Source organism: Roseburia sp. (genome assembly GCF_041325975.1).
Taxonomy (GTDB): Bacteria; Bacillota; Clostridia; order Lachnospirales; family Lachnospiraceae; genus Roseburia; species Roseburia rectibacter.
The window spans coordinates 1,232,433-1,290,103 of sequence record NZ_JBGLEJ010000004.1; the positions used below are offsets into that span (position 1 = coordinate 1,232,433).

General features: G+C 42.8%; 51 protein-coding genes and 1 other annotated feature (2 of these 52 cut by a window edge). Of the genes, 7 read left to right on the plus strand and 44 right to left on the minus strand.

What is annotated here, in order from left to right; all coding sequences use genetic code 11:
* The 4 genes from ACDD58_RS09305 to ACDD58_RS09320 form a co-directional block, all read right to left on the minus strand.
* Positions 1–826, minus strand: the 5' portion of a protein-coding gene (locus ACDD58_RS09305; protein ID WP_118209920.1) for an AI-2E family transporter. It extends 560 nt beyond the left edge of the window; 826 of the gene's 1,386 nt are visible here — the first part of the coding sequence; its start codon is at positions 824–826; its stop codon lies off the left edge, out of view.
* Between the two features lie 121 nt (positions 827–947).
* Positions 948–3,251, minus strand: a complete 2,304-nt coding sequence (locus ACDD58_RS09310) for a hydratase (protein ID WP_117921639.1) — start codon at positions 3,249–3,251, stop codon at positions 948–950.
* A 132-nt stretch (positions 3,252–3,383) separates the two neighbouring features.
* Positions 3,384–5,414 carry a HAMP domain-containing sensor histidine kinase gene (locus ACDD58_RS09315; RefSeq protein ID WP_117921638.1) on the minus strand — a complete coding sequence of 677 codons (2,031 nt, stop codon included), beginning with the start codon at positions 5,412–5,414 and terminating at the stop codon, positions 3,384–3,386.
* 63 nt (positions 5,415–5,477) lie between these two features.
* Positions 5,478–6,170: a response regulator transcription factor gene (locus ACDD58_RS09320; RefSeq protein WP_117921636.1), complete on the minus strand. Its 693-nt coding sequence runs from the start codon at positions 6,168–6,170 to the stop codon at positions 5,478–5,480.
* 423 nt (positions 6,171–6,593) lie between these two features.
* On the opposite strand from ACDD58_RS09320, the gene ACDD58_RS09325 reads away from it, so the two are divergent.
* The gene (locus tag ACDD58_RS09325) at positions 6,594–7,661 is read left to right on the plus strand and encodes an LCP family protein (protein ID WP_118209919.1); all 1,068 of its coding nucleotides are present in this window, start codon (positions 6,594–6,596) and stop codon (positions 7,659–7,661) included.
* A 19-nt stretch (positions 7,662–7,680) separates the two neighbouring features.
* Here the strand turns inward: ACDD58_RS09325 and ACDD58_RS09330 are convergent, their stop codons facing one another.
* The 21 genes from ACDD58_RS09330 to ACDD58_RS09430 all read right to left on the minus strand — a co-directional run bounded on the left by ACDD58_RS09330 (position 7,681) and on the right by ACDD58_RS09430 (position 36,353).
* Complete coding sequence (locus tag ACDD58_RS09330; protein ID WP_117921633.1) at positions 7,681–7,998, minus strand: hypothetical protein; 318 nt, start codon at positions 7,996–7,998, stop codon at positions 7,681–7,683.
* A 12-nt stretch (positions 7,999–8,010) separates the two neighbouring features.
* Entirely contained in the window at positions 8,011–8,802 is a 792-nt protein-coding gene (locus ACDD58_RS09335; protein ID WP_243006875.1) for a hypothetical protein, read from the minus strand.
* 13 nt (positions 8,803–8,815) lie between these two features.
* The gene (locus tag ACDD58_RS09340; protein ID WP_370777132.1) at positions 8,816–10,789 is read right to left on the minus strand and encodes a bifunctional UDP-sugar hydrolase/5'-nucleotidase; all 1,974 of its coding nucleotides are present in this window, start codon (positions 10,787–10,789) and stop codon (positions 8,816–8,818) included.
* 137 nt (positions 10,790–10,926) lie between these two features.
* Entirely contained in the window at positions 10,927–12,327 is a 1,401-nt protein-coding gene (locus ACDD58_RS09345; protein ID WP_243006874.1) for a methyl-accepting chemotaxis protein, read from the minus strand.
* Positions 12,328–12,514: 187 nt separating this feature from the next.
* Complete coding sequence (gene thrS / locus ACDD58_RS09350; protein ID WP_186900090.1) at positions 12,515–14,290, minus strand: threonine--tRNA ligase; 1,776 nt, start codon at positions 14,288–14,290, stop codon at positions 12,515–12,517.
* A 54-nt stretch (positions 14,291–14,344) separates the two neighbouring features.
* Positions 14,345–14,553, minus strand: a binding site (T-box leader).
* A 49-nt stretch (positions 14,554–14,602) separates the two neighbouring features.
* Positions 14,603–16,090, minus strand: a complete 1,488-nt coding sequence (locus ACDD58_RS09355; RefSeq protein WP_370777136.1) for a bifunctional UDP-sugar hydrolase/5'-nucleotidase — start codon at positions 16,088–16,090, stop codon at positions 14,603–14,605.
* An 88-nt stretch (positions 16,091–16,178) separates the two neighbouring features.
* On the minus strand, positions 16,179–16,988 hold the full coding sequence (phnE, locus tag ACDD58_RS09360; RefSeq protein WP_117921623.1) for a phosphonate ABC transporter, permease protein PhnE: 810 nt from the start codon (positions 16,986–16,988) through the stop codon (positions 16,179–16,181).
* A 14-nt stretch (positions 16,989–17,002) separates the two neighbouring features.
* The gene (gene phnE / locus ACDD58_RS09365; RefSeq protein ID WP_118209916.1) at positions 17,003–17,824 is read right to left on the minus strand and encodes a phosphonate ABC transporter, permease protein PhnE; all 822 of its coding nucleotides are present in this window, start codon (positions 17,822–17,824) and stop codon (positions 17,003–17,005) included.
* Positions 17,824–18,585 carry a phosphonate ABC transporter ATP-binding protein gene (phnC, locus tag ACDD58_RS09370; protein WP_006855404.1) on the minus strand — a complete coding sequence of 254 codons (762 nt, stop codon included), beginning with the start codon at positions 18,583–18,585 and terminating at the stop codon, positions 17,824–17,826. The genes phnE (ACDD58_RS09365) and phnC overlap by 1 nt, the downstream gene beginning before the upstream one ends.
* 187 nt (positions 18,586–18,772) lie before the next feature.
* Positions 18,773–19,885, minus strand: a complete 1,113-nt coding sequence (locus ACDD58_RS09375; protein WP_370777140.1) for a phosphate/phosphite/phosphonate ABC transporter substrate-binding protein — start codon at positions 19,883–19,885, stop codon at positions 18,773–18,775.
* A gap of 92 nt (positions 19,886–19,977) precedes the next feature.
* Positions 19,978–20,952, minus strand: coding sequence for a substrate-binding domain-containing protein (locus ACDD58_RS09380; protein WP_173885353.1), 975 nt, complete (start codon positions 20,950–20,952; stop codon positions 19,978–19,980).
* Positions 20,953–22,259: 1,307 nt separating this feature from the next.
* Positions 22,260–22,973, minus strand: coding sequence for a 5'/3'-nucleotidase SurE (surE, locus tag ACDD58_RS09385; RefSeq protein ID WP_370777143.1), 714 nt, complete (start codon positions 22,971–22,973; stop codon positions 22,260–22,262).
* Positions 22,974–22,997: 24 nt separating this feature from the next.
* Positions 22,998–23,876: a VanW family protein gene (locus ACDD58_RS09390; RefSeq protein WP_117922447.1), complete on the minus strand. Its 879-nt coding sequence runs from the start codon at positions 23,874–23,876 to the stop codon at positions 22,998–23,000.
* Between the two features lie 140 nt (positions 23,877–24,016).
* Positions 24,017–24,637 (minus strand): AAA family ATPase, encoded by a 621-nt coding sequence (locus tag ACDD58_RS09395; protein ID WP_117922446.1) that lies wholly within the window; start codon positions 24,635–24,637, stop codon positions 24,017–24,019.
* Positions 24,638–24,682: 45 nt separating this feature from the next.
* Positions 24,683–26,038 (minus strand): Na+/H+ antiporter NhaC family protein, encoded by a 1,356-nt coding sequence (locus ACDD58_RS09400; protein ID WP_243006937.1) that lies wholly within the window; start codon positions 26,036–26,038, stop codon positions 24,683–24,685.
* A 249-nt stretch (positions 26,039–26,287) separates the two neighbouring features.
* The gene (locus ACDD58_RS09405; RefSeq protein WP_117922444.1) at positions 26,288–27,454 is read right to left on the minus strand and encodes a PucR family transcriptional regulator; all 1,167 of its coding nucleotides are present in this window, start codon (positions 27,452–27,454) and stop codon (positions 26,288–26,290) included.
* 20 nt (positions 27,455–27,474) lie between these two features.
* Positions 27,475–28,719 (minus strand): cytosine deaminase, encoded by a 1,245-nt coding sequence (gene codA / locus ACDD58_RS09410; protein ID WP_117922443.1) that lies wholly within the window; start codon positions 28,717–28,719, stop codon positions 27,475–27,477.
* Positions 28,720–29,030: 311 nt separating this feature from the next.
* The gene (locus ACDD58_RS09415) at positions 29,031–30,305 is read right to left on the minus strand and encodes an amidohydrolase (RefSeq protein ID WP_117922442.1); all 1,275 of its coding nucleotides are present in this window, start codon (positions 30,303–30,305) and stop codon (positions 29,031–29,033) included.
* 2,108 nt (positions 30,306–32,413) lie between these two features.
* Entirely contained in the window at positions 32,414–34,039 is a 1,626-nt protein-coding gene (gene ptsP, locus ACDD58_RS09420; RefSeq protein WP_370777147.1) for a phosphoenolpyruvate--protein phosphotransferase, read from the minus strand.
* A 47-nt stretch (positions 34,040–34,086) separates the two neighbouring features.
* Complete coding sequence (locus tag ACDD58_RS09425) at positions 34,087–34,344, minus strand: HPr family phosphocarrier protein (RefSeq protein ID WP_370777149.1); 258 nt, start codon at positions 34,342–34,344, stop codon at positions 34,087–34,089.
* A 71-nt stretch (positions 34,345–34,415) separates the two neighbouring features.
* Complete coding sequence (locus ACDD58_RS09430) at positions 34,416–36,353, minus strand: fructose-specific PTS transporter subunit EIIC (protein ID WP_370777151.1); 1,938 nt, start codon at positions 36,351–36,353, stop codon at positions 34,416–34,418.
* On the opposite strand from ACDD58_RS09430, the gene ACDD58_RS09435 reads away from it, so the two are divergent.
* Positions 36,352–36,678 (plus strand): hypothetical protein, encoded by a 327-nt coding sequence (locus ACDD58_RS09435; RefSeq protein ID WP_370777153.1) that lies wholly within the window; start codon positions 36,352–36,354, stop codon positions 36,676–36,678. The genes ACDD58_RS09430 and ACDD58_RS09435 overlap by 2 nt on opposite strands.
* Before the next feature lie 48 nt (positions 36,679–36,726).
* On the opposite strand, the gene pfkB is transcribed toward ACDD58_RS09435, so the two are convergent.
* From pfkB to ACDD58_RS09450, 3 genes are all read right to left on the minus strand, one after another.
* Positions 36,727–37,644 carry a 1-phosphofructokinase gene (pfkB, locus tag ACDD58_RS09440; protein ID WP_370777155.1) on the minus strand — a complete coding sequence of 306 codons (918 nt, stop codon included), beginning with the start codon at positions 37,642–37,644 and terminating at the stop codon, positions 36,727–36,729.
* A 57-nt stretch (positions 37,645–37,701) separates the two neighbouring features.
* Entirely contained in the window at positions 37,702–38,445 is a 744-nt protein-coding gene (locus tag ACDD58_RS09445; protein WP_117922437.1) for a DeoR/GlpR family DNA-binding transcription regulator, read from the minus strand.
* A 280-nt stretch (positions 38,446–38,725) separates the two neighbouring features.
* Positions 38,726–39,340 (minus strand): histidine phosphatase family protein, encoded by a 615-nt coding sequence (locus ACDD58_RS09450; protein WP_118412136.1) that lies wholly within the window; start codon positions 39,338–39,340, stop codon positions 38,726–38,728.
* Between the two features lie 262 nt (positions 39,341–39,602).
* On the opposite strand from ACDD58_RS09450, the gene ACDD58_RS09455 reads away from it, so the two are divergent.
* Complete coding sequence (locus ACDD58_RS09455; protein ID WP_370777158.1) at positions 39,603–40,706, plus strand: hypothetical protein; 1,104 nt, start codon at positions 39,603–39,605, stop codon at positions 40,704–40,706.
* 229 nt (positions 40,707–40,935) lie between these two features.
* On the opposite strand, the gene ACDD58_RS09460 is transcribed toward ACDD58_RS09455, so the two are convergent.
* On the minus strand, positions 40,936–42,189 hold the full coding sequence (locus ACDD58_RS09460) for a transposase (RefSeq protein ID WP_370775537.1): 1,254 nt from the start codon (positions 42,187–42,189) through the stop codon (positions 40,936–40,938).
* A gap of 342 nt (positions 42,190–42,531) precedes the next feature.
* Here ACDD58_RS09460 and ACDD58_RS09465 point away from each other — a divergent pair, with 342 nt between their 5' ends.
* Both ACDD58_RS09465 and ACDD58_RS09470 read left to right on the plus strand, forming a co-directional pair.
* Entirely contained in the window at positions 42,532–43,572 is a 1,041-nt protein-coding gene (locus tag ACDD58_RS09465; protein WP_370777160.1) for a hypothetical protein, read from the plus strand.
* A gap of 290 nt (positions 43,573–43,862) precedes the next feature.
* Positions 43,863–44,129, plus strand: coding sequence for a hypothetical protein (locus tag ACDD58_RS09470; RefSeq protein ID WP_243102920.1), 267 nt, complete (start codon positions 43,863–43,865; stop codon positions 44,127–44,129).
* Positions 44,130–44,191: 62 nt separating this feature from the next.
* Here the strand turns inward: ACDD58_RS09470 and ACDD58_RS09475 are convergent, their stop codons facing one another.
* From ACDD58_RS09475 to ACDD58_RS09525, 11 genes are all read right to left on the minus strand, one after another.
* Positions 44,192–45,520: an MATE family efflux transporter gene (locus tag ACDD58_RS09475; protein WP_118209791.1), complete on the minus strand. Its 1,329-nt coding sequence runs from the start codon at positions 45,518–45,520 to the stop codon at positions 44,192–44,194.
* A 215-nt stretch (positions 45,521–45,735) separates the two neighbouring features.
* Positions 45,736–46,146: an ATP synthase F1 subunit epsilon gene (gene atpC, locus ACDD58_RS09480; RefSeq protein WP_118209790.1), complete on the minus strand. Its 411-nt coding sequence runs from the start codon at positions 46,144–46,146 to the stop codon at positions 45,736–45,738.
* Between the two features lie 17 nt (positions 46,147–46,163).
* Positions 46,164–47,561 (minus strand): F0F1 ATP synthase subunit beta, encoded by a 1,398-nt coding sequence (gene atpD, locus ACDD58_RS09485; protein ID WP_117922432.1) that lies wholly within the window; start codon positions 47,559–47,561, stop codon positions 46,164–46,166.
* Between the two features lie 106 nt (positions 47,562–47,667).
* Positions 47,668–48,531: an ATP synthase F1 subunit gamma gene (atpG, locus tag ACDD58_RS09490; RefSeq protein ID WP_118209789.1), complete on the minus strand. Its 864-nt coding sequence runs from the start codon at positions 48,529–48,531 to the stop codon at positions 47,668–47,670.
* 42 nt (positions 48,532–48,573) lie between these two features.
* Positions 48,574–50,082, minus strand: a complete 1,509-nt coding sequence (atpA, locus tag ACDD58_RS09495; protein ID WP_117922431.1) for a F0F1 ATP synthase subunit alpha — start codon at positions 50,080–50,082, stop codon at positions 48,574–48,576.
* Positions 50,079–50,645, minus strand: a complete 567-nt coding sequence (atpH, locus tag ACDD58_RS09500; RefSeq protein WP_117922430.1) for an ATP synthase F1 subunit delta — start codon at positions 50,643–50,645, stop codon at positions 50,079–50,081. Before atpH ends, atpA begins: the two co-directional genes overlap by 4 nt.
* Positions 50,633–51,148, minus strand: coding sequence for a F0F1 ATP synthase subunit B (atpF, locus tag ACDD58_RS09505; RefSeq protein WP_117922429.1), 516 nt, complete (start codon positions 51,146–51,148; stop codon positions 50,633–50,635). Before atpF ends, atpH begins: the two co-directional genes overlap by 13 nt.
* Positions 51,149–51,207: 59 nt before the next feature.
* On the minus strand, positions 51,208–51,462 hold the full coding sequence (gene atpE, locus ACDD58_RS09510) for an ATP synthase F0 subunit C (protein WP_006855263.1): 255 nt from the start codon (positions 51,460–51,462) through the stop codon (positions 51,208–51,210).
* Between the two features lie 24 nt (positions 51,463–51,486).
* A complete protein-coding gene (atpB, locus tag ACDD58_RS09515; RefSeq protein WP_117922428.1) occupies positions 51,487–52,275 on the minus strand; it encodes a F0F1 ATP synthase subunit A in 789 nt (262 codons plus the stop codon).
* Positions 52,238–52,672 carry an ATP synthase subunit I gene (locus ACDD58_RS09520; RefSeq protein WP_117922427.1) on the minus strand — a complete coding sequence of 145 codons (435 nt, stop codon included), beginning with the start codon at positions 52,670–52,672 and terminating at the stop codon, positions 52,238–52,240. Before ACDD58_RS09520 ends, atpB begins: the two co-directional genes overlap by 38 nt.
* Positions 52,653–52,898, minus strand: coding sequence for an AtpZ/AtpI family protein (locus ACDD58_RS09525; RefSeq protein ID WP_186900499.1), 246 nt, complete (start codon positions 52,896–52,898; stop codon positions 52,653–52,655). The genes ACDD58_RS09520 and ACDD58_RS09525 overlap by 20 nt, the downstream gene beginning before the upstream one ends.
* A 1,230-nt stretch (positions 52,899–54,128) precedes the next feature.
* Here ACDD58_RS09525 and ACDD58_RS09530 point away from each other — a divergent pair.
* Entirely contained in the window at positions 54,129–54,410 is a 282-nt protein-coding gene (locus ACDD58_RS09530) for a hypothetical protein (RefSeq protein ID WP_117920512.1), read from the plus strand.
* A 121-nt stretch (positions 54,411–54,531) separates the two neighbouring features.
* On the opposite strand, the gene ACDD58_RS09535 is transcribed toward ACDD58_RS09530, so the two are convergent.
* The 4 genes from ACDD58_RS09535 to ACDD58_RS09550 all read right to left on the minus strand — a co-directional run bounded on the left by ACDD58_RS09535 (position 54,532) and on the right by ACDD58_RS09550 (position 57,334).
* Positions 54,532–55,017: a dCMP deaminase family protein gene (locus tag ACDD58_RS09535; RefSeq protein WP_117920610.1), complete on the minus strand. Its 486-nt coding sequence runs from the start codon at positions 55,015–55,017 to the stop codon at positions 54,532–54,534.
* A gap of 132 nt (positions 55,018–55,149) precedes the next feature.
* Positions 55,150–55,779, minus strand: a complete 630-nt coding sequence (gene upp, locus ACDD58_RS09540) for a uracil phosphoribosyltransferase (protein WP_015561153.1) — start codon at positions 55,777–55,779, stop codon at positions 55,150–55,152.
* Between the two features lies 1 nt (position 55,780).
* The gene (locus ACDD58_RS09545) at positions 55,781–56,260 is read right to left on the minus strand and encodes a phosphotyrosine protein phosphatase (RefSeq protein WP_118209787.1); all 480 of its coding nucleotides are present in this window, start codon (positions 56,258–56,260) and stop codon (positions 55,781–55,783) included.
* Between the two features lie 21 nt (positions 56,261–56,281).
* Positions 56,282–57,334: an L-threonylcarbamoyladenylate synthase gene (locus ACDD58_RS09550; RefSeq protein ID WP_243006783.1), complete on the minus strand. Its 1,053-nt coding sequence runs from the start codon at positions 57,332–57,334 to the stop codon at positions 56,282–56,284.
* Between the two features lie 231 nt (positions 57,335–57,565).
* On the opposite strand from ACDD58_RS09550, the gene ACDD58_RS09555 reads away from it, so the two are divergent.
* Positions 57,566–57,671: the beginning of an aldose epimerase family protein gene (locus tag ACDD58_RS09555; RefSeq protein ID WP_117920514.1), read on the plus strand. Its footprint extends 932 nt past the window's final position; only the first 106 of its 1,038 coding nucleotides appear in the window; it begins with the start codon at positions 57,566–57,568; its stop codon lies off the right edge, out of view.

Sequence of the window (57,671 nt, forward strand, 5' to 3'; positions counted from 1 at the left end):
TTTTACCACTGATAAAGCCGCTGAAAATCTCATTACTCTTACGGACAGTATCAACAATGACATTAGCACGCACCGGTTTAAACAGTGCATATACGATCTTTTTTGCCTGTCCGGCAAAATGTTCCTGGTCCGCCATCACATAAACTGAAATGATCAGACCGATGATCACATTTAAAACAAACTTGACTCCATAGATGACACCGCTTGTGATCGATGTAAGATAGGTCTGTACCTTTGAAAAAATATCATCTTCAAAAAAGGTCTCAACCGTATCCGTTATTTTGTCCACGCCCTGCTGTATCATGGACGCAAATTCCGTATCACCGTTTGTCACCTCGTCTACCCATTTCGTCAGATCCTTTGCTTCCTGTGGAAACGATGTGATCATGCTCTGGATACTCTCAGAAATAGATGGAACAATCGCCGCCACCAAAAGCACACAGATTCCCACTAAAAATACCAGCGATCCGGTAATTGCAATTCCCCGTGACGTCTTTTTCGCTTTACGTTTGCTTTTCATCCGCGGCTCTAAAAACTTAAACAGGTGTCCCTCTAAAAATTTCATGATTGGATTTAACAGATATGCGATCACTACACCGATAATGATCGGCTGTAAGATCAAAGACAGCTTCTTCCAGAAGTCTGTGAATCCATTGTAACGGTAGATCATAAAGAAAAACAGTATGCAACAGCAGAAAGTCACAAATACGACCAGTGCGATGATGACATACTGTGGTTTTAATTCCCATTCTGTTTCCTGAGATGTTTTTTTTATCTTCTCCTGTTCGTCCAAATTGCCATCCTCCGTCTTATCTAATATTTTCATTATAACCTTCGCAGACAGGTAACGCAATCAGATTTTGCTGAAATTTTTATTAATTACTGGATTTTGCAAAAAGGGACACCGGTGCTCATGCGCCGATGCCCCAAAATATCAGTCTGCGGTTTTACCCTCTGTAATAATTGATCAGACAACCCTTTAAGATGATTTCTCTCTCATCATCGGTCATCGCACCAAGTCCAAGTTTAAATTCTTCTGCTTTTCCATCTTTGATCACATATGCCGTAATCTCAGACTGCTTGTCCTCAACCGCCTTACGGATATTTGGAATATATAAATAATCAAGATTCTTAAACGGCAGCCCGCCTTCCGGAATAATGAATGGAAGCATACCCCAGTTGATCAGGTTCGAGCGGTAACGTTTCGTTGCATACTCATTTGCAATGTTTGCCCAGCCGCCAAGTACTTTCTGGCATGAAGCAGCCTGCTCACGTGCAGAACCATCGCCCGGTTTTACTGCAAAGATCGTACTTCCAAAACCGATCTCACCATTGGAATGGTTATCCTCAAATTTTGTTTCCGGGAATACTTTATCGATGACATCCATAACCGGTTTTAACTCTTCTACTGCTTCTAACGGACAGTTTCCGGCTTCTAACGCTTTCTGCGCTTTCTGGATCTCTTTTGCACGGCCAACATACTGTGGATCTTTTCTGGAAAGTGCAAACTCTGCAAGTCCAAGCGGGTTAGAACGGAAGGAAGATGTCTCTCCGGATGGGATCAGCTCATCGGTAGTCGTTACCGGATCGTGGATCTCGGATACAACCTTTAATACTATATTTTCCGGTAATGCACTCATTGCCGGCCAGTCTTTGATGTTTGGTCCAAACTGGATCTCAACGGAAGGATCGGCTACACCCTTGCTGTCAAAGACACGGTTTGCATAAATATTTTTATCAAAGAAATACTTCGGTTTGGTGAAGTTCACATCAACGTCTGTTGCAGCTGTCAAAAATCCTTTATTTGCGGCTGTTGCTGCAATAGAACGTGCATCCATCAGTGCGACGGAAGCAACCTGTCCTTTCTGTACCTTGGAACCTTCACGGTTCGGGAAGTTTCTGGTAGAGTGGCGGATGGAAAATGCATTGTTTGCCGGTGTATCACCAGCACCAAAACACGGTCCGCAGAATGCAGTCTTAACGATCGCACCTGTCTCCATCAGGGATGCAACTGCACCATTCTTTACTAATTCCATGTAGATCGGTGTACTTGCCGGGTATACACTTAAAGTAAACTCATCCGGTCCGATGCTTGCGCCTTTTAAGATGTCTGCGGCATCACAGATATTTTCAAATCCACCGCCTGCGCAGCCTGCTATGATACCCTGGTCTACATACAGTTTTCCATCTCTTACTTTGCTCTTTAAGTCAAGTTTGACCGCACCATCAAAACTTACCTCTGCACGTTTCTCACAGTCATCTAAGATATCCATCAGGTTGGCATTTAACTCTTCGATCGTGTAAGTGTTGCTTGGATGGAACGGCATTGCGATCATTGGTTTGATCTTTGAAAGATCGATCTCGATCATTCCGTCATAATATGCCACGCTGCCCGGATTTAACTCTTTGTAATCCTGTGGTCTGCCGTGGATCGCATAAAATTCTTTTACTTTGTCATCTGTCTGCCAGATGGAGGAAAGACAGGTTGTCTCTGTGGTCATAACATCCACACCGATTCTGAAATCGACGCTTAAGTTTGCAACACCAGGTCCGACGAACTCCATGACTTTATTCTTTACATACCCCTTGTCAAACACTTCTCCGATAATGGCAAGTGCAATATCCTGCGGTCCGACACCTTTTGCCGGTGTTCCTGTCAGATAAACACCGATCACACCCGGCATGTCGATATCATAAGTCTTATTTAAAAGCTGTTTTACAAGCTCCGGTCCACCTTCCCCGACTGCCATGGTACCGAGTGCACCATAACGTGTGTGGGAGTCAGAACCAAGGATCATAGCCCCCCCCGCAGCGAGCATCTCTCGTGCAAACTGATGGATAACTGCCTGATGAGGTGGTACATAAACTCCGCCGTATTTCTTTGCACAGGTTAAACCAAACATGTGGTCATCTTCGTTGATTGTTCCTCCGACTGCACAGAGACTGTTATGACAGTTAGTCAGTACATATGGGATTGGGAACTTCTCTAATCCTGATGCCCTTGCTGTCTGGATAATTCCGACAAATGTGATATCATGGGATGTCAGTTTGTCAAACTTGATCTGAAGTTTGTCCATATTGCCGGATGTATTATGATTTTTTAAGATGCCATAAGCAATCGTATTTTCTGCTGCCTGTTCTTTTGTCACTGCTGCACCGGTCTTTTTTCTGACCTCTTCAATGGCATTTGCACCATCCTGCACCAGTTCATTTCCATTTACGAGATATACACCTCTATCGTATAATTTCATGGTTTCCTCCATTCTTTTGCCCATTTTTCTATTATCTTGAATTATATAGACAGCATGAATAAAAATCAAGTACTTTTACACGTTAAACCGAAAGCATTTGAAAGTACAGATTGCTGTCTGGCGGCAGCTATCTTATTCATCTATATCATTTTCCTGTTGTGTTTCTCTGTAAAGCGGGAACGTGATCGATGCCTTGAACAGATCCCCGTCCACGCCGATAAAAAAAATTCCTCCCATAAGCTGTGTCAGGCTTTTTGCAATGGAAAGTCCAAGTCCGCTTCCTTCCGTTGTCCTTGAAGCATCCCCACGGATAAAACGCTCTGTCAGATCTCCCGCATTGCTGTTTTCCAGTGCAAGTGAACGCTCCGATACATTTTTAATGGAAAATGTCACTTTTTCCTCAAGCACATGCACATCCACATAAACTCTGGTTTTTTCCAATGCATATTTTGCAACATTATTATAAAGGTTTTCGATCACACGGTACAGCTGTCTGCCGTCCGCACGGATCATTACTTCCGTTTTCGGAAGTTTTGTAACGATCGTCAGCTCTTTTGCCTCAAATTTTTCGTTAAATTCACCTGCGGTCTGATAAATGAGTTCCACCAGATCTATCTTTTGCATATCCAGTTTGACATTTCCGGACGTAATACGTGATGTCTCGACCAGATCTTCGGTAAGCTGCTTTAATCGCTGTGACTTGGCATCTAAGATCCTGATATAGCCATTCACTCGCTCATTATCAATCTGTTCAAGTTTAATCAGGTTAACATAATTAATAATGGAGGTTAACGGTGTTTTAATATCATGTGAAACATTCGTGATCAGATCTGCTTTCATACGCTCGTTTTTCGTACTGTCATCCACCGCATGTAAAAGACCGCTGCCGATATTGTTGATCGCCTCTGCAAGTTTTTTATCTTCTCCATGCAGCCCTTCTGTGTCAATCTTATTGCTTAACACACCTTCTGTAATTTTCTCCACGCCCTCATACACCTGATAATGCTCAACCGCAGACCGAAGCAGCGCATATGCCTCCATTCCGCTGAAGATCAGAAGCAGCACCAGACAGATCACCTGGTGGTAATAAAATGCTCCCATGGCAAGCACAAAACAGACGATCATGTGAACTGCAAAGACAACAAGCACACGTACCGTTACCGTCCTCTTCTCAAAGAACTTATCCATTCCCCTTACAAGCCAGCATGCAAGACTGTTTTCCCACATCACTTCCGCCTTCATCCGGCGTACCATACTCAGGTAAAAAATAAGAAACAGAACATCAATTAACAGACTGACCGTTCCCGATGCAACAAGAAGTCCTGATACATTCCATGTTTTATTATTTACATGGGACAAAAGCATAATAAGTTCACTGGTTGCTGCAATAAAAACGGCGGTCACGATCTCCGTTTTTATCCGGTCGATAAAATTAAGATGAACTCCTTCTTCTCCATCCCTGTGTCCGGTCGCAAGTGTCAGATATACAAGACTTAACACCCATCCCATCAGACTGACCAATGCCGCAACGATACTGACTTTGATCCACGGATGCAGTCTTACATATTCCACCTCGGCATCATACAGATCATCTTTTGCCGTCAGATCCGTATCCACCCCGATCACAAGCACCACATTTTCAAGCGGCAGATACATCTGATTGTTGTAACTGCCAAAAAAATAATTTTCCATGCCGCGGATATCGGTGCCAAATTCCTTTTTCTCCATATCATAGAGCAGATAATCTCCCATGGTCTTTGCCTCCATGAGAACGGTCTGTGTATCAAACTCCTGACCTTCCACTGAATCCGGCTGGTTGGTATACCACACCCCATTCTGTTTATACCAGTAACAGAAATTGGTGTCTTCACGCTTAAACTCATTTGTATACTGCAGATAACGCTTATCGTCCTCCGCACTCCGCTTATCACCTTTTTGTAACAGATGAAGGTAATCGGTCAGTTCACTGCATTTCTGCTCCATACATTTTGTATAGTATCCGGAATTAAAAAAATCATCTGTTCCGATATCCGTTACCTGCAGAATATTTTTACTGATCAACGATGCCAGAAGATATACGGCGATCGTGAGGATTACCGTAAAAAACAGATGCAGGATCATGCCTGCTAACTTACTGCCATATGTGTATGATTTTTTTTCCATATGAAGTCTCCATCTCCGTGCAGGGTCTTATTCTATATACCAGCGCACGGAATCTCCCCAGAATCAGTTCTTTTCAATCTTATATCCAACACCCCACACAACCTTTAAATAACGCGGCTCCTTTGGGTTGATCTCGATTTTTTCACGAATATGCCGGATATGCACTGCAACCGTATTATCTGCCCCGATCGCATCCTCATTCCAGATGCTCTCATAAATCTGGTTAATAGAAAATACCTTTCCCTGATTTTTGACTAAAAGCAGAAGAATGTTATACTCGATCGGTGTGAGTTTTACAACTTCGCCATCCACCGTAACTTCTTTTAAGTCATCATTGATCGACAATCCTCCCACTGTATACACAGATGCGCTGTTTTCTGCCGCATTTCCAAGCTGGGTATAACGTCTTAACTGCGATTTGACCCTTGCTACCAGTTCGAGAGGATTAAACGGTTTCTCCACATAATCATCTGCACCTATATTAAGACCTAAAATCTTATCTGCATCCTCCGTTTTTGCGGATAAAATAATGATCGGGATACTGCTTTCCTCACGTATCTTTAAAGTTGCACGGATTCCGTCAAGACGCGGCATCATCACATCCATGATCAGAAGATGAACCTCATTCTCTTTTAAGATTTCCAATGCTTCCTCACCGTCATACGCCTTTAAAATATGGTATCCTTCCTGCTGTAAATATATCTCGATCGCCTCTACGATTTCCTTATCATCATCACACACTAAAATTGTCTGCATAAGAACCTCCGCTTCTTTTTGTGTCTTACTTTAAGTATTACACCAGATTTTACATTTATTTTAACAGGAAAGTTTAAATTGTTATAGAGCGGATTTCTTAATATTCCTTTAAATTGCTGCTGCATATGCAGTATTTCCCACATTTCTTAATTTAATTTAAGAAATTTACCTCAAATTTAAGAAATACTTTATTGCATCAAAAGTACAACCGCCTTATGATATCTTTCGTACCCACACTGGTATAGACAGGAAGTCCGTGACTTTTCCACATCCTTCCTGTAAATACAAAGAGTTTTACACAAAATGGAGGATAGTATAAAAAATACATTTTTCACACGCAAGATTTGTGCTTACGCACAAACTTGATATGCAAATAAAAACGTTGTTTTTATTAAAAAGACAGCGCAGGAATGGAGGATTCTTATGAAAAAAAATGTGCACACTGCAGACAAAAGCAGGAAGCAGAAAAAGATCATGCTCCTTATTCTGGAGTTTGTGATCATTCTGCTCCTCGCCATTGCCCTTTTTATCACAACCAAATTATCTAAAATTGAAAAAAATAAGTTAGACATGAACGATGTCTCCATCAATGATGACCTCTCCGATGAGACAAAAGAATCGATGGCTCATTACAAAACGATCGCTCTCTTCGGACTTGACAATCGTTCCAATGGCAGTCTCTCCAAGGGAAACAGCGATGTCATCATGTTAGCGAACATTGATACAAAACAGCATACGATCAATCTGGTATCCGTCTACCGCGATTCTTATTTAGATACTGGCAGCGGTACTTATCAGAAATGTAATGCAGCATACGCAAAAGGCGGCCCGGAACAGGCACTCTCCATGCTGAATACAAATCTTGACCTTGCAATCACAGATTATGTAACTGTCGATTTTAATGCGATCATCGAATGTGTCGACCTTTTAGGCGGTGTGGATATCACGATCACAGACGATGAGGCAAGCCTGATGACCGGTTATATGAGAGAGTTAAATGAGCTGACCGGCCACAATTCCACCCCACCGGCTTCCGGTGGAACTTACACCTTAGATGGTGTACAGGCATGTGCCTACGCAAGAATCCGTTATGGTGGCGGTGATGACTACCGCAGAACAGAACGTCAGCGTACCGTTTTAACTGCAATGATGCAAAAAGCCCAGAAATCCAATATTCTGACACTCAACAAACTGATCAACGCAGCTTTCGGAGATATTCAGACAAGTTTTTCTAACACGGATCTGCTTGCCCTTGCTGCAAAAATTTTCAGTTATAACATTGGCGATACAACCGGTTTTCCATATGAAAAAACAACACACAAATACGATAAGATCGGTGATGTTGTTATTCCATGTGATCTTGCCTCTAACGTCACACAATTACATCAGTTCTTATTTGATGATAACAATTACACACCATCTGCAACCGTGCTTTCTAACAGTCAGCAGATCATTTCCAATACAGGATATAAACAGGGAGACGGCCATTAAGGCTGTCTCCCTCTGTTTGTCAGTCATTATCCAGTTCATCTATTTTTTTCCTGATGGCATCCATTCGTTCTGCCTCTCCCTGTATTGGCATCTCCAGCTTTCTTTTGCGTCTTTTTACCAGCAGTCCCCATTGTAAAAACAATACTCCGTCAATAATAAGAAACAACGCTGACAGGCTGATCTTTTTACCTGCCACATACCCGATAAAAACATACAGGATCATCGGATTTATGACTGCAATGGAAATCATCGTTGTCAGGTCACTTTTCCGTCCCGTAAAAACATATAGATTTTCCCATTTTTTGTGAGATTCTTTTTTCTCCTGCTTTTCTAACATCACGTTCTCCTTTTAATCTTTATGATGTCTTGAAAAAAAAGAATGTTTTTCCGGCTTCTTTTCACCGGAATGTTCTTCGCCCTCTTTCCAGTGAAAATACTCAGCATCCAGATTGACATTTACATTTACTTCCGCTTTCGGAGTACTTTCCTCTCTGGTATCTTCCGGAATTTCTTCCACCTGTTCATTTTCCGGCACAATTCCCGCTTTTTCAAAATACTCCTGATTGATTCTGATCTCCGGTTTGACCGCAGTATAAGGGGATGGCTCCATCTCACCCTTTTCTTTCGCTCTTTCCTTCTCAATCTCACGGTTGCGATCCTCAATCAAATTTAAATATTTATCCGTATCGGCAAGATTCTGCAGATGCCCTTTCAGATCTGACTGATCACGCCTCACAATATCTTTTTCTTTCTGGAGCTTTTCATTGGCATCCTTATAAATCTCCTGCATGGCATCTGTCGCCCTCTGCATGATCTCCTGCACATGCCGCAGTGCCTCATTTGTATACATAACGGACGCAGCATACACATCCTCTGCTTTTCCACTGGCATCTTTTAAGATATCTTCCCCAATCTTCGCTGCCTCGCGTCTGGCACGGTCTTTCCCCTGTGTCGTCAGTTCGTACTCATCCATCATGGCATAGATAGCCTTATTTAACTCAGCAAGCAGTTCTAACATTCTTTTTTTATCAAGGATAATTTTACTGCCAATACCGTCATAAGACTCACTGCCTGCAAGCAGTATATGCATCTGTCTTAAAATTTCTTCTGTTCTGTCCTGCGCACTCATGTTAATAACCATGCCTTTCAATAACCTATAAACTTTTTCCTGTTCGATATTTTACTAATTTTAACACTAACCGTATCAGCAAAACAACCAGTAAAATAGCGATCAATACGATTCCTGCGATCATGACGGCATATTTATTCGGATTTTTTATTAATTTTATGAGATCAGACGAATCATCTACCACTTTTCTTTCATGCAATCCGGCATAATATTGTGGAATATCCGCAATTCCATCTCCATTTTCATCCGGGAACGACTCCATATAATGTGCGATTGCCGTCCATGCCTTTAATTCCCCGCCATTATCTGTCAAAATCACATCTTCAAAATTTTCAATCGGTGTTCCATCTGCCTTTTTCGGCACAACAGACAACAGTCCATACGATGTTTTCGTCACCGCAGACAGCATCTGCCCACTGTAAAGATCCGCCACCACGCGGTACATTTTATCATCTTCTAACTCCCTGCGATTGCCATCTGCATCCAGCAGATACACATCGGTAACACGGTTTAAGATCATACGATGCGGGTTGTAAGTAAACTGCAAACCGTACATATATAAACGTGCAGATGTCATCAGATCAGACACGGATGCGTCGATCTCTGCCACGGTTTTTAACTCTTTTCCTGTCAGATATGCTTCGATCAGCGGATACCCCGGCACACCGTCCGCACCGATTCCAAGTGAAAACGAATTAAACACATCCTCCACCGTAATGTTTCCTTTTGTATAGGTATCACGGATCGTTCCACTCGGCGCGATCGCCACATCCACGGGAGTGCCATTATAATCCGTACTGTTTGTGACCGCATAAGCATAGGCATCTGCGATGAGATCCCCCAGATTATGCTCGGTATGGATGTTGTAGAGATCCTCCAGGCTGTCAAACTTTACATTATTTTCTGCAACCACCTGCTCCCTCGTATATCCGAACTGTGCCAGATAATCTGTATCTACCGTTGCCATAAACGAATCAATTTCTTCCTGTGTTGCATCATCTTCCGCAATATCTGTCTCGATCGGAGTAAGTTGATATTCTTTCATGCTCCATCGCCCATCATCCTTTTGTTCCAGCGATAAGGAACCTAAGTACTTGCCATATTCCCCTGCGGAAACGATATAGGTATCCCCATGTACAATCGGCTCCTCCAGTTTTGTATGCGTATGTCCACTGATGATCACATCCAGATCCGGCACTTTTTTTGCAAGAATTTCATCCTCTGACTTTGACTCATCTTCTGAAGTTCCACTATGGGAAAGACAGATGATAATATCCGCATCTTCGTTTTTCTTAATTTCAGCTACAGTCTTTTTTACTGCTTCCACCGGATCCGTAAACTGCAGTTCACAGGTCGGTGCACATGCCAGTGCATCTTTTCCGAATACGCCAAGCAGCGCCACCCGGACATCGCCCTTTTGCACCATCACATAATCTTTCGTACCGTATTCCGTAAATGCATCACGGATCTGCTGCTGTCCTTCTGAGAGTCCCTGCTGTTCCATGGCATCCCAGTTGATATTACAGACAAGAAGCTCCGGCACGGTATCTCCGCTTTCCGCCGCGGTTTCAAGCATCTTAGCAAGTCCCTTTGAACGATAATCAAATTCATGGTTGCCAAGTGTTGTCGCCTCGCAGCCCAGGGCCCCTAACATCCGAATCTCTGCCGCCTGTGTCTCAAAAACGGTCTGCACCAGCGTTCCCATGGAAAAATCTCCACCATCCACTACTAATGTATCCGGATTTTTCTCCTTTTGTTCATTGATCAGCGTCTTGATCCTTGCGAACCCGCCGATCATTTCCTGTTTTTCGTCCACTACCGTTGAAAAACTGTTCAGATGGGAATGTGTATCATGCACAAACATGATATCAATCATTTTAGAATCCGTCTGGTCTGCCGCCTTCACACTGCCGGACATCCCCATCATTCCCAAAACCAGAACAAAAACAAGGACTGCAGCCAGTCCCATTTTCCAATTTTTGATCTTTTCCCGTAACATATAAGTCTCCCTGTCTTACAAAGCATAATTTTGCTTTTTTTACTTATATTTTACTTGAACTTTTAAAATTAGTAAATGGTGGTGCAGTCCTAATTTTTACTTTATCCAAAATATTTTTTACAATAGATTAATCCTGTCTATGCAACCGTAAATTTCTTTGTGTCCTTCCTCAGCATCAAAGATGCCTCCTGCGTCTGTTTCATCAGTTCACGCATATCTTCTGCCTGTCTGTCAACATTGGTAACACGCTCTGCAATGCTTCCGGTACTTGCCGCACCATCATTTGCAGCTTTCGTTACCTCCTGAATGTTTGCAACCACTCCGCTGACCGAAGCTAAAAGCTGTTCGGATGCCGCGCTGAAATCCGTTACAAGTTCTTCAACATAGTTTGCATCTTCATTATAATCATCTGCCATTTTTTCAAAATCATCAAAACTCTCCGTGACGTCTCCTCCCACAAACTCTAACAGACGTTTTGCATCTGTGGTCAGTCTTGCAACTGCTGTCTGGACACGCTCTGTCACTTCCTGGATATTCCCGACCGTGCTCGCCGACTGCTCCGCAAGATTACGGATCTCATCTGCAACAACTGCAAATCCTTTTCCCGCCTCTCCGGCTCTTGCGGCTTCAATTGATGCATTCAAAGCCAGCAGATTTGTCTGAGAAGTGATTCCCATGATGGACTCCGCAAGAACACCGATCTGCTCCACGACTTTTGCATTTTCAAGTGCTTCCGATAAGCTGTCATTGATTTCCCCATGCACTTTCCTGATATTTGCACGGCTTGCACTGATCTTTTGTTTCGTATCAGCCGCTCTGGTATGGATCTCGTCAACTTTTCCGTTTCCCTCCTGTGCATGCTCTGCAATTCCTTTTGCAGCTTCCTCAATCTCTCCGGACATCGTATTCACTTCCTGTGCAGCTGCTGCGGTCTCCTGATTTCCGGCTGCAAGTTCCTGCGTGATACCAGATACACTGTCAATCTCGTCCGCAAGTTTTGCCAGTGCCGCCTCTGCTGTTCCAACCGTTTCATCCAATGTATCCGCTTCGCGCTGTACATAGCCGATCAGATGTCTCATATTGTGATGAATGTCACGGATGCTGCGTGCAAGAATACCGATCTCATCTTCACGTTTCAGGTATTTTTCATCCACACGCTGCGTAAAATCGCCCTGTCCCATTTTTTCGGCAAACAGCGCAGATCTTTTGACGCCTGATGTAATGTCGAATGTAAGATACAGTACCCATATATCCGTGAGTATGCACATAATAACCATAAAATAGAAAAACTGATCCTGTTTTGCTTTCTTTTCCTGCTGCATTTTCTGCAATATCGGCTGCAGTTCCTGTTGTATTTCTTCCTGGGAATATTCCGGGTGTTCCTCACTTACATATTCTTCCATGCTGGTGATCGCATCATTACGGATAGTACCCATATTTTTTGCTCCGACAACTACTCCATATAATCCGATTATTAAAATCTCAATAATCAGAATCGTCATTTTTACCTTTAATGATACTTTTCCACTTAGGGTCACATCAATATCCTCCTTTGTTCTTTCTGATTTATTCTCATAAACGATTTTATATTAATACCATTCTACTATCATTTAATTTTGATTACAATATACATCTTTGACAATTTATTTATCAGGTTTTTGTTTCCTGTCTGACTGAAAAAATGCGGCACATCCTACCGGACACACCGCATTTTCATATTTCTGTTTATTTTAATGCTGCAGGATTGATCTTCTTTGTGCGGATATCCTCTTTTAACAGTGCAAGGAAATCTTCCTTGGAAACTGTGGTGGAATTCTGCTCTCCATGCAGTCTGTAGCTTACGGTTCCGTCAGCTGCTTCGTTCTTACCAAGCACTAACAGATACGGCACTTTCTCCATCTGTGCTTCACGGATACGGTAGCCGAGTTTCTCGTTTCTCTCATCGATCTCAACACGGATTCCGCTATCATCGAGATATTTGTATAAGTCATGAGAGTATGCGTTGAGTTCCTCATCCTCATTCTTGACCGGAAGGATCTTAGCCTGAACCGGAGCTAACCATAACGGCAGGTTTCCTTTTGTTTCCTCTAAAATGTATGCCATGAAACGATCGAGAGAACCTAAAATCGCTCTGTGTAAAACAACCGGTGTTTTCTTGGTTCCGTCGCTGTCAATATAAGACAGGTTGAATTTTGCCGGCAGACAGAAGTCTAACTGACAGGTTGAAAGTGTATACTCATTACCGATCGCCGGTTTTACATTAACGTCAAGTTTTGGTCCGTAGAAAGCAGCCTCGCCGATCTCTTCTGTATACTCGATACCGATATCGTCAAGTACTTTACGGAGTGCATTCTCTGCATTGTTCCACATCTCATCATCATCATGGTATTTGACTTTATCTTCCGGATCTCTTAAGGAGAGTACACAGCGGTAATCTGTGATATTGAAATCTTTGTAAGTATCAAAGATCAGCTCTACCACTTTTGCAAACTCAGATTCGATCTGCTCCGGTGTTACAAACAGATGGGCATCATTCTGGCAGAAATGTCTTCCTCTCTCGATACCTTTTAAGGTTCCACTTGCCTCAAAACGGAAGTCATGTGCGATCTCGCCGATACGGATCGGCAGATCTTTATAGGAATGCATTCTGTTCGCATAGATCATCATGTGATGCGGGCAGTTCATCGGACGGAGTACAAAAGATTCACCCTCCATTTCCATTGCCGGGAACATATTCTCTTTGTAGTGATCCCAGTGACCGGAAGTTTTATAAAGATTTACGGTACCAACACAAGGTGTCATAACGTGAAGATAACCAAGTTTGCGCTCTTTCGCTTTGATATAATTTTCAAGTTCCTGCCATACCGTGTATCCTTTTGGAAGAAACATCGGAAGTCCGCGTCCAACCAGATCGTCAGACATAAACAGGTGCATCTCTTTACCAATCTTTCTGTGATCACGGTCTTTTGCTTCCTCTAAAAGTTTTAAATGCTCCTCTAACTCTTCTGCAGTCGGGAAACATACACCGTAGATACGCTGCATTACATGGTTATTTGCATCACCTTTCCAGTAAACACCGGAATATTTGATCAGTTTAAAGTTTTTACATAATTTGGTATTGTCAACATGCGGTCCACGGCAGAGATCCGTGAAATCGCCCTGATCGTATACGGAAATATTTCCATCCTCTAAACCATCGATCAGGTCAAGTTTGTACTCATCATCTTTAAAAAGCTCTAACGCTTCTGCTTTTGAGATCTCACGTCTGTAAATCTTTTTACCTTCTTTGCAGACTTTTTTCATCTCTTTTTCGATCGCTGCGATCACATCATCATTGACAGCAGTATCGCCAAGATCGATATCATAATAAAATCCTTCTTTTACAACAGGTCCTACCCAGAACTTTGCGTTCGGATATAAGTGTTTTACTGCCTGTGCCATCACATGTGCACAGGAATGGTTGAGCGTATTCAGTCTCTCGTCTTCTTTAAAATCTACCATGATTAATCTCCTTTTCCTAAACTAAAAAGTCCCTTATACAGACAACATATCTGTATAAGGGACGAATAAACATTTTTATCCGCGGTTCCACCCCGTTTATCTCCATGTGGAAAATCACTCATTTTGATGATAACGGAATCACCGGACCGGATTAGGGCCGCTCAGAGGTGGTCTTCCTGAAGTTCCATTTTAAGATACTCACACCAAAATGTATCTCTCTCTTTAAAATTTCCGATCAGTACTCTTCTCTTCAATGCGTTTCTTTGATTTTATTTCATAGAATGCATTCTGTCAAGTTTATTCTTTCATACATCACACCTCAATATATGGATATTCGTGGAAATAATCCATGATCAGTTCCACCATCTCCACATTGATTTCTTTGACCAGCGGACATTCTGTGTAAACATCATATCCACCAGCACCGCTGTAACGGTAATTATTCAGGCATAATGTAAATTTATCTTCATCTAAAACCGGCTTTCCGTCTCTTGAAAGCCCCACGATCCTGCTTCCGACCGGGTTTTTTGGATTGATTTCAAAATCCACACCCATATAATAGTCATAATTATAATGTTCCACCTTTGGAACCAGGAAGCTGTCGGAAACACAGACATTTCCTTCGTTATCATATGCAAAGTATTCTGCACTGCGCTCCATTACTGTCTTTAGCTGTGCACCCGTGATCTCACAGACCACAAGTGTATTCGGATATGGATAAGTGGCTATGATATCGCGTGTGCTCACTTCACTGCGGAAACCTGCGATTTCATTTGCCAGACCGACGGACGATAACATTGCTCCCGAAAAATGAAGCTGGATACGGTTTAAAAAGTCGGCGATCGGTGAGCCATACAATGCCATTTTTGCCTTTTCTTCCGGCATGATTGCACGGCTCAAATGACCAATTGGCTGATTTAACCATGCCTGCACGGAATTTTCCGTAGAACGGTATTTATCTGCAAGCCCAGCCCCCTTTGTGGGATCTGACTGCCGCAATTCGGACCTGATGCTCTTTTTATCCTCTGTCACGGTGACCTCCAGATACTGATATTCTTTTGCATTATCACATGGCTGTACTGTATAAGTTCCAAACAGCTCTCTTCCAGGCACAGACATATGCTGATGTCCGGTCAGTAAGATATCAAAATCCAGTTCCTTACAGATCCTGTAACCCACATTTTCAGTCGTCTTAGAAAGCACCGCTCCGCTTTCTAAATCACACTCAAAACCTCCGTGATAGATGCAGATCGTAAGATCTGTCCGCTCTTTCATCTGGGCAAGTGCCCTCTTCGCTGCCTCAAAAGGATCTGTAATATGGATTCCTTTTATGTTTTCTTCTTTTTCCCAGATATTTACATAATCCGTTACAATACCAGCGATACCGATGCGCAATCCGTTTTTCATCGTATGAAGTTTCCATGGAAACAGGGTGTTTCCTTCCTCATCCATGATATTCTGGCACACACATACACCGTTATTTCTATTGCGATATGCCGCCTGATAATCTAATCCGTAATTAAAGTCATGATTGCCAAGTGTATAATAATCGTATCCGCAGTCGTTCATAATATCTGCGATCACTTCCGGAGAGTTTGCAACCTGACGGCAGTAATAAGCAAAGGCGGAGCCTTGTAAAATATCTCCGCCATCTATGATGAGTGTCTCATCATCCTTGTTAAAATCTGCCGCACAGCCAAAAAGTCCTACCGGTTTTACATCCATATCCCCATAAGTCGTCGGATAAAAATATCCGTGCACATCTGAGGTAAAATAAATTTTTAACTTTTTCTGCTGCATGTTTTATCCCTTTCAATAACCTGCAAATTTGAGTATGCGACTCAAATTTGTATGCGTAAAATCTTTCATATATGGATTTTTCGCACTACTAACCCCTTGCTAATTTTGTACGGATCTTTGATGAGATAACTTCAATAATTAAGATCAGTACGATCAGTCCGGCAAGAATTGCTCCTACCTGATTCCATTTGTATGCACTCATCGCAAAGATAAGCGGTGCACCGATACCACCGGCACCAACCAGACCAAGTACTGTTGCATCTCTCAAGTTCATGTCAAAACGATAGATCAAAGTAGACATAAAATCCGGGAACAACTGGGATAAGATACCGTAACGGATCTTCTGGAACATCGTACATCCTGCTGCATCTAAGGATTCCAGGATCTTAGTATCCAGATCCTCAATGCTCTCGATAAACATTTTACTGATCATACCGATCGAACAAAGTGACATGGTAAGCAGTCCGGCAAATGGTCCAGGTCCTGTCACACGGATAAACATAAGTCCGTATACAAATGCCGGAATCGTACGGATTGCCATAATAAATACACGGAAGATCAGTGCAACCGGCTTCGGCATCAGATTTGCTGCCGCAAGGAAAGAAAGCGGAATGGATAATACTGCACCGACGATCGTTCCTAAGAATGCGATACACATGGTTTCCAGTAACAGATAAGCAACACCGGATGTGGAGAGGTCAAACAGTAAATTCGTATCCGGGTGGAAAATTCCGCTGATGATCTTTCCTGCGACGGAAAGTCCGCTTCCGTTTGATCCGGTAGACTGAACCGTAGAAAGTGACCATGCAAGAAGTGCTGCAACAATCAAAGCCACAATGATCTTTGCGTACCAGGTCTTTGGTTCCTGCTCGTACATTTTTTTGATTGATTCATTCATTTTGCCGGTTCCTCCTACGTTAATTTCTTTCTGATATAATGGCTGATTGCTTCAATAATAAGAACTGTACCAAACAGAACGATCAGAATCATTCCTACACTGTCATACTCACGCCAGCCGATCTTTTCATTTAAGATCAGACCGAGTCCGCCTGCTCCAACATATCCCAGGATTGCTGCGTAACGCACATTTCCCTCAAAACAGAATAAACATACAGACATGTATGCCGGCAGTACCTGCGGCATGATCGCAGAAATAAAGGAGTACGCCTTTCCTGCACCCATGGCTTCCATCGCCTCATATGCCCCCATATCGACCGTCTCGATCATCTCGTATAACTGTTTTCCAACATAAGCAAAGGTAAATACTGCGATTGCAAAGGTACCTGCCATCGTACCAAGTCCCCAGATATAAGTTGCGATCAGGGCAGCAACCAGCGTCGGGATCGTACGCACGATACTTAAAAATACACGGACCACACCAATCACAACTTTATTTTTGATCAGGTTGCTGGACGCTAAAATCGCAAAAGGAATTGCAAGCACACCACCCACAAAAGAGCCGAGCAGTGACATTTTGATCGTATCAAAAAGTGGTCCCCAGATGCTTGAAATATAACCAACCTTCGGTGGAAACATCTGTCCTAAAATATCAAAGAAATACCGGATTCTCGTCACAAGCGTTGTCATGGAAAAACCAGTAACCTTTACGGAGATCCATGTTGCGATCAGAACCAGAAGAATGATAAGCGGTGCACGGGAGCATTTTTCTTCCACAACTTTGCCGTTTGCAAGCACAAGTTTCTTCGGTTTAAATATTTTATCGTATAATCCCATTACGCTTCCTCCGTTTTCTCCGGAATCTTTCCTTCGTAAATTGTGTTCAACACGTCCTGTGTCACATTTTCGGAAGGGCCGTCATAGACGATCTTTCCGGCGCGGATTCCAATGATGCGGTCTGCATATTCAAGTGCTAATTCCACATGATGAATATTGATAAGGATAGAAATATTCATATCCTGATTAATTTTTCTGAAATCACTCATAACCTGTTTTGCCGTTACCGGGTCAAGTGCTGCAACCGGCTCATCTGCTAAGATGATCTCCGGATTCTGCGCAAGTGTACGCGCTAAAGCAACACGCTGCTGCTGCCCACCGGAAAGCTGGTCTGCACGGATATATGCTTTATCCAGAATACCGACTTTATCCAGACTCTCAAGTGCCTGCATTTTGTCTTCCTTTTTAAACACACCAAGCAGAACTCTCCAGAAAGGCATCTCCGGCACTTTTGCCATCAATACGTTACGGATTACTGTTGTTCGTGTGACAAGATTAAATGACTGGAAGATCATTCCAATCTTTCTGCGGAAAGTACGAAGCTCTTTTCCTTTTAAGTTCTTAACCTCTAATCCATCCACCGTCAGAGTTCCTGATGTGATGTCATGCATACGGTTGATCGTCCGCAGTAACGTGGACTTTCCTGCACCGGAAAGACCGATGATCGCTACAAATTCACCCTGTTCGATCTTTAAATTGACATTGTCCAGTCCCACTACCCCGTTCGGATATACCTTCGATACGTCCTTAAACTCGATCATAAATTTAAACCAAACCTTTCTTTCACCTGCTGTTTTTATGGTGTGTGTTTTTTATAGGTGTATACTCATTGAAAGGCTGCCGCAAAGCCGGTTTCCCGGCTCTGCAGCAGCCCTCCTGCTGCCCGTCATACTGCCTGTTATTATTTCGTTGTTACTGTCCACTCCCTGTCAAACGTTCCAGTAACGATTAGTTTGCTGCACTTAATTCCTGGATCAGTTTCTGTGCTTCTCTCTCTTTATCATAATCAGAAGACTGTGCCGGCTCATATCCGTTGTGGCTGTAGATAGAGATAACTGCCTTACCTTCCTCTGTGTTACCGATATTGATGAGTGCTGTCTGGATTGCTGATTTTAAGCCGTCATCCATGATCGGAGATGTCTTGCTGACACAAACTGTATCATTGTAGATCGGATCTGTTACACCGATAACATTTGTCTCTTCCCAGATAGATTTTGTACGACCAAATTCACTTGTCCAGCTTTCTTCATAGTCACGTCTTGCATCTGCATAAGTTACAAGTACGTCGATCTGTCCGGAAGCAAGTCTTGCAAATGCACTTGCGTAGGAATCAGACTGTACTGCAGAAGAAAGATCTGTAATACCTTTCTGGTATCTGTCCTGTAACCATAAAGCCGGGTAAATATAACCTGCCGGTGAGGAAGATGACATAACACTCCAGTTTGCACTGTTTAAATCATCCCATGTAAGTTCTTCGCCGGAGTTTACTTTATCAGCAAGTTCCTGTCCTTTATCAGAAGGACCTGCGATAAATAATGCACGGTAAGAAACTGCCTGTTTGTCCGATGCTTCCGTAGGCTGTCCGTCATTCCAGTCTGCTGGATTTTCAGAATCTTTATTTAAACCATCTCTGGTTGCTGTTAAAATAACATCTGCGCCGTCATCATAAAGTACATAGGTACCACCCGGAATAAATCCTACATCAGCGGTTCCTGCTGCAAGAGCCTCACCTACTGCCTCAAAAGTTGTACCAACAGTGATCTTAACCTCTCCGATATCATATCCTAAACCTGCTAACTCTGTCTGCATTAAATTTGCAAGCGGTTCTGTTGCAGTTACGATCTCATCCGGATCTCTGGATGGAACAAAGTATACGTTTAACGTATCAATCTTTACGTTGTCAGCAGAAGCTGCCACGTCAGAACCCTCTGTTGCAGCTACTGTATTATCTGTCGTATTATTGTCTGCTGCGCTGCTATCATTTGATGCGCTGTTTCCACATCCTGCAAATGTACCCATGCATAATGCTGCTGCAAGTAACATAGCAATTTTTTTCTTCATAATGAAATGTTCTCCTCTCTCTCCTGCATCCATTTCCATGCAGGCGTGCACACTTTTGTTGTTGATCTTTTCATGAATTGTCCAGCCAATGATCAGGCACTGTCTCCGAGTTCGAGCTTTGTTGGCAGATACACCTTCATCGTATCTTTTCTGCCATCTAAAATCCGCTCCAAAAGAAGTTTTATGGCAGTCGTCCATACAATATCAGGCAGCATGCGAAGACTTGTATACGTCGGATATTTCGTCGAAAGTGTCTCAATATCACGGTAAATCACCACCGCAATATCTTTTGGAATACGGTATTTTAATTCTTTGACCGCTTCTAATGCTCCCTCTGCGACCTCATCATTTCCCAGAATAAGAACTTCCGGCACTTCATCTGTCAGAAGCATTTCCTTCGTGAGCAAATATCCACTCTCATGACTGATCTCTCCGACCTTAAAATAGCCTTCCTGATAACAGCCTTTTTTCTGAAGGATCTGCTTTAATCCATTCAGACGACGTGCTCCGATACGCACCATATCATCTTCATATATACCGCCAATATAACCAATGCTGCGATACTCCTTCTCGTCCATCAGATAATGCACCATATCGCTTAATCCCTGCTCGTAATCCATGAGGATCTGATCAAACTCATAATCCTTTTTATCTGAATTAACAAACAGGATCTCCGTGCTTAGTGATCGTAAAAAATCAACTTCCACTTCCGAGAATAAACCAAATGCAATGATACCGTCCACCTGCTTTACCTCTCCGTAAACCAGACGTAAAAATACAATATCTGCTTTCTGTGCAAAACTTCCGGATAAATTATCCGCCGAAGTAATACTCACATCCGGCCTGTCTCTTCTTACGATATGCCAGTCCGCAACTCCGATGACGATCTGTCTGTCTCGTTTGGCATGACGCATCTTAGGCGGGACATATTTCAACTCATGAGCGATCTTAATTATTTGGTTTTTTACCTCAGGTGTCACTGATAATGTCTCATCCTGATTCAACACTCTCGACACCGTCGCAGCTGACACATGTGCCAGCTTAGCAATCTCTTTGATTGTTGCCATATAATCACGCCTTTCTTCTGCATTATATTTCACGATTTTACAGATTTCAATAGCTTTAGTAAAGTTTTACTAAAATTTTACCCAGTTTATACAAAAGAGAGAATATCTATCAGGTACGTTAATAAAAATTATTAATTCTGCTGATAAATATTCTCCCTTTTACTGGAATCTGAACCGGTTTTTCCCTTTTGCTGATGCTGTGTTAAAATCCTGGCTGCAATTTTTCGAGCTGCCCTACAAATGATGGTTTGTTTATGAAATAAATCGCCCGCCTAAATGGCGTTTCGCAGGTCTGTGAGTGGCATCTTGCGCAAAGCCGGAGTTAATTTTGGTTTCGTTGTCCGAAAATAAGAAAAGCTAGGTCTGCCTGATTTAGGTTATGGCGGAGTGACGTGACCGGCGTTCAACGAGCCATCCTTGGCTCGTGAAGCCTTGTTCTGCCATCCGTGGCAGAACATCACTGTGTAACTACACAGGCAGACCAAGTTTTTCTAATTTTCTCCCAAAGTCACAAAATTAGCTTCGGCTTTGCGCAAGATGCCAGCCTCCAGGTTATGAACACCATTGGGGCGGGCGGTTCATCTCAAAATTGGGGGCGTAGGTGTGGATTTTTGATATTCGCACGAATGGAAATATGCTTAAAATCTTAAGGTGCTGTATCATTGATATTCAGCCTGATGACTTCCCAGAATTTCCATCTGCTACATTGTATTACATGAAATTTTTCGTAAATTGCCAGACTAATAACGCAGAATATTTTTTCAAATGTGTATGGCAATAAACATAGGCATAATGGGATATATTGAGGTTTTCCAGTATTATCAAACCAATAATAATCTATTAAATATAGTTATTTGAAAATCTTTTTTTAATCAGATTCAGACACAAAACACTAAAAATTTACGCACCCCCAAGGTTGTAAAATGAGTTTCCCGGCTAAGGGTGGTTCACAACTTAGTGGCTGGCAAATCGCATCAAGCCGGGACTCGTTTTGTGACTTTGGGAGAAAATTAGGCAATCTTAGTCTGCCTGTTCGTAACACAGTGTTGTGCTGCCACGGACGGCAGCACAAGTCTTAATGCCCCCGGACGGGGCGTTTAAGACGCACACGTCACTCCGAGAAACATTAAATCAGGCTGACTTAGACTTGCCTTATTTTCGTACAACGGAACAAAACAGTCCCGGCTTGATGCAATTTGCCAATCGTAACCCCCCAGAACCACCCTACACAGGGAAACTCCTATCACCCACAAACCAGCATTTGGCGGGATGCTCGTATTTTAATGCCTGCAACAAACAGCATCTTTTTAAATCATCATGTTCTTAATCGTTCCAACTGATATGTAATTCGAAAGAACCGCTCCGGCATCTGTTCCATCCGCTGCTTCTGTTTCCGGGAGTCCTGCGGCAGAAAAGATAATGCCTCCATCCGGTCTGTCCATCCGCTTATAGTTATCCCTGTAATACTGGTTCTGATCCGGGATACGATTCCACAGGATTCCTTTGTATTCTGCTAATGTGCATCCCGGAAAATTTACATTCCAGATCTCATTTTCCGGCAGCTTTTTAGCAATCAGCTCTTTTGCGACCGATTCTAAATACGCATCTAAAACCTCGCACTCATCTTCCTCTGCAACCGAAAATGCAATCGCAGGGACTCCGCCGCAGAGAGCCTCCATTGCTGCCCCGATCGTACCTGAATATAAAATATCACGTCCAACATTATAACCTGCATTGATGCCGGAAAATACAACATCCGGTTTTTCTTCCATCAGACAGCCCAGTGCCACTTTCACACAGTCTGCCGGTGTTCCGCCCACACTATATGCCGTTACTCCCACAACCGGAAAATCATATGGTTTTACTTCTAAATCTCCACGCACAGTGATCCGCTGTGACATTGCGCTGCACTGCGCATCCGGCGCAACCACCCACACTTCACCAAGTCCCGCAGCCATCTTTGCAAGACGATGGATACCCGGTGCTTTAATTCCATCATCATTTACTACTAAAATACGCATATGTTTTCTTATGTATTCTCTTTCCTATTGTAATGTCAATGTCACTGTCACCACGCCGTTTGCAGCAGATGCCTGGATCAGAAGCGGCTGTGAAAACGTATTGGTAAACTTAAGGTCTTTGCTCGTTCCTGCTATCGCAGCATCATATCCCTCCGGAAGATATGTAACCGGCAGGGAATGTGGATACCGCTGTGTTGCCGGAAGTCCTGCATACCGCATTGCAGCATAAAGTGTCGATGATACCTGGCACACACCTCCGCCGATTCCGGTACCAACCGTACCACTGATATAGATCGGTGCTACAACATATCCATTTGCCGCAGTACGCGGTAAAATCGTGGAACTGAATGAAAATGACTGTCCCGGCTGTACCACAACACCATTGATGCGGGCTGCTGCCAGTTCTACGTTGACAGCTCTCGGAACAGTTGCATCATATTCCGTCGTACAGGTACCGATCACGTTTCCCTGTGTTACAACAGTTCCGGATGCAGCCGTATTTGATGTAACTGTACCGGCAGGTACATTTCCGCCTCCATCTCTGCCCTCTGCTTTTCCATAGGACACATAATGGCGACAGTATGCTGCCATATCATTATCAAATGCCTGCTGCAGATCTGTATACTTTGCACGATATGCCTGTGGATTAAAATCTGCAGAACAGCTTCTCCCTTCCTTTAATCCATAATTTACAAAATGATTAAAGAGTGCCGTTTTATTATTTCCAAATGCTGCCGCCACATCCGGATAGGCACTGCGGTAGTAATCAGCATCAAACACCGCCTGATAGGCACTGCGCTCTGCCTGTGTTGCAGCCTCGGCAAACACCGGACTTGTCAACAAAAGACCAGCACATGTGAGAAACGGCAATATTTTTTTCACCCAATATTTTCTTCGTGTCATAATAATCCTCCATTTCTTCGTATAAAAGATCTTCCATGATATGGATTTTTACACTTTCTCCCCATGACTTATTTTCACCTGGTACTATAGATATGGATTCATCATATCAGACATGACTATTTTATACAATAGATCGTTTTTTAATCTAACTCAAATTTCCTTTTTACAGCATCCACCAGATAATCGGCTGTGCCCTCTGTGCCAAGCATGCTGCTGTCGATCATGATCTCTTTAAAGCGCTGATCGTTCGGAAGAAATCCTGCATAATGCATATGATAATGATCTCTTGCCTCGTCCACCGCACGGATCATTTTGCGGGCATCCTCTTCATCCATATTCAGATCATTGACACAGTTCGCAACCCGCGCCTCATAAGGTGCATATATATAGATCCGGAGCAGATTCGGTTCATCTGCAAGGATAAAATCCGAACAGCGCCCGACAATGATACAGGATTCCCGTTCTGCAAGAAATTTGATGATATTCTGCTGTGCATCAAATAATTTATTCTGAAGGTCATCCGTCTGCGTTCCAAGCGGATACATCATACGCCGGAAACTGTTAGTTTTTACTTTTTTCTTTGCGCTCTCCTCGATCTCATCAATTTTTGATACCGGAAGATTCAGCTTTTTTGCAGCCTCCTCCACGATATCGCGGTCGTAAAATTCGATCCCAAGTTTCTCACTCATCCGCATTGCGATCGGACGTCCAAGGCTTCCAAACTGTCTGGCTATCGTAACAATATATTTTTTCTTTTCCATGATAATACCTCCATTCCTGCGTGTAAAAAGCTATCGAGCTTATTTTCACATTACCAATCCTAAAATCAAAAATCCGATCACAGATACTGCTGCACCGATCAAAACATATGGAAGCTGTGAACCTGCATGCTCAAGGTTGTCAATTCCTGCACCGTTCGAAGCAAGAACCGTGGTGTCACAGTAAAAACATGCGTGGTTTCCAAATGCACATCCGGAGAGGATTGCTGCCATTACAAGCACGATATTTGCTCCAACACTTGCACCAAGCGGAAGTAAAACAGGTGCAACCAGTGTACATACGCCCCATGCATTTGCGATCATAAATGCAAGCAGTCCTACAATGATAAATGCGATCATCGGGAATACTGCGCCCGACATAATCGGTTTGCACAAATCTACAAAAAACTCTGTCATTTCCATTTCACTTGCGATCTTCTGGAAAGTCAGTGCTGAAATTAAAAGAATAATGATCGGAAGCATATCCGCAAATCCTTTAACAAAGGTATCCCAGAATTCGGAAAATGTCATGATCTTTGCTCCTATATATAATACCATACAGACAAGAATTGCAATGATCGCTGCTACCACAAGATCACCGGTTGCAACTGCAATGCCGACTAACACTGCAAGTGGAATTACAAAGAACCATACGCTTCTTCCTTCTTCTTCGCCATACTCAGAACCAATGTTGTATTTTCTGCTGATATCACTGTATGTTTTCCCGGTTGCTGCAACACGGTCATATGCTTTTTTCATTCCACCCAGTTTCGGGAACCAGCCCATACAGAAAAGGAATACGATAATAAGTGCAACGATCGGGTATACACAATACGGAACCGCCATCAGGTAAGTTTTCATCAGACTGCCGCCTGCAAGACTCTTAACACAGTCCTGCTGAAGGAAAATCGCTCCAAAATAAGCTGCCCAGGAAGAAAACGGAATCAGTACACAGACCGGAGCACCTGTGCTGTCTAAAAGGTATGCAAGTGCTTCTCTCGGCACTTTCTTCTTATCATAAGAACCTTTCATTGCAGTTCCGATCGATAAAACATTTAAATAATCATCCACAAAGATCAAAATTCCTAAAAGAAATGTGGTAAATAACGTCTTTCTTTCCGTACTACAGATTTTTGTGACAATCTTTGTAAAACCAAAACTTCCTTTTGATGCTGTAAGCAGTGCTACAAGACTGCCAAACAATCCACATATCAGAATAACATATGCTTCATCACTCATTACCCCTTCCAGTGTGGATACCCACTCTGTGAGGAAGTTTTGTTTCCATAAGACAAGTGCACCAACCATAGAACCGGCAATCAGGAATGCCTCACATTTTTTTGTCGTGATCGCACCAACCACAATGACAAGTACAATTAACGTAGCAATCAATCCATAGCTCATAACCAATCATCCTTTCCTCTGGCTTACAGATAAAAAAGGACCGGAAGTATTCCTTCCGGCCCCTTTGCCATTTTTTGTATGTAATAAAGTCCTTTATCGTTATACCCATCTTAAAGGGTTTTCCCTTTTGAATCAAGAATGAGCTTTATTTTCGTCTGTGACAGACAAATATTTTTGTACAGTTTTGTTTCCAAAAGACAAATCACTGCTGTTTGCACTATAATTTCGAGTTCTGACAGCAGATCCAGTTTATTCAATATAATAATAGATCATCAGCGCATTATAAAGCTCCTGGCTTTCAAACCGGTTATCAAAATCTCTTCCGGTGATCTGCTCGATCCGCTGAAGTCTGTATTTTACCGTATTTTTATGTGAGAAAAGCCTGTCTGCTGTTCTCTGCAGATTACAGTCACTGCCAAAATACGCCCACATTGTCCCGATGAGCTGCGTATGGTTCTTTTTATCGTATGCTAAAATTTCCCCTAAGACCTCATCCACAAACCGCCTCATCGGCTCTGTATTTTCATAGGACATCAGCAGACGGTAAAATCCCATCTGGTCATAAAACACTACTTCATTTACTCTGTGGATATGCTCTAAAATAGCATTTGTCCTCGACGTCTCATGAAAACTCTTCTGAAGTTTTGAAAGACTGCTGCACTTTTCTCCAATGTTTAACGTATAACAGATTCCCTCATGTTCACTTTGCAAAAAAGCGGTAAATTCATCAAATATCTCTGTGATGATCTGCCTGCATCCACTGCAGTCCTTCATAAACCCTATCATGCGGTCGCCATAACAGGAAATGATCGCCGGGTATTCTTTCTTTGCAAAGAGTCCTTTTAACACTTCTGCATAAGAACGTACCTCATCATTGGAAAGATCCTCCGGATGAAGCACAAATACCTGTTCCATCACGGATATGTCCTGTCCCATCTGCTGGCACTTGTGTTCGATATTATGTACATTAATGCTGTTTCCAAAAATAATCTCTGCAAGCAGACTGTCCTGAATATCTTTCCTGTCATCTAAATAAGCAATCGCATGACCAAGCTCCTCAAAGAAATCCAAAAGCGGCACATCCCATGGCATGGTAAAAAGCGGAAAATCATTCTTTTCCGCTAAATCTATTACCTTTTCATCGATCTGCGTCACGTAATTCTCTCCTACAAGAAGCAGTGCACAGGACATCTTAAGTTCGATTGCTTTTTCAATCGTCCGATACAGATCAAAGTTTTTTCGCTGGGTTACCGGTCCACTGATGATCAAAAGTTCCTGACCATGAACCCATTTTTCAAAATTAATATTCTCTGCCTTATAGGACCAGCGAATTCCCCGCTCCATCCCGCCGGTTCCGGCAACCACTTTCGCCTGCGACATTGTCGTAAGCGAAAGCAGATCCTTGCATTGAAACATTCCCCTGTCACATCCTTTTACTATTTCAGTAAATCAATCGCTCCTGTGACCTGTGCAGGTGTCTTTTGAAACAGAAATTCTCCATTTCTTACAGAAGCAGTGATTCCTGCTCTTTCACAGATCGCCTCAAATTCTGACTTTGCATCCAGCACGATAAAGTTTGCCGGTTTGCCTTCTTCTATTCCGTAATGATCCATAATATTCATTGTAATAGCGCCATTTCTCGTCACAAGATCAAGATCATTCGTAATCTCCTCCGGTGACATCATCTGCGCAATATGGATACCATGATCTAATATCATCATCATATTACCGTTTCCAAGCGGATACCACGGATCAGACATGGAATCCTGCGCAAAGCAGACGTTGATTCCATTATCATTCAGTTCTTTCACACGCGTGATACCACGGCGCTTCGGATATGTATCCTGTCTGCCTTCCAGATAAATATTTTCTGTCGGGCAGGAAATAAAATTGATCCCGGATTTTTTGAACAGCTTCATCATGCGGAATGCATAACTGTTGTCAGCAGAACCAAAAGAACAGGTATGGCTTGCTGTTGTCCTTGTTCCGATTCCTTCCATCAGTGCAAGTGCATTCAAAAGCTCCAGAAAACGGCTCTGTGTATCATCTGTCTCATCACAGTGAACATCAATCAGCTTATCATATTTTGTTGCAAGCTCGATGACTTTATGAATGGATTTTTCACCAAACTCTCTTGCCAGTTCAAAATGTGGGATCGCACCGACACAGTCGGCTCCCATTTTAAGTCCTTCCTCCACCAGCTCATCGCCGCCTTTATAAGCATACATGCCTTCCTGTGGAAATGCAACTATCTGAAGATCTAAAATGTCTTTTACCTCTTCCCTTACTTCAAGAGCTGCCTTTAATCCGGTAAAAGTCGGATCTGTGACATCAATATGTGTACGGATTGCCTGCACACCATGAAGCATCTCTTTGCGGATTCCACTGTAAATGCGTGCTTTCATCTGCTCTACCGTCATATTTCCCTTTGATTCACTCCAGCGCTGGATGCCTTCAAACAATGTTCCCGAACCATTCTGCTCTCCCATATCTGCGGTAAACACATAATCCAAATGAAGATGCGGATCAACATATGGCGGAATCACAAGATTTCCACCCACATCGATCGTCTCACATTCCTGCGGTATTTCTTTTGCGATTTTTGTAATTTTACCGTCCTCTACAAGGATCGATACCAGCTCTTTTTCCCCTTTTAATCTCACATTTGTAAATTTTTTCATATTTGTATTCCTCGCTTCCATTTTATTTGCATTTCATACAGGCATTTACTCACAGTTCTTTTGTCCTGACCTGCTAACACCATGACATCATCTGTAACTTGTTGTTCTGGTTTGAAAAAAGGCGCTAAGGTATCTGCCTTAGCGCCTTTGCTAACTTGTTTGTTCTTCATGTACAAATATTATCATCCGTCTGAAATGTCGTCAATGAAATGAGAAATCTTCTGTTTCTTTTTATTCCCTGGTACGAATAAAACGCGGTTTATTTGTTCTTAAAGAACAAATTTCTCTCTTTCCTTTATGCTCTGCTGCCTTTATTCGTTTTCTCCTTTATACACCACATTCCCATCAATGATCGTATACAAAATATGAGTATCCACGGCAAATGGATTTTCTCTTGTCAGGACAAAATCCGCATCCTTTCCCTCCTCAATGCTTCCGACGCGGTCTTCGATTCCGATATGCTTTGCAGCATTGATCGTAATTGCTTTTAATGCATCAAACTCACTGAGTCCGTTAAACACCGCACGTCCTGCACAGAGTGCCAGATAACGTTCCTCGATCACCGGTGAATCCGTGATGATCGAAACCTGGCATCCTGCTTTTGCAAGTGCAGCCGGTGTATGGAATCCTTTATGGCGCAGTTCATATTTGGTGGCATGCCCAAAAGACGGCCCCACTGCAACCGGATATCCTTCTTTTGCAAGATCATCTGCGATCAGGGCACCATCCGTTGTGTGATCGAGCCTAAGATCCACATGAAATTCTTTTGCAATACGGATCGCCGTATAGATATCATCTGCGCGGTGCGCATGGGCTTTTAACGGCATCTCACCGCGGATAACAGGAAGAAGCGCCTCCATTTTTGCATCATATGCCGGCATCTTTGAAAAATCTACCTGCATATCCGCGTCCGTTTTCTGTGAATTATCCATCACTTGTTCCTGCGCCTGTTCCCATGTATGTTCCATCTGAAGTTCATTCCAGCCTTCCGGGCAGCCTGCCGCCTGTAACTGTCTGTCATATATTTTTGCCTTTGTCAGTGCTTCACGCAGCTTCGCGGCAACAGACATCCTCGAATAAACACCTTTTTCCTTATAACAGTTTTTAGGATTCTCACCAAAAGCGATCTTCATAGCGGTTTTCTCTTTGACCAGCATGTCATCCACACGTTTTCCGTAAGTCTTGATAGCGCAGAATGTTCCGCCAATTACATTCGAACTGCCCGGTCCGGTACAGACACAGGTCACACCGCCTTCGCGTGCCATCTGGAAAGTCTCATCCTGCGGGTTAACTGCATCTACCGCTGAAAGCTGCGGTGTCACAGGATCCCCTAATTCGTTGTAATCCTCCCCGGCAAATCCGGTCGCATATCCATCTAATCCCATGTGGCAGTGCGCATCCACAAACCCCGGATAAATATCGATTCCCATCGCATCGATCACTTCCGCATCATTGATGATTTTTCCTTCTAAAACCGGCGCGATCTTTTTTATTTTTCCATTCTCCACCAGAATATCTGCCACAAATGGCTCTTCCTCTATGGCATTGTGGATCGTTCCCTGTTTGATCAATAAGTAATTGCTCATGTGCGTGTCTCCTGTTCCTGTTTTTTATACCTGATTATTCTCTGTCTTACATAGTTAATCCCCAGATCATAATCATATTATACCATAATTACTGCATATGATCTGCCCGGCAAATGCTGGTTTGGGTGTGAGTTGAGTTCCTCTGTGTAGGGTGGTTCCGGGGGTTTTCGATTGGCAAATTGCATCAAGCCGGGACTGTTTTGTTCCATTGTCCGAAAATAAGGCAAGTCTAAGTCAGCCTGATTTAATGTTTCTCGGAGTGACGTGTGCGTCTTAAACGCCCCGTCCGGGGGCATTAAGACTTGTGCTGCCGTCCGTGGCAGCACAACACTGTGTTACGGACAGGCAGACTAAGATTGCCTAATTTTCTCCCAAAGTCACAAAACGAATCCCGGCTTGATGCGATTTGCCAGCCACAAGGTTGTGAACCACCCTTCGCTGGGGAACTCATTTTACACCCTTGGAAGTGCGTAAATTTTTAGTGTTTTGTGTCTGAATCTGATAAAAAAATATTTCCAAATAACTATGTTTAATAAATTATTATTGGTTTGATAATACTGGAAAAACCTCGATATATACCACTATGCCCATATTTATTGCCATACACATTTGAAAAAATATTCTGCGTTATTAGTCTGGCAATTTACGAAAAATTTCATGTAATACAATGTAGCAGATGGAAATTCTGGGAAGTCATTAGGCTGAATATTAATGATACAGCACATTAGGATTTTAAGCATATTTCCATTCGTGCGAATATCAAAAATCCACACCTACGCCCCCCATTTTGAGATGAACCGCCCACCCAAATGGTGTTCACAACCTGGAGGCTGGTATCTTACGCAAAGCCGGAGCTAATTTTGTGACCTTGGGAGAAAATTAGAAAATCTTGGTCTGCCTGTCGATCAACAGTGATGTTCTGCCACGGATGGCAGAACAAGGCAGCATCGAGTCATGGATGACTCGTTGTTGCCGGTCACGTCACTCTGAGAAAACCTAAATCAGGCATACCTAGACTTTTCTTATTTTCGTACAACGGAACCAAAATTACTCCGGCTTTGCGCAAGATGCCACTCACAAACCTACGAAACACCATTTAGGTGGGCGACGCATGCCTCAACAAACCATCATTTATTCAGCAACTCCCCGAATAATTTATTCATTAACATACACTTCTTCCCCAAACATTATAATTGCATTTTTGACATTTCATGTTATACTACATCTATCGCAATTCGATCTGATTTCCATTCAGTCATTTTTCTGAACACGCTTCTTATTACTTCCGGCACTTCGCCTGCTATTTCAGAAAACTATTGTGAAAATCACTTAATTTTTTATAATCAAAGGAGAAAACTATGGGGAAAACAAAAGAAAACGCAGCCACACCAGACACGTTTTTGTGCAGAAAAATACCGGGATGCCTTATTCCGCAGGATCGTCAATGAACGTTCCGTTTTGCTTGAACTGTACAACGCACTGAACCAGACCAGTTATGACGATGCAGACGAACTGATTTTTTTCACAATCGATGATGTGATTTATTTCGGCAAACAATACGAAAGCTATATTAAACAGAATAACCTGAACATTTATGGAAAAAAGCTGCTCAAACTGCCATTTCCGCAGTTTGTTATTTTTTATAATGGCATCGAGCCACTTGAAAATGGGAAAGATTACATGGAACTGCATCTTTCCGATGCATTTGATTATGAATCTAAAGCAGTAAACGGTCGTCCCTGCTTAGAATACACGGCTCGCATTTACAACATCAATTATGGCCATAATCAGGAACTGATAACACGATGCCGCACATTAGAAGAATATTCTATTCTGATCAGCCGGATTTCTTCAAAAGTCAGGAGTGGTGCATCCTTAGAACAGGCTGCAGATACCGCTGTTTTAGAATGTATCAAAGATGGCATCCTAAAAGATTTTCTCACCAAACACAGATCGGAGGTCGTTGGAATGTTATTAGAAGGATTTGATATGGATGAATATATTAAAATGGAACGCCGGGACAGCTATGCGGATGGTCATGAAGATGGATTAGCGACGGGCATAGCAGCAGAACCTTTACTGCATATGCCCATTTCCCTGATGCATTTTTATTTCTCTGACAGATCTGTATTTCGTATCTTATCCCTGATCCGAAGTATCATAGACGGCGATACGGAAAGTTCGTCAAATCCCATCCGAAGGAATGTCTCTGTGAGTGTTTCATCTGCACCAAGTTCTCCGCAGATACCGACCCAGCATCCTTCCTTATGTCCATTGTCCACAACCATCTTTAGCATCCGAAGAACCGCTTCATGGTGCGAATCATAGATGTTATCCAGCTTCGGGTTCTGCCTGTCGATCGCAAGTGTATATTGTGTCAGATCGTTTGTCCCGATCGAGAAGAAATCAACTTCCTTTGCCAAAAGATCACTGATCATGACTGCTGCCGGTGTTTCGATCATAATACCGAGTTCCACATCCTTATACGGAATGCCGTCGGCATCAAGTCCTGCTTTCACTTCCGCAATGATCTCTTTGATCTTTTTCACTTCATTTACAGAAATGATCATTGGAAACATAATTGCGATCGTTCCATAATAACTTGCACGGTATATCGCACGAAGCTGTGTCTTGAAAATTTCAGTGCGGTCAAGGCAGATCCGGATTGCACGGTAACCCATTGCCGGGTTTTCTTCCTTCTCAAGTCCAAAATAATCAACCTGTTTATCTGCTCCGATATCAAGCGTACGGATGATCACTTTTTTGCCTGCCATATTTTCCGCAACTGTCTTATACGCTGCAAACTGCGCTTCCTCCGTCGGATAGTCCTCCGACTCTAAATAAAGGAACTCACTCCGGAACAACCCGATGCCGCCCGCATCATTGGAAAGCACATTTGCCACATCGGAAACACCTCCGATATTCGCATAAAGATTGATCTTTGTGCCATCCTTTGTGATATTTTCCTTCCCTTTTAATTCCTGAAGCAGACGTTTCTTCTGCTCATTTTCTTCTTTTAACTTCTGATATTTTGTTTTCGTATCCTCATCCGGTTCTATGAAAAACTTTGCATCAAATCCATCTACGATACCGTACTGTCCATCCACACCCTCTTCCGGGAAATCAACTCCGATTAGTGCCGGAATATTCATGGTGCGCGCTAAGATCGCAGTGTGGGAATTAGTGGAACCGTGCCGCGTTACAAAAGCAAGTACCTTTGATTTATCAAGCTGCACTGTCTCACTCGGCGCAAGATCATCTGCTAAAAGGATAAATGGTTCATCCCCGCTTAATCCTGCATCACCGTTTCCCTGTAAAATAGAAATCACACGGTTTGAAATATCTTTTACATCCGCAGCACGTTCTCTCATATAGTCGTCATCCATTGCTGCAAACATCTGCGCAAAATTATCTCCTGTGGAAGCAACGGCAAATTCTGCATTGACCTGCTGGGTTTCGATCATGTTTGTGATCGACTCTACATAATCAAGATCATCAAGCATCATCTGGTGCATTTCAAAAATTGCCGCATTGACTTCACCGACTTCCCTGACTGCTTTTTCATAAAAAACACCAAGCTGTCTTTTGGCTTCTTCTTTTGCATCCTCAAAACGCTTTTTCTCTGCTTCTATATCTGTTATCTTTGTTCGCTTTACTGCATTGTCTGTCTTATGATAAACCGACAGTCTGCCCATGGCAATTCCACCAAATACACTTTTTCCGTGCAGTTCCATGCCCGTTACCTCCATTTTAGATTTTTATTTCCGTTTTTATCAATTTTTTACAGGTTTGCTTTCAAAAACTCCTCGATTGCAGCACTTGCTGCCTCTTCATTTTCTCCATCGGTGCAGACCGTGATCTCCTCGCCGCATTTTACACCAAGTCCCATAACTCCAAAAATACGTTTTGCATCTACTGCTTTTCCATCTTTTGCAATGGTAATGCTGCATGGAAATGCGGCTGCTTCCTTTACAAGTGCCCCTGCCGGTCTTGCATGGATTCCCTCTTTGTCTGTGATCACGTATTTAAATTCTTTCATGATTTTCTCCTTTCCCAAACCGCATTTTCTTTTCGGGCGGTTCCATTTACCTGTGAATTTTATTCCGTTTCCTATCTTTTTGATACATCCTTCTTTAAAAGTCCAAGGATCACGCATCCTACAACAGAACCAACTGCCAGGGATACAAGATATAACAGTGGATGACCTACCGTTAAGAATACGAAGATTCCACCATGTGGTGCCATTAATGTACAGTTAAATGCCATGGATAATGCTCCTGCTACTGCCGAACCAATGATGCAGGACGGAAGCACACGCAATGGATCAGATGCTGCAAACGGGATCGCTCCCTCTGAGATAAAGGAAAGTCCCATGACAATATTTGTCGGTCCCGCCTTTCTCTCTTCCTCAGTAAATTTGTTTTTAAAGAACATAGTCGCAAGTGCGATTGCAAGTGGTGGAACCATACCGCCGACCATAACAGCCGCCATAATATTGTAATTTCCTGCTGCGATAGATGCTGTACCAAATACATAAGCTGCTTTATTTACAGGACCACCCATATCTACGGACATCATTCCGCCAAGCAATGCCCCAAGCAGGATCGCTTTTGCACCGTTCATGCTATTTAATCCATTATTGATCATGACATTCAATGCTCCGATCGGAGGCTCTACAATATAAGTCATGATTACTCCGATCAAAAAGATACCAATGACCGGATAAAGAAGCATTGGTTTGATACCCTCTAAACCTTCCGGAAGTTTTTCAAACAGTTTCTTTAACAGGCGTACCAGATAACCTGCAACAAAACCTGCAACAAGGGCGCCAAGGAAACCGGATGTTCCGTTTGCCGCGATCGCTCCGCCGACAAAACCGACTGCAAGACCAGGACGGTCCGCAATACTCATTGCGATAAATCCGGCTAAGATCGGAAGCATAAATCCAAATGCAACACCACCGATCGATTTAAACATTGCTGCTAAAGGTGTGATCGTACCAAAATTCGAACGCTCCTCAAACGGAAGACTGTTTAAGTCTACTGCAAAACCATCGATCAAAAATGCGATCGCGATCAGAATACCACCACCGATAACAAACGGTAACATATGTGAAACTCCGTTCATCAGGTGTTTATAAATCTGGTGTCCGATACTGTCAGATTCTTCCTCACTATCCGCTGCCTGGCCGCTTCCTTTTGCCTGATACAGTGGAACATTGCCATTTAACGCTCTGTCTAACAGTTCTTCTGCCTTACTGATTCCATCGGAAACCTTACACTGGATCACCGGTCTGCCTGCAAAGCGATCCATCGGAACCTGTGTATCTGCTGCAACGATGATACATGCAGCCTCTGCAATTTCAGCTTTCGTTAATACATTTTTTGCACCGCCGGAACCCCTTGTCTCAACCTTCACACGGCATCCAAGCTCTTTTGCTTTTTTCTCAATATTTTCTGCTGCCATATAAGTATGTGCGATTCCATTCGGACATCCGGTTACAGCAAGGATCAGTTTTCCATTATCTGTGGTTTTCTCCTCTGCTGCTTCTTTCGTATCTGCACTGTTCTTTTTTTCCTCTTCGGCGTCTTTCTCGGCTTCTGCCTGATCGATCACGCTTAAAAATTCCTCGACTGTCTTTGCATTACGAAGCCCATGCGTAAAATTCTCATCCATCAGAAGAACAGATAACTTGCTCAGTACATCCAGATGTACATTGTCTTCTGTATTAGGTGCTGCAATTAAGAAGATCAGGTCAACCTTTCCTCCATCTAACGCATCAAAATCCACCCCATCTTTGATAACCATGGCTGCAAGTCCCGGTCTGCTGACTGCATCCGACTTGCAGTGCGGAATGGCGATTCCCTCACCAATTCCTGTGGTTCCTTCTTCCTCTCTGGCGTATACGCCCTTGCGGTACTTCTCAACATCGTTGATCTTTCCGCTCTTAGCCATCAATGCTACCATTGCATCAAGCGCTTCGTTCTTTCCATTAACTTTGCCATTTAAATCAATACTCTCTACGGCAAGTAAATCCCTGATTTTCATGCTTAATCCTCCTTGTTTTGCGAAGCAAAATGCGACTGCCCTTGCAGGAGCAGAGGATTTTACTCCTTGTTTTGCGAAGCAAAATGCGACTGCCCTTGCAGGAGCAGAGGATTTTACTCCTTGTTTTGCGAAGCAAAATGCGACTGCCCTTGCAGGAGCAGAGGATTTTACTCCTTGTTTTGCGAAGCAAAATGCGACTGCCCTTGCAGGAGCAGAGGATTTTACTCCTTGTTTTGCGAAGCAAAATGCGACTGCCCTTGCAGGAGCAGAGGATTTTACTCCTTGTTTTGCGGAGCAAAATGTCTGCTATGCATGCTATGCCTAATAGCTTGCATAGCATGTGCCCTTGCAGGAGCAGAGGATTTTACTCCTCCTACTTAAATATACCTTTGTTTTTATCTAAAAGCGCCAAAACTTCCGGTTCTGTTGCCAGTTCTTCTGAAAATGCCGATGCGCTTCCGGTACATACCCCCATCTGAAAAGCTTCTTTATAGCTTCCAGTCTTCAAATAGCCTGTTACAAATCCGGCCACCATGGAATCCCCGGCGCCAACAGAATTGACAACTTTTCCTTTCGGTGCCTCCGCCTGAAAAACGCTTCCATCTTCAGCAACAAGCACTGCCCCGTCACCCGCCATGGAAACCAGCACATTTCTTGCACCTTTTTCCTGCATCTTCTTTGCATAAGTGATGACGTCTTTTTTATCTGTTATTTTTACACCGAAAATCTCGCCCAATTCATGATTATTCGGTTTGATCAAAAATGGATGATACTGTAATACATTTACGAGCAGATCTTTCGTCGCATCCACAACAATCTTTAAATCTTTATCTGCGAGATATTTCATAATGTCCATGTAAATGGTCTGCGGCATCACATCCGGAATGCTTCCCGCCATAATGAGAACATCTCCGTCGGAAAGACGATCCAGTTTTTCATAAAGTGTTTTGATATCTGCTTTTGATATCGCCGGTCCCTGTCCGTTGATCTCGCTCTCCTCATCAGAGCGCATCTTTACGTTAATTCTTGTCATTCCTTCTTTTACCGGAATAAAATCAGCATTGATTCCTTTTTCCCGGATCAGACGTTCTAACTCTGCTCCGGTAAATCCGGCATAAAAGCCAAGTGCTGTATTTTCCAGTCCAAGATTTTTTAACACCATGGATACATTGATACCTTTTCCACCCGGAAAGATTTTTTCCTCTGATGTCCGGTTGACCATTCCGCTGGTAAAATGCGGAACTGTCACAATGTAGTCCAATGATGGATTAAATGTGACGGTGTAAATCATTTTTCATATCTCCCTTCTGCATTTCCTGCACTCTGATTTTGCAGGCTTTCAATCTTTTTATATCTCAATCACGTTTTTACTTTTCCGGTAGGCCGGTTTTGTAAGTCCTGTCGTGATAATTTTTGCACTCTCAAACGGAGCAAATGTTACGCTTGATATCTGGTTGAATTTACTGTCATCTGCTAAAATATAACAATCTCTGCAGTTTTCCATGGAGCGTTTTTTTACGAGCGCTTCTTTTAACTCCGGTGTTGAAAATCCGCGCTGCATGCTGATTCCGTTTGCTCCCCAGAATCCTTTTGTAAAATTGTATTTTTCAACCGAAGAAACAGCCTCCTCTCCCACGATCGCCTCAGTTATCGCTTTAAACTCTCCACCGAGGATATATACCGTACATCCTTTCTGTGCAAGTTTTTTTGCATGTGTGATCGCATTGGTCACAAATACTGCCTGTTTGGTCGTGATGAAATCAATCATCAGGTCCGTCGTCGTACCTGCATCAATATAAACAAAATCTCCAGGTTCGATCAGCCCTGCCGCATATTTTGCGATCTTTTCTTTTGCACCTTTGTTCCGTTCTTTTCGCTGCATGACTTCGTCATCCTCGGTACTATATGAGGTATTTTTTAAAATTGCACCTCCGTGTACCTTGATGAGCTGACCATTTGCATCCAGTGTATTTAAATCTCTTCGTATTGTCGACTCTGATGCATCCAGTTCTGTCATGAGCTGCTGAACGGTTACGCTCCCCATACTTTCTAGTATGGATAAAATTCTTGAAAATCTTTCTTCTGTCAGCATATCTTTCCCTCCATTTTCATTCACAACCGTTCAATTTCGTTCATCTTTGATAGTTCTATTATATGTTCACATTCCGTCACAGTCAATCAAAATCAGTCAAAATCATTCACAAAAAAACATTTTAAAAATTGTGAAATATGCAAAAAAACTGCCGCAAGAATCAGTCCTGTTTCTTTACCAGGAAGCCGTTTCTTACGACAGTCTTTATATTTTTGATCTAATTTATACTAATCGCTGCTTTTTCACACTGCTTTCCGTTATTCACACGATCATGAACGCTTTACTCCCCCTTTTGAAAACGTTCGATCGCATCTTTCACATCATCCGCAAAAATTTCAACCACCTCTGCATTTTTCGTCTTATACCGTATGATACCCATTTCCTCAAATGTCTGTCCGGCAATATAACACCGCAATGCCATCAGTACGCCACTGTGCGTTACGATCAACACATCTTCCGTCTCCCGTTCTAAGATCATTCCGAGTGTATCAAGCGCACGCCTCAGCACTTCATTGTAACATTCTCCATGCGGTGTATGGACATAACGCCTGTTGGCATCCCAGTCCTGATACTCTTTCGCATTTTCCTGCGTAATGCTTTCCCAGCTTCTGCCTTCCCAGTCGCCCATATCCATTTCCCGCAGACCATCCGCCGCAATACACGGAATATCAAGCGCGATCGCCGCCTCCTGTGCCGTCTGTGCTGCACGAAGCTGTGGGGATGTATATGCCCGCACAACCTGAAGAGTCCCTTCCTTTTTCCGATCCAGAAGCATGTCCGCAAGCTCTTTTGCCTGCTGCTTTCCTGTCTCGTTCAACGGCACATCTGTCTTGCCCTGTATTTTCTTTTTTACATTCCAGTCCGTCTCTCCGTGACGTACAAAATATAAAATCATTGATTTCTCCTCTTTTGGGTGATGTTGTCATAAATCAAGTATAAACAATTCGTTTGGATTTGTCTATGTGAATCCATGGCAGCAACGAATCATGCTTGCAATTTATGATCTCCCCATGTATACTACATCTATCGCAATTCGATTTTATTTCCATAGAATCATTTTCTGAATACCACTCTTTTCATTCCGGCATTTCGCCACCTATTTCAGAAAACTATTGTGAAAAACACTTAAATTTTTTATAATTAAAGGAGAAAACTACATGGGGAAAAACAAAGGAAAACGAAGTCACACAAAACATGTTTTTGTGCAGAAGAAGTACCGGGATGCCTTGTTCCGCAGGATTTTTAATGAGAAATCAGTTTTGCTGGAGTTATACAATGCCCTGAATCAGACAGATTACGATGATGCAGATGAACTGATCTTTTACACGATCGATGATGTAATCTATCTCAGATATAAAAATGACGTATCATTCATCGTCCGTGGCACATTAAATCTGTATGAGCACCAGAGTACCTTAAACCCCAACATGCCGATCCGCGGACTGATCTATTTCGGCAAACAGTATGAAAGCTATATCAAACAAAATAACCTGAACATTTATGGGAAAAAACTGCTTTCGCTGCCGTTTCCGCAGTTTGTTATATTTTATAATGGAATTGAACCGTTGGAAAATGATAAAGATTACATGGAACTGCATCTTTCAGATGCGTTTATATGTGCTGAATCAAACCACCTGACAACAAATGCTGCACCCAGACAGCCAGTCGTTACTACTGATATGCCTGTTTCTGATATTGATGTCCCTGACTCCGCTGCGCAAAATACGTCCAGCCCCATCAGCACCCGCCCCTGCTTAGAGTGCACTGCACGGGTTTACAACATTAATTATGGACACAATCAGGAACTGATGGCACGATGCCGGACTTTAGAGGAATATTCCATTCTGATCGGCAGAATTTCTTCGAAGGTCAGAAACGGTATTCCATTAGAACCGGCAGCAGATGCTGCTGTACAGGAATGTATCAGGGACGGTATTTTGCAGGATTTTCTCACCAAACACAGATCGGAGGTCGTTGGTATGTTATTGGAAGAATTCGATATGGATGAATATATTAAAATGGAACGCAGGGACAGCTATGCGGATGGGCATGTGGATGGCTTAGCGATGGGTTTAGCCGAAGGCAAACGTCTTGAGCAGTTACACGTCGTCCACAACATGTTTCAAAAAAACATCCCTGCCGAAAACTGCGCCGACCTGCTTGACGAAGATATCGCTTTTATTAATCACGTATATTCTCTATGCCAGATGCACGCAGACTGGTCAGATGAAGATCTTTACCATGTATTAAAAGAAAAATAGATCTTTATTAAAATTCCTGTAAGTATATGTTTATTATCAGATACTTATAGGGATTTTTTCTATCTATATTCCTTGAGTTTCCGCAAAATGTAATCAAAACATGATTACATCTTCCCAAAGCACCAATCTGTCAGTTTTTTTGATATTTTAGATTGACAGTTCTATGAGTAGAGGCACTTTAATAAGCCCCACCGGAATCGGGCTTTGGGAGATGTATTCTTTTATCTATCTAAGCGGTCAGCTTAAGGCAGAGTTGACGATATGCCGGACGTTTTGTCCGAAACCACAGCCTGACGCCTTCTTTTGCATATGATAGTATGCCGGAGATACCTTTGGCTAACCGGTAATAGCAGAAATGTACCTTTTCCTTTACAGGGTCTGCTTTTTGTATGATTGCAACCTTTAGTGCATGCGTTTCTGGTTTCATGGACATATGTGCCAGAAATGCCATGCACAGGGTAATATAAAAATTCAGGGCATTGATTGCAGCGAGCTTCCTCACACGGAAGTTTTCAAACTGAAACATCTGCTTCTTACAGCGGAAATATTCCTCAATGCGCCATCTGGAAAAGTAAGTCAGGGCGATATTTACCACGTCTTCTTTGGATTTGATTTTCTTATTGGTTGCAAGCATCATGGGATGTTCTGTAATGCCGTAAACCAGTACGAGATAAATATCTTTCTTTGAAGCGGTAATCTGTACTTTCACATGAGAAAGATAGGCATCATGCTTTTTACCCTTGTATGTCAGGGCAGTTTTAATCTTACCCTTTCTCTGATTACGAAGCTGTGTGGCAGGAACCCATTTTCCATGGAAGAAGAGTTTCCTTTTGGCAGTAAGACGGATGACATAGTCTTGTTCCAGTTCATCAAGTTTCAGAAACATCTTGTTGTCATCGTAGCCTCTGTCCATGGCAAAGGTTGCTTTGCCAAAGAGAGCTGCACCACGTTCCATTGCAGAAAAAGTAACATCATTTATAGAGGTAAAATGTTTTTCTTTTGAAGAATGAATTTCTGAAAAAATACTGACAGGATGATTATTTTTAGTGAGAACACAGGCTTCTGTTACATGATATCCTTTTTCATAAACTGTTTTGGAAGCAGTACTTTTAGAGCCATCTCTGACAAGTCCGAGAGCTTCAAATTTGTAACCATCAGGCTTTACAACATCGCTGTCATCAATGTGTATGACAGGTTCTTGCGGAGCCCATTTACGGATGGCAGTAAGATAAGATTTAAGCGCGGTGGAGGAAATGCCATTGTTTAAATGTCTGGTCAGCCGTTCAACAGAATTGACCTTTTTGGAATCTTCGTGAAGCTGATCCACAACATCGGTTAAAAGACAGCTTCTGGAGGCAAGCATACCATAAGTCATCTCGGCAGAAAACTTTTTGTCCGGCTTGGACAGGTGTTTTGAAATTTTATTTGAAAAAGTTAAAATTTCCCGTTTCAAAGTATAAGTATTTGTTGTAGAATTAAGCATAAGGAGTCCTCCTGATTTTTGTTTAGTATCTTTTTGATTAGACACCTTAATTTTACTACAAAACAGGAAAGGATTCCTTATATTTTGGGCATTTTTTGAAAGTTGTTTATGACGATGATTATGAAAACGGGGCTTTGTGGATAAAAGTACGGAAACTCAAGATCTATATTCTACTTGTGTATAATAATATCTTTATGTTATACTACTTTTATCGCAATTCGATTTTATTTCCATAGAATCATTTTCTGAATACCACTCTTTTCATTCCGGCATTTCGCCAGCTATTTCAGAAAACTATTGTGAAAAACACTTAAATTTTTTATAATTAAAGGAGAAAACTACATGGGGAAAAACAAAGGAAAACGCAGTCACACAAAACATGTTTTTGTGCAGAAGAAGTACCGGGATGCCTTGTTCCGCAGGATTTTTAATGAGAAATCGGTTTTGCTGGAGTTATACAATGCCCTGAATCAGACAGATTACGATGATGCAGATGAACTGATCTTTTACACGATCGATGATGTAATCTATCTCGGATATAAAAATGACGTATCATTCATCGTCCGTGGCACATTAAATCTGTATGAACACCAGAGTACCTTAAACCCCAATATGCCGATCCGTGGACTGATCTATTTCGGCAAACAGTATGAAAGCTATATCAAACAAAATAACCTGAACATTTATGGGAAAAAACTGCTTTCGCTGCCGTTTCCGCAGTTTGTTATATTTTATAATGGAATTGAACCGTTGGAAAATGATAAAGATTACATGGAACTGCATCTTTCGGATGCGTTTGAATATGCAAAGCAAACCCCAGTGGAAACGAATGTGGTATCTAATTCCACTGTGCAAAATACCTCTGGCTCTTTCAGCACCCGCCCCTGCTTAGAATGTACTGCGCGGATTTACAACATTAATTATGGACACAATCAGGAATTGATGGCGCGATGCCGGACTTTAGAGGAATATTCCATTCTGATTGGCAGAATTTCTTCGAATGTCAGAAACGGCATTCCATTAGAACAGGCAGCGGATACCGCTGTACAGGAATGTATCAGGGACGGTATTTTGCAGGATTTTCTTATCAAACACAGATCGGAGGTCGTTGGTATGTTATTGGAAGAATTCGATATGGATGAATATATTAAGATGGAACGCAGAGACAGTTATGAGGATGGACATGAGGATGGATTAGCCGAGGGCAAACGTCTTGAGCAGTTACACGTCGTCCACAACATGTTTCAAAAAAACATCCCTGCCGAAAAATGTGCCGATCTACTTAATCAAAACACTGATTTTGTCAATAAAGTATATTCTCTATGTCAGGCTCACCCAGACTGGTCAGATGAAGATATTTACAATGCATTAAAAGAAAAATAAAGCTTTATTAAAATTCCTGTAAGTATATCATTTTATCAATATCTCATACTTGCAGGGATCTTTTCTTTCTATTCTACTTGTGTATAATAATATCTTTATGTTCATCCACCGCAATTCGATTTTATTTCCATAGAATCATTTTCTGAATATCACTCTTTTTCATTCCGGCATTTCGCCAGCTATTTCAGAAAACTATTGTGAAAAACACTTAAATTTTTTATAATCAAAGGAGAAAACTACATGGGGAAAAACAAAAGAAAACGCAGTCACACAAATCGGAGGTCGTTGGTATGTTATTGGAAGAATTCGATATGGATGAATATATTAAGATGGAACGCAGGGACAGCTATGAAGATGGATTAGCGGAGGGGAACCGTCTTTATCAATTACATACCATTCACACCGTTCGCAACATGTTCCAAAAAAACATCCCTGCCGAAACCTGCGCCGACTTGCTTGACGAAGATATCGCTTTTATTAATAACGTATATTCTCTATGCCAGATGCACGCAGACTGGTCGGATAAAGATTTTTACAACGCGTTAAAAGAAAAATAAGTCCATTACATAAAAAACACCTGTAATTACATGCCCGGCAACATATAATTACAGGTATTTTATTACTGAAATATTTCTTTTTTACAGATCACATAGGAAATAACTGCCACGATCACTTCCGTCACCCAGAATGCATGCCAGACACCGGCAGCTCCAAATATTTTGCTTAAAATAAATGCCAGCGGCAGGATCACTATGATATACCTGAGCACTGAAATTACTAACGACTCTTTTCCTTTTCCAAGACCTTCTAATGCTCCTGACACAGTGACAGATACCGACGATGCAATAAATCCAATACTGATCAGACGCAGTGCCTCTTTTCCATACAGAATCGTCTCCGGATTACTCGTAAACAATCCTATGAGAGTCTGCGGAACTGCCAAACAAAGTATTGTCCCGATCACCATGACTCCGGCGATCAATATCAGTGCCGATCTGAAAATATCTTTCACACGTTTTTTCTCCCCTGCACCATAATTATACCCAACCAATGGGCGCATTCCCTGCACCACACCATTTCCTGTCAGATATAAAAATGTCTGCAGCTTAAAATAAGCCCCAAGAACAAGTACATAACTTGCAGAATAAACAGCAAGAATCGCATTTAATGCAGAAACCTGGATTGACGGAAGCGCAAGACTCAATGTTGCAGGCACACCGATTGAATACATTTTTCTGCTAAGTGCTGCATCCGGCGTCATATCTTTCAATCTTACTTTTACCGGAATTGGATTTAAAATGTAAAACATTAAATAACATACCAGAGATATGATCTGACCGATCCCAGTTGCAAGTGCTGCTCCACGGATTCCCATTTCAGGGAAAATTCCGATACCAAATATCATAAGCGGGTCTAAAATAATATTAGACACGCATCCAACCAGCATACAGAGCATAGATGTTTTCATTCGCCCCACCGACTGAAAAATCTTTTCAAAACAAAGACCCGCTGCATTCGGTACTGCAAAAATAAAAACAATCTTTGCGTACTCTGTTCCCATCTCTATGATAGATCTTTTATCTGTAAACATGGCAAGAAAAGGTGCTGTGATTGCAATGCAGACTACCGCCAGAACAAATCCATGGATCATATTAAAAAGTGTTCCCAATGACGCCGTTTTATCTGCGGTATTATGTTTTTCTGCTCCAAGAAAATATGCGATCGTCGCATTGATTCCGATTGCAAATCCAATGACAACCGCATTGACCAGATTCTGCAGGGGAAATACTAAAGAAAGCGCCGTCATTGCATCCTCGCTGATGCGGGCAACAAAATAGCTGTCAATGATGTTGTATAGAGCGTTAACTAACATTGAAAATGTCATCGGCAATGCCATAGAGATAACAAGCGGCATGACCGGTTTTTCTTTCATAAATTTCTGGTTCATTGTGTAATCCTTTCGTTACTGTTTACCCGAAAGCCTGGCACCTGCCATCAAACTTTGGGGTTTTTATTCCTGTGCGCAAAAAAATGCCACACAGCTATAACGCCTTATAGCTGTGTGGCGAAAAATAGAGTTCATCACTCAAGAAAAGTCCACTCCATAAAAATGGTTTTGGAACTGTATTATAACCAGTAAATTTTATTTCTGTCAAGTAAATCTTATTTTGCAATATCAATACGCACCAGTGCTTTGCGAAGTGCAAATTCCGCACGTTTGACATCGATTGCCTCTGTCCGGTGGGCAAGTCGTTCCTCAGCGCGCGCACGCGCAGCTTCGGCACGGTTCTTGTCGATCTCATTCGGCCACTCTGCAATCTCTGCGAGAAGTGTTACCTTATCCGGCAGGATTTCCGCAAAGCCGGAATGTACCGCTGCGATCACGTCATCTTCACCTGTTTTATGAATCTTTACAATACCAGGTGCTAACACAGTCGTGAGCGGAATGTGCTTTTTATATACACCGATCTCACCGGAGGCAGTGGTAAACTCGATCATATCGCCCTCACCCGTATAAAAAACACGATCCGGCGTAATGATCTCTACCTGAAAAATTCTGTTTTCGTCTGCCATATACTATCCCCTTAAATCTACTGCATCTTTGCACGGACATCATCGATCGTACCTGCATTTAAGAAATAACTCTCCGGTACATCATCATGTTTTCCTTCAAGAATCTCTTTAAATCCACGGATCGTCTCTGCGATCGGAACATATTTTCCATCCAGTCCGGTAAACTGTGTTGCAACGAAGAACGGCTGGGATAAGAATCTCTGTACCTTTCTTGCACGGCTTACGACCAGTTTATCATCCTCGGAAAGCTCGTCCATACCAAGGATTGCAATGATATCCTGTAATTCTTTGTATTTCTGTAAAATCTCCTGCACACCGCGGGCTACCTCAAAATGTTCCTGACCAACGATACGCGGGTCTAAGATACGGGAAGTAGAACCAAGCGGATCTACTGCCGGATAAATACCAAGCTCTGCAATAGAACGCTCAAGTACGGTTGTTGCATCCAGATGTGCAAATGTAGTTGCCGGAGCCGGGTCAGTTAAGTCATCGGCAGGCACATAAACTGCCTGAACGGAAGTGATAGAACCGTTCTTCGTAGATGTGATACGCTCCTGAAGAGCACCCATCTCTGTCTGTAATGTCGGCTGGTAACCTACAGCGGAAGGCATACGTCCTAACAGCGCGGATACCTCAGATCCTGCCTGTGTAAAACGGAAAATATTGTCAATGAAAAGCAATACATCCTTACCGCCTTTATCACGGAAGTACTCTGCCATCGTAAGACCTGTTAATGCAACACGCATACGTGCTCCCGGCGGCTCGTTCATCTGTCCGAACACCATGGTGGTCTTATCGATAACTCCTGATTCTTTCATTTCATAGTAAAGGTCATTTCCCTCACGGGTACGCTCACCAACGCCGGTAAATACGGAATATCCACCGTGCTCGGTTGCGATATTGTGGATCAGCTCCTGGATTAAAACGGTTTTACCTACACCGGCACCACCGAACAATCCGATCTTACCACCTTTCTGGTAAGGGCAGAGAAGATCTACGACCTTGATACCTGTCTCTAACATCTCCTGGGATGTTGCCTGTTCCTCAAATGCCGGAGCAGGTCTGTGGATCGGCCATTTTTCCACACCGGTCGGAGGATCGATCTCATCGATTGGATCTCCTAATACATTAAACATTCTGCCTAACGTATTCTCACCTACCGGCACGCTGATCGGTCCGCCGGCTGCAACTGCATCCATTCCACGGACTAATCCATCGGTCGATCCCATTGCGATACATCTGACTGTATCATCGCCCAGATGCTGGGAAACCTCAACGGTCAATTCTTTTCCCGACTGTTCACCTTTTAACGGGATACGGATCGCATCGTTGATCTCCGGCAGATTGCCCTCTGTGAATTTAATATCCAGAACGGCACCGATAATCTGGGTAATCTTACCGATATTATTTGCCATCGCTTCTTTCTCCTTGTAATCATATTTTTATGCAGATTCCTGCGAAATATTTTTCCACTGTATCTGCCTGAACACAGCCGGCAATATTTCCTGATATAAAAATCTGCTATCCAGAGATTGCCGACGCACCGGCAATGATCTCTGTTAATTCCTGTGTAATCGAGCCCTGACGTGCCCGGTTGTATTTGAGCGTCAGATCACTGATCATATCCTCTGCATTGCTCGTTGCAGAATCCATCGCCTGCATTCTCGCACCGTTTTCACTGGCAACTGCCTCCACAAGTGCCCCGTAAAACAGGCTTGTAACGTATTTTGGAATGATCATATCAAGTGCTTCTGTCTCATTCGGCTCATAATTCATCAGAACGTTTGCCTCTGCTGCTGCACCAAGTTCTTCTTCATCAAACTCGATCGGTAACAGCTTCATCAGCTTCGGTTCGTGTACGACTGTATTTTTAAAATGTGTATACACCAGATAAATCTCGCCGATCGTGCCATTGGTATAATCCTCAAGCACCTTCTTGCAGAGTTCTGCCGCATCATCATAGGATGGTGACTCGATGATATAAGAATCATCTTCCTTAATATGATAACCACGGCGTTCTAATACCTCGCGTCCCTTTCCACCGATGGCATAGATCTCTACATCATCTTTGGAAAAGTCACTTCCCGTAACCAGCTTGATCAGGTTGGAGTTGTATCCACCGGCAAGTCCACGGTTGGATGTGATCACAACGATCGCTTTCTTTGTGGAAGTACCTTTTTTCAGATATGGATGATCGATTCCGCCTGATCTTGCAAGCATGGAAGTAACGGTCTGGTACATATAGTTCGAATATGGATTCGTCTGTTCTGCCCTGCTTTTTGCTTTCTGCAGTTTTACGGTTGAAACAAGCTTCATGGCTTTTGTGATCTGCTGCGTACTCTGTATGCTGCTTTTTCTTCGTTTAATGTCCCTCATTGAGGCCATAACAACTTCCTCCTTTTTTTGGCGAAGTCCTGCTTGTTACGCTTATTTCAAGAAATCTGCCTTACATTCTTCAATCGCTTTGACGAGTTTTGCCTCTGTCTCATCACTGATGACTTTCTCTGTGCGGATTGCTTCCGGTACATCCGGATATTTGGTATCCACATACTCAAACAGTGCTTTTTCAAACGGTAAAACCTGTTCTACCGGAATATCCAGAAGGTATTTTCTGGTTGCAGCATAGATGATGATGACCTGTTTTTCAACCGGCATCGGCTGATACTGCGGCTGTTTTAACATTTCACGGATTCTGGCACCCTGTGCTAACTTCTCTGTCGTGTCGGCATCAAGTTCGGAACCAAACTGTGCAAATGCTGCAAGCTCTCTGTACTGTGCTAACTCGACACGGATCGGCGCTGCGATCTTCTTCATAGCCTTGATCTGTGCAGAACCACCTACACGGGATACGGAAAGACCTGCGTTGATCGCCGGACGGAAACCGGAGTTAAACATCTCTGTCTCAAGATAGATCTGACCATCGGTAATGGAAATAACGTTCGTCGGAATATACGCTGAAACGTCACCCGCCTGTGTCTCGATGATCGGCAATGCAGTCAGGGAACCTCCGCCAAGTTTATCGGAAAGTCTTGCTGCACGCTCTAAGAGTCTTGAGTGAAGATAGAATACATCTCCCGGATAAGCCTCACGTCCTGGTGGACGTTTTAAGAGTAAGGAGAGTGTACGGTATGCGGCCGCATGCTTACTTAAATCATCGTAAACAACGAGAACATCCTCACCATTCTCCATCCATTCCTCACCGATCGCACATCCTGCATACGGTGCAATATACTGTAATGGTGCAAGCTCACTGGCAGTAGAAGCAACCACTGTCGTATAAGACATTGCTCCAAATTCTTCTAATGTTTTCACCAGAGCGGCAACAGTGGACGCCTTCTGTCCGATGGCAACGTAAATACATTTTACGCCCTGTCCCTTCTGGTTAATGATCGTATCGATCGCGATCGCTGTCTTACCGGTCTGTCTGTCACCGATGATCAGCTCACGCTGTCCACGTCCGATCGGCACCATGGAATCGATCGCCTTGATACCGGTCTGTAACGGTGTATCTACGGATTTTCTCGAAATAACACCCGATGCGACACGCTCGATCTGACGATATTTGTCCGTCTCGATCGGTCCTTTGCCGTCGATCGGCTGTCCTAACGCATTGACAACACGTCCTAACATGGCGTCACCAACCGGAACCTCTACGACTCGTCCGGTGGTCTTTACGGTATCACCTTCATTGACATTGCGCTGTGCACCTAAAAGTACAGCACCAACATTATCTTCCTCAAGGTTTAATACCATTCCGTATACTTCTCCCGGAAATTCCAGAAGCTCACCCTGCATTGCGTTGTCAAGACCGTGAATACGTGCGATACCATCTGCTACCTGAATAACGGTACCAACGTCAGCTACTTCTAACTGCGCTGCATACCTTTTGATCTGTTCTTTAATTACGGAACTTATTTCTTCTGGTCTTAAATTCATGAAGCGCATTCACCTGCTTTCAACTGTATTTTTGATAATTCGCGTGTCAGATCATTTAATTTGGTCCGGACACTGGAATCAACGACTCTGTCGCCGATGCGAATCACCATTCCGCCTATCAGTGCGGAATCCACTGCATAATGCATCTCAAATTTCACATACTTTGTAGTCTCTAACAATCGTTTCTCCACTGCTGCCTTCTGCGCTTCGGATAACTCCATTGCTGATGTCACATAAGCGGTTCCGATGTTCTTATACTCCTTGACACAGTCAATGAAATAATCCAGCACCGTATCCACTTTTGCGAAATGACCTTTTTCTACAATCAGGCGGAGCAGTCCAACAAACTCCGCGGAAATCTTTTCTGCAAATATGTCTTCTATGATCTTTACTTTTTCTTCTTTAACGATTTTTGGATGACTCATTAATTTGAAGAGCTCAGGATTTTCTTTTAAAGCAATTTTTACTGCAACCGCTTCATCCCGGAATTCATCCATTCTTCCGCTCTCTAGCGCAACTTCAAACAATGCATCACCGTATGTTTTTGATACTAGCTTTGCCATGTCGAATCACCCATTTCTTTCAATGTTTCTTCTACCAGCGTATCCTGCACGGTCGCATCGATATTTGCTGCAACAACTTTTGCCGCCATCATGGATGCAACTGTGATCATTTCCTGTTTTACTTCATCCATTGCACGCTTCTTAGAAAGCTCTGCTTCTTCGTTAGCTCTCTTTATGATGCGCGCTGCTTCTTCTTTGGCGTCACTCTCAATACGTGCTGCATTCTTCTGCGCCGTCTTGCGTGCCTCGCTTAAGATCTGCTCTGCCTCTTTATCGACATCTTTTAACTTTGCATCATATTCTGCTTTGAGTGCTGCTGCATCCTGTTTATCCGTCTCTGCCGTCTTAATATCGGCTGCGATACGGTTCTTTCTGTCATTCAGCAGCTTGCGTGCCGGTTCAAACAGCATCTTGGACATGAATAAAAATAAGAAAAATACTGCTAACGCCATTAAAACCACATCATGCAGTAACTGAAAATCCAGTCCAAAAAGTCTTGTCATTTCCTCCAAGGTTCGGCCTCCTTTCCAAATTTTTTATTCCAAAAATGGAGCGCCATTCATTAACCCAAAGGCTGTACGAACAGTAAAAGCATCGCAATCAAAAGTCCGTAAAGACCTGTTGTCTCTGCAACTGCTTGTCCTAAAAGCATGGTTGACATAATGTCTCCCTTTGCACCCGGATTACGTCCAACTGCTGCTGCACCATGTCCTGCTGCGATACCCTGTCCAATACCAGGTCCGATACCGGCAATAACTGCCAGACCTGCACCGATAGCTGAACATGCCATAATTAAATCGTGTCCTGTGATATTCATATTAATCCTCCTAAATAAAATAAATTATTCTTGTTCGTAGTTCTGACCAATGTATGTCATTGTCAACATACAAAATACATACGTCTGAATTGCTCCTGAGAACAAGTCAAAGTATACATGGAGTGCTGCCGGCCAGATGATTGCTATTTTGCTCAGCAGTCCATAAACTAATGCCATCATAACGGTTCCTGACAATACGTTCGCAAAAAGACGAAGCGACAATGAAATCGGCACTGCGATCTCACTGATCACATTGATTGGAAACCAGATTGGCAGCCATGGTGGCAATGGGGAACACATATCTGTCCAGATCTGCTTGATCGGCAGATTCTTAAACTGCGTGATATGGATCAGGAAGAATGTAATAAGACCAAGTGCCAGTGTCGTACCATAGTCAGCCGTTGGTGGTCTTAATCCAAACAGACCTGATATATTACTCATAAGAATAAAAATAAAAATGGTACTGATATAATTGACAAACTTCGGTGCTGCCACCTTTCCCATGGTGCCGCTTACCATGTTATCAAGCATCTCAACCATCAGCTCGATAACATTCTGAAATCCCTCCGGGATCTCCTTTGCATGTTTGATCGCACGGTTTCCTGCAATGGCAAGTGCCATCATAAGCAGCATAACGATCAATATGCAGACATGCGATGTTGTGATCCAGACTTTATGTCCGAATATCTCGTACTGAACGATACCATGTATCATAAAGTCGATATTTTCGGCTCCGGATGACATCAGAATTGCATGATTCACTCTCTCACCTCCCTCATATGAAATTGTTATCTTCACTGTCTGAAGATACATCACCTCTTCCTTGCAGTTTTTGTATTACTCTATGTGTAAAGGGCTGTAAGTACGCAGATACCTTAAGTCCCAATACCCCGATAAACGCAGTGATCAGATTTCCGAGATTCCATTCCATCATAATAAAGAAAACGATCACAACAACAGCATAGCGGAGCAGTGATTTTACAATGATCTTCTTCTTTGCATTGTCCTCTCCATACAACTCCACCGCATCTCTTAATACAGTTGCGATGTTGACTGCCATACCGCACGCTAAACCGATACCGATCAGAAGTCCCGTGGTGTACCTGGCTTTGTCGGTGACAAACCAAACACCTGCTAATTCCACGATCACTCCATACACAATAATTCCCAAAACAAGTCCCGGCAATGCATCATTGATTCTTCGTAACATTATTTCTGCCACCGTCCTGTCCGTAAATCTTTTTTGCCATTTTAAAAATATTGGTAAATCCGGCCAGAGCACCCATGATAAACAATGGGATCACGATCCAGAGCATATCATATTTTCTGCCGATCCATGTACCAAAGAGAGTGCACATCACGATCGGAACGATCATATTCAATCCAAACTGCAGGATCAGTGTCAGTGCCTGAAACACCTTTCTGTTTTTTCTCACTTGCATCGTTCCTCCATAAAGTACAATCTTTATTCATTATAACATTTTTCGCCATTTTGTCTATCAAATATCCGTCATTTTGTATAGATAATATTTCCTTTTTGTTAAGAAATATTTCAAATTTGTCTATTATCTGCACTATATTATAAGTAACCCGATAAATGATGGTTTGTGGGTGATATGCGTCGCCCGTCCAAATGGTGTGTCGCAGGCTTGTGAGTGGCATCTTACGCAAAGCCGGAGTTAATTTTGGTTCCATTGTACGAAAATAAGAAAAGTCTAAGTGTGTCTGGGTTAGATTTTCTCGGAGTGACGTGAACGGCAACAACGAGTCATCCATGACTCGATGCTGCCTTGTTCTGCCATCCGTGGCAGAACATCACTGTGTATCTACAGACACACTAAGATTTTCTAATTTTCTCCCAAAGTCACAAAATCAGCTTCGGCTTTGCGCAAGATGCCAGCCTCCAGGTTATGTAACACCATTTGGGTGGGCGGTTCATCTCAAAATCGGGGGCGCGGGTGTGAATTTTTGACATTTGCACGAATGGAAATATGCTTAAAATCCTAATGTGCTGTATCACTAATATTCAGCCTGATGACTTCCCAGAATTTTTATATGCTACATTATATTATAAGAATCGTTTCGTAAATTGTCCGACCAATAACACAAAATATTTTTTCAAATGTGTATGGCAATAAACATGAGCATAGTGGGATACATTGAAGTTTTTGCCAACGTTATCAAACAAATAATAAACCATTGAATATAGTTATTTGGAAATATCTTTTTAATCAGATTCAGACACAAAACACTAAAAATTTACGCACCCCCAAGGTTGTAAAATGAGTTCCCCAGCTAAGGGTGGTTCACAACCTTGCGGCTGGCGAATCGCATCAAGCCGGGACTCGTTTTGTGACTTTGGAAGAAAATTAGAAACTCTTAGGATGCCTGTCCGTAACACAGTGTTGTGCTGCCATGGACGGCAGCACAAGTCCTAATGTGCCCGGACGGCACATTTAGGACGCACACGTCACTCCACCCCAACCTGAATCAGGCATGCTTAGAGTTTCTTATTTTCGGACAACGGAAACAAAACAGTCCCTGCTTGATGCAATTTGCCACTTACAAAACTGCGACGCCACCCTTAGCCGGGGAACTCATAGCCCAACAAACCACAATTTATCGGGCAATGCATTTTATGATCTGAGCCATCGGAGGTCGTTGGAATGTTGTTAGAAGAATTTGATATGGATGAATATATTAAGATGGAACGCCGGGACAGCTATGAAGATGGATTATCTGAAGGCTTATCCAAAGGTCACATTAACGGCGAGTACTCACACCGTATACACACTGTCTATAACATGTTTCACAAAAACATTCCTGTAGAAACCTGTGCCAATTTACTCAACGAAGATATTTCCTTTGTTAATAAAATCTATCTCTTATGTCAGACGCACGCAGAATGGTCAAAAGATACTCTTAAAAAATCTTTAAACGAAAAATAATGCTGTTGAAAAAATAAGTCCCAAAAAAAGCATGCCGGAAAATCTATCCAAATGATATTTTCCAGCATGCTTTTCGCCATTGAAGTTACAATTATGGACAATGTAATAATTGCAGCTATACTCACAGTTCCAATTCAATCCTGCGATTCGTGTGTTCATAACGCTGCAGCACAACCCCCGCTGCTTTCAGCATCTTCTTTGATGCCACAACCGACGGTGTTGTCTCATATTTGTCGCTGTCATACACGATCCTGCGGATTCCTGACTGGATGATTGCTTTCGCACATTCATTGCATGGAAACAGTGTAACGTAGATCGTCGCGCCCTCTAAACTTCCGCCCCGGTAATTTAAAATTGCATTCAGCTCACTGTGTGTAGTGTAGAAATATTTATTCTCTAAAGGCTCGCCCTCTCGCTCCCACGGGAAATCATCATCCGAGCAGCCGGTCGGAAACCCATTATACCCCATTGAGAGTATCTTGTGATCTTCGCTGACAATGCAGGCTCCCACCTGTGTATTCGGATCTTTTGAACGCATTCCCGAAAGCAGTGCAACTCCCATAAAATATTCATCCCAGCTGATATAATCTTTCCTTTTGCCGCTCATGTTGATCTCCATTCTGCAGACGTTTTCCTGCATCAGAGAAACCGCAGATTAATTTGATTCTGCGATAAAACTGCTTTGTGACGTCTGCGGCACAAACAGCCATATAAAAATATGCTGTCAATTATTTTCATACTATTTGGTTCCAAAAATACGGTCTCCGGCATCTCCAAGGCCCGGTACAATATAACCATGCTCATTCAAATGGTCATCCAAAGCCCCGATATATACATCTACATCCGGATGATCCTCCTGCATTTTTTTCACACCTTCCGGTGCTGCAATAATGCACATCAGACGGATATTTTTAACTCCTTTGTCCTTTAACATCTGGATGGCTGCCGAGGAAGAACCTCCGGTTGCCAGCATCGGATCTACCACAAACACCTCTCTGTTTGCACAGTCTGCCGGAAGTTTACAGTAATACTCTACCGGCTCTAATGTCTCCGGATCACGATAAAGTCCGATATGTCCGACTTTTGCTGCAGGAATCATTGCCAGCATACCATCCACCATGCCAAGACCGGCACGTAAAATCGGTACAACAGCAAGCTTTTTGCCCTTTAACTCTTTCACAGTCGTTTTGCAGATCGGTGTATCGATCTCCACATCTGCAAGTTTCAAGTCTCTGGTTGCCTCATAGCACATCAGCATTGCAATCTCGCTGACTAAGGTACGGAAATCTTTTGATCCGGTTTCCTCTCTGCGGATGATACCGATTTTGTGCTGGATCAACGGATGATCCATTACTACGATTTTTCCCATTTTAATTTTCCTCGCTTCCTTCGTTACTTTCTTCATTTAAAAGAGTGACCAGCTTTTTGATGGTCTTTCTCATTGTTTCATAGCATAGCCCATATGCCTGCAGACTGCCGCCATACGGATCTAAAATCTCCAGTTCATCTCCGACAAGTTCCGTGAGAACATATACATTCTCCGGGTTGGCTCTCTCGTATTTTTCCAGAACCTTTTCTAACTGGGCGTGTTCCATAACAAGAACTAATGTGTCCTCTGTAAAATCTTCTTCCGTCAGCTGTGCCGACATATAGCCATCCAGATTGATCCCATTGCTGATCATGACTGCTTCCGCTTTCTGATTGAGCGGCTCCGGAAATAAAACGACCATTCCTCTCGCACCGATTTCAACCGGATGTTTTAATACATACTCCCCAAGTATGCCCGCTGCCATCGGAGCACGGCAAGTTCCATTCTCCGCGACAAACAGGATTCGATTATATTGTTTCATGCGTTATCCTTCCTTCTCCCATCAAACCTGAATCACCTGATGTCCTGCTGCTTTCATTAACCGGTTCATGATTGCCTGACCGATTCTCGGTGTTGAAAAACTTTCTGAATAAATCGCATCTACATTCCAATCATCAAATTCACGCAATATTTTATATAAATGTCTGGCAATGGCATCCTCATCGCTCCTCGCTCCGATCGTCACCACATAATCTGCCTGATACAAAGATTCTGTCTCATCCGTTGCAACAACACCGACCTTTAGTCCTGCTGCCTGTTTTTCCCTGACTAATGCATTGATCTTTGCAACAACAGCCTCCTGTTCTCCCTCAACCAGCACCAGATCTGCCTTTGGCGCATAGTGTTTATACTTCATTCCAGGCGCTTTCGGCTTCTTTGTGGAATCCGCAGCAATGATTCCCGGATCAATGCGCACTTCTTCCCCGAGTACTTCCTCTAACATCTCTTTTGTAATATAACCCGGGCGCAGAATCATAGGTATCTTTTCCGTCAGATCAATGATTGTAGACTCAATACCGATTCCAACCGGCCCCCCATCCAGTATCATCGGTATCTTACCATCAAGATCTAATGCCACATGTGCCGCTTCTGTCGGGCTCGGCTTTCCGGAAGTATTGGCACTCGGTGCCGCGATCATACAACCGCTCTCATCGATCAGTGCAAGCGCAACAGGATGATTTGGCATGCGGATTGCCACCGTATCCATTCCACCGGTGGTTTCATACGGAACCTTTTCATTCTTCCACACAATCATGGTAAGCGGTCCCGGCCAGAACGCGTCTGCCAGTTTCTTTGCCTGCGGCGGAACCTCTTTTGCAATGGATAAAAGTTCTTCAAATCTGCATATATGAACAATCAACGGATTGTCCGAAGGACGTCCCTTTGCCGCATAGATCCGTTTTGACGCCTCCGGATCAAGTGCATTTGCCCCGAGTCCGTAAACCGTTTCGGTCGGAAATGCTACCAGCCCGCCGGATCTTATGATCTCTGCCGCCTCCCGCATATCCTCCTTATTCGGATCGTCTGCGTCTATTTTTATTAATTTTGTCTGCATATATCACTACTTCTTTTCTAATATAATTCTTATTTTTATTTTTCCCAAACATTTGTATTATCGCACATTTTATCCAAATAGGCAACAGAGTGTGCATAATTCGCGGATTTGTACCTTGATTTTCCAGCAAAATTACCATAGAACCCGAACTGTAACTTGCTATGTTTCCGTAAATGTGGCATAATTATTACTGTTCATCTGCAAACAGTTATGTTTGGAAAGGGGGTTTTCATGAAAATTACAAAATCTGATTTTGGTACAACAAACGCAGGAGAAAATATTAATATATACCATCTTGAAAATGAGGCAGGTGCCTATGTAGAGGTTCTGAATTTCG

Coding starts and splice junctions, on each gene's coding strand:
- ACDD58_RS09310 (WP_117921639.1), bottom strand. CDS start 3,251: ATGAAATTATACGATAGAGGTGTATATCTCGTAAATGGAAATGAACTG.
- ACDD58_RS09315 (WP_117921638.1), bottom strand. CDS start 5,414: ATGGAAAAAAAATCATACACATATGGCAGTAAGTTAGCAGGCATGATC.
- ACDD58_RS09320 (WP_117921636.1), bottom strand. CDS start 6,170: ATGCAGACAATTTTAGTGTGTGATGATGATAAGGAAATCGTAGAGGCG.
- ACDD58_RS09325 (WP_118209919.1), top strand. CDS start 6,594: ATGAAAAAAAATGTGCACACTGCAGACAAAAGCAGGAAGCAGAAAAAG.
- ACDD58_RS09330 (WP_117921633.1), bottom strand. CDS start 7,998: ATGTTAGAAAAGCAGGAGAAAAAAGAATCTCACAAAAAATGGGAAAAT.
- ACDD58_RS09335 (WP_243006875.1), bottom strand. CDS start 8,802: ATGGTTATTAACATGAGTGCGCAGGACAGAACAGAAGAAATTTTAAGA.
- ACDD58_RS09340 (WP_370777132.1), bottom strand. CDS start 10,789: ATGTTACGGGAAAAGATCAAAAATTGGAAAATGGGACTGGCTGCAGTC.
- thrS (WP_186900090.1), bottom strand. CDS start 14,290: ATGGTAGATTTTAAAGAAGACGAGAGACTGAATACGCTCAACCATTCC.
- ACDD58_RS09355 (WP_370777136.1), bottom strand. CDS start 16,090: ATGCAGCAGAAAAAGTTAAAAATTTATTTTACCTCAGATGTGCACGGA.
- phnE (WP_117921623.1), bottom strand. CDS start 16,988: ATGAATGAATCAATCAAAAAAATGTACGAGCAGGAACCAAAGACCTGG.
- phnE (WP_118209916.1), bottom strand. CDS start 17,824: ATGGGATTATACGATAAAATATTTAAACCGAAGAAACTTGTGCTTGCA.
- phnC (WP_006855404.1), bottom strand. CDS start 18,585: ATGATCGAGTTTAAGGACGTATCGAAGGTATATCCGAACGGGGTAGTG.
- ACDD58_RS09375 (WP_370777140.1), bottom strand. CDS start 19,885: ATGAAGAAAAAAATTGCTATGTTACTTGCAGCAGCATTATGCATGGGT.
- ACDD58_RS09380 (WP_173885353.1), bottom strand. CDS start 20,952: ATGGCAACAATCAAAGAGATTGCTAAGCTGGCACATGTGTCAGCTGCG.
- surE (WP_370777143.1), bottom strand. CDS start 22,973: ATGCGTATTTTAGTAGTAAATGATGATGGAATTAAAGCACCGGGTATC.
- ACDD58_RS09390 (WP_117922447.1), bottom strand. CDS start 23,876: ATGACACGAAGAAAATATTGGGTGAAAAAAATATTGCCGTTTCTCACA.
- ACDD58_RS09395 (WP_117922446.1), bottom strand. CDS start 24,637: ATGGAAAAGAAAAAATATATTGTTACGATAGCCAGACAGTTTGGAAGC.
- ACDD58_RS09400 (WP_243006937.1), bottom strand. CDS start 26,038: ATGAGCTATGGATTGATTGCTACGTTAATTGTACTTGTCATTGTGGTT.
- ACDD58_RS09405 (WP_117922444.1), bottom strand. CDS start 27,454: ATGTTTCAATGCAAGGATCTGCTTTCGCTTACGACAATGTCGCAGGCG.
- codA (WP_117922443.1), bottom strand. CDS start 28,719: ATGAAAAAATTTACAAATGTGAGATTAAAAGGGGAAAAAGAGCTGGTA.
- ACDD58_RS09415 (WP_117922442.1), bottom strand. CDS start 30,305: ATGAGCAATTACTTATTGATCAAACAGGGAACGATCCACAATGCCATA.
- ptsP (WP_370777147.1), bottom strand. CDS start 34,039: ATGGAACTGCACGGAAAAAGTGTATTTGGTGGAATTGCCATGGGCAGA.
- ACDD58_RS09425 (WP_370777149.1), bottom strand. CDS start 34,344: ATGAAAGAATTTAAATACGTGATCACAGACAAAGAGGGAATCCATGCA.
- ACDD58_RS09435 (WP_370777153.1), top strand. CDS start 36,352: ATGCTTAATCCTCCTTGTTTTGCGAAGCAAAATGCGACTGCCCTTGCA.
- ACDD58_RS09430 (WP_370777151.1), bottom strand. CDS start 36,353: ATGAAAATCAGGGATTTACTTGCCGTAGAGAGTATTGATTTAAATGGC.
- pfkB (WP_370777155.1), bottom strand. CDS start 37,644: ATGATTTACACCGTCACATTTAATCCATCATTGGACTACATTGTGACA.
- ACDD58_RS09445 (WP_117922437.1), bottom strand. CDS start 38,445: ATGCTGACAGAAGAAAGATTTTCAAGAATTTTATCCATACTAGAAAGT.
- ACDD58_RS09450 (WP_118412136.1), bottom strand. CDS start 39,340: ATGATTTTATATTTTGTACGTCACGGAGAGACGGACTGGAATGTAAAA.
- ACDD58_RS09455 (WP_370777158.1), top strand. CDS start 39,603: ATGGGGAAAAACAAAGGAAAACGAAGTCACACAAAACATGTTTTTGTG.
- ACDD58_RS09460 (WP_370775537.1), bottom strand. CDS start 42,189: ATGCTTAATTCTACAACAAATACTTATACTTTGAAACGGGAAATTTTA.
- ACDD58_RS09465 (WP_370777160.1), top strand. CDS start 42,532: ATGGGGAAAAACAAAGGAAAACGCAGTCACACAAAACATGTTTTTGTG.
- ACDD58_RS09470 (WP_243102920.1), top strand. CDS start 43,863: ATGTTATTGGAAGAATTCGATATGGATGAATATATTAAGATGGAACGC.
- ACDD58_RS09475 (WP_118209791.1), bottom strand. CDS start 45,520: ATGAACCAGAAATTTATGAAAGAAAAACCGGTCATGCCGCTTGTTATC.
- atpC (WP_118209790.1), bottom strand. CDS start 46,146: ATGGCAGACGAAAACAGAATTTTTCAGGTAGAGATCATTACGCCGGAT.
- atpD (WP_117922432.1), bottom strand. CDS start 47,561: ATGGCAAATAATATCGGTAAGATTACCCAGATTATCGGTGCCGTTCTG.
- atpG (WP_118209789.1), bottom strand. CDS start 48,531: ATGGCCTCAATGAGGGACATTAAACGAAGAAAAAGCAGCATACAGAGT.
- atpA (WP_117922431.1), bottom strand. CDS start 50,082: ATGAATTTAAGACCAGAAGAAATAAGTTCCGTAATTAAAGAACAGATC.
- atpH (WP_117922430.1), bottom strand. CDS start 50,645: ATGGCAAAGCTAGTATCAAAAACATACGGTGATGCATTGTTTGAAGTT.
- atpF (WP_117922429.1), bottom strand. CDS start 51,148: ATGACAAGACTTTTTGGACTGGATTTTCAGTTACTGCATGATGTGGTT.
- atpE (WP_006855263.1), bottom strand. CDS start 51,462: ATGAATATCACAGGACACGATTTAATTATGGCATGTTCAGCTATCGGT.
- atpB (WP_117922428.1), bottom strand. CDS start 52,275: ATGTATCTTCAGACAGTGAAGATAACAATTTCATATGAGGGAGGTGAG.
- ACDD58_RS09520 (WP_117922427.1), bottom strand. CDS start 52,672: ATGTTACGAAGAATCAATGATGCATTGCCGGGACTTGTTTTGGGAATT.
- ACDD58_RS09530 (WP_117920512.1), top strand. CDS start 54,129: ATGTTGTTAGAAGAATTTGATATGGATGAATATATTAAGATGGAACGC.
- ACDD58_RS09535 (WP_117920610.1), bottom strand. CDS start 55,017: ATGAGCGGCAAAAGGAAAGATTATATCAGCTGGGATGAATATTTTATG.
- upp (WP_015561153.1), bottom strand. CDS start 55,779: ATGGGAAAAATCGTAGTAATGGATCATCCGTTGATCCAGCACAAAATC.
- ACDD58_RS09545 (WP_118209787.1), bottom strand. CDS start 56,260: ATGAAACAATATAATCGAATCCTGTTTGTCGCGGAGAATGGAACTTGC.
- ACDD58_RS09550 (WP_243006783.1), bottom strand. CDS start 57,334: ATGCAGACAAAATTAATAAAAATAGACGCAGACGATCCGAATAAGGAG.